At 57.7% G+C, this 57671-nt stretch carries 49 protein-coding genes and 1 pseudogene (2 of these 50 cut by a window edge); 20 read left to right on the forward strand and 30 right to left on the reverse strand.

Annotated features, from left to right (window positions below; genetic code table 11):
• From B0G73_RS14430 to B0G73_RS14495, 14 genes are all read right to left on the reverse strand, one after another.
• On the reverse strand, positions 1-203 hold the 5' portion of the coding sequence (locus B0G73_RS14430) for an NIPSNAP family protein (RefSeq protein WP_106281776.1). 112 nt of this gene lie to the left of the window's left edge; the window shows 203 of its 315 coding nt (coding positions 1-203); its start codon is at positions 201-203; its stop codon lies beyond the left edge, outside the window.
• Positions 200-1114: a 4-hydroxy-tetrahydrodipicolinate synthase gene (gene dapA, locus B0G73_RS14435; RefSeq protein WP_106281778.1), complete on the reverse strand. Its 915-nt coding sequence runs from the start codon at positions 1112-1114 to the stop codon at positions 200-202. The genes B0G73_RS14430 and dapA overlap by 4 nt, the downstream gene beginning before the upstream one ends.
• Positions 1115-1236: 122 nt before the next feature.
• Positions 1237-1983, reverse strand: a complete 747-nt coding sequence (locus B0G73_RS14440; RefSeq protein WP_219907275.1) for an SDR family oxidoreductase — start codon at positions 1981-1983, stop codon at positions 1237-1239.
• Complete coding sequence (locus B0G73_RS14445) at positions 1980-3737, reverse strand: acetolactate synthase catalytic subunit (RefSeq protein ID WP_106281896.1); 1758 nt, start codon at positions 3735-3737, stop codon at positions 1980-1982. The genes B0G73_RS14440 and B0G73_RS14445 overlap by 4 nt, the downstream gene beginning before the upstream one ends.
• A 312-nt stretch (positions 3738-4049) precedes the next feature.
• Entirely contained in the window at positions 4050-5384 is a 1335-nt protein-coding gene (locus B0G73_RS14450; protein ID WP_106281780.1) for an MFS transporter, read from the reverse strand.
• Positions 5385-5619: 235 nt separating this feature from the next.
• On the reverse strand, positions 5620-6489 hold the full coding sequence (locus tag B0G73_RS14455; RefSeq protein WP_106281782.1) for an alpha/beta fold hydrolase: 870 nt from the start codon (positions 6487-6489) through the stop codon (positions 5620-5622).
• A 64-nt stretch (positions 6490-6553) separates the two neighbouring features.
• Positions 6554-8308 carry an FAD-dependent monooxygenase gene (locus B0G73_RS14460; protein ID WP_106281784.1) on the reverse strand — a complete coding sequence of 585 codons (1755 nt, stop codon included), beginning with the start codon at positions 8306-8308 and terminating at the stop codon, positions 6554-6556.
• 314 nt (positions 8309-8622) lie between these two features.
• Positions 8623-9657, reverse strand: coding sequence for a 4-hydroxy-2-oxovalerate aldolase (gene dmpG / locus B0G73_RS14465; protein WP_106281786.1), 1035 nt, complete (start codon positions 9655-9657; stop codon positions 8623-8625).
• A complete protein-coding gene (locus B0G73_RS14470) occupies positions 9654-10607 on the reverse strand; it encodes an acetaldehyde dehydrogenase (acetylating) (protein ID WP_106281788.1) in 954 nt (317 codons plus the stop codon). Before B0G73_RS14470 ends, dmpG begins: the two co-directional genes overlap by 4 nt.
• Positions 10608-10617: 10 nt before the next feature.
• On the reverse strand, positions 10618-11451 hold the full coding sequence (gene mhpD / locus B0G73_RS14475) for a 2-keto-4-pentenoate hydratase (protein ID WP_106281789.1): 834 nt from the start codon (positions 11449-11451) through the stop codon (positions 10618-10620).
• Between the two features lie 35 nt (positions 11452-11486).
• Positions 11487-12014: a flavin reductase family protein gene (locus B0G73_RS14480; RefSeq protein ID WP_106281791.1), complete on the reverse strand. Its 528-nt coding sequence runs from the start codon at positions 12012-12014 to the stop codon at positions 11487-11489.
• Positions 12015-12041: 27 nt separating this feature from the next.
• The gene (locus B0G73_RS14485) at positions 12042-12920 is read right to left on the reverse strand and encodes an alpha/beta fold hydrolase (protein ID WP_106281792.1); all 879 of its coding nucleotides are present in this window, start codon (positions 12918-12920) and stop codon (positions 12042-12044) included.
• Positions 12917-14428: a 4-hydroxyphenylacetate 3-hydroxylase family protein gene (locus tag B0G73_RS14490; RefSeq protein WP_106281794.1), complete on the reverse strand. Its 1512-nt coding sequence runs from the start codon at positions 14426-14428 to the stop codon at positions 12917-12919. Before B0G73_RS14490 ends, B0G73_RS14485 begins: the two co-directional genes overlap by 4 nt.
• A 29-nt stretch (positions 14429-14457) precedes the next feature.
• On the reverse strand, positions 14458-15408 hold the full coding sequence (locus B0G73_RS14495; RefSeq protein ID WP_106281796.1) for a 3-carboxyethylcatechol 2,3-dioxygenase: 951 nt from the start codon (positions 15406-15408) through the stop codon (positions 14458-14460).
• A 471-nt stretch (positions 15409-15879) separates the two neighbouring features.
• Between B0G73_RS14495 and B0G73_RS14500 the strand changes: the two genes are divergently transcribed.
• Positions 15880-16839 carry a LysR family transcriptional regulator gene (locus tag B0G73_RS14500; RefSeq protein ID WP_106281798.1) on the forward strand — a complete coding sequence of 320 codons (960 nt, stop codon included), beginning with the start codon at positions 15880-15882 and terminating at the stop codon, positions 16837-16839.
• A 115-nt stretch (positions 16840-16954) separates the two neighbouring features.
• Here the strand turns inward: B0G73_RS14500 and B0G73_RS14505 are convergent, their stop codons facing one another.
• The 6 genes and pseudogenes from B0G73_RS14505 to B0G73_RS14535 form a co-directional block, all read right to left on the reverse strand.
• On the reverse strand, positions 16955-18025 hold the full coding sequence (locus tag B0G73_RS14505; RefSeq protein WP_106281800.1) for a porin: 1071 nt from the start codon (positions 18023-18025) through the stop codon (positions 16955-16957).
• Between the two features lie 177 nt (positions 18026-18202).
• Complete coding sequence (locus B0G73_RS14510) at positions 18203-18745, reverse strand: cupin domain-containing protein (RefSeq protein ID WP_258193315.1); 543 nt, start codon at positions 18743-18745, stop codon at positions 18203-18205.
• A 13-nt stretch (positions 18746-18758) separates the two neighbouring features.
• On the reverse strand, positions 18759-19874 hold the full coding sequence (locus B0G73_RS14515; RefSeq protein ID WP_106281804.1) for an alcohol dehydrogenase catalytic domain-containing protein: 1116 nt from the start codon (positions 19872-19874) through the stop codon (positions 18759-18761).
• Between the two features lie 1333 nt (positions 19875-21207).
• Positions 21208-21426: a hypothetical protein gene (locus B0G73_RS14525; RefSeq protein ID WP_106281806.1), complete on the reverse strand. Its 219-nt coding sequence runs from the start codon at positions 21424-21426 to the stop codon at positions 21208-21210.
• Positions 21427-21606: 180 nt separating this feature from the next.
• Complete coding sequence (locus tag B0G73_RS14530) at positions 21607-23076, reverse strand: NAD-dependent succinate-semialdehyde dehydrogenase (RefSeq protein WP_106281808.1); 1470 nt, start codon at positions 23074-23076, stop codon at positions 21607-21609.
• A 315-nt stretch (positions 23077-23391) separates the two neighbouring features.
• Positions 23392-24156: pseudogene (locus B0G73_RS14535) on the reverse strand (glutathione S-transferase family protein); the annotation flags it as partial.
• 21 nt (positions 24157-24177) lie between these two features.
• On the opposite strand from B0G73_RS14535, the gene B0G73_RS14540 reads away from it, so the two are divergent.
• Positions 24178-24753, forward strand: a complete 576-nt coding sequence (locus tag B0G73_RS14540; RefSeq protein ID WP_106281898.1) for a TetR/AcrR family transcriptional regulator — start codon at positions 24178-24180, stop codon at positions 24751-24753.
• Positions 24754-25023: 270 nt separating this feature from the next.
• On the opposite strand, the gene B0G73_RS40480 is transcribed toward B0G73_RS14540, so the two are convergent.
• The 4 genes from B0G73_RS40480 to B0G73_RS14555 form a co-directional block, all read right to left on the reverse strand.
• Positions 25024-25167: a hypothetical protein gene (locus tag B0G73_RS40480; protein WP_181196550.1), complete on the reverse strand. Its 144-nt coding sequence runs from the start codon at positions 25165-25167 to the stop codon at positions 25024-25026.
• 385 nt (positions 25168-25552) lie between these two features.
• Positions 25553-26212, reverse strand: a complete 660-nt coding sequence (locus B0G73_RS14545; RefSeq protein WP_258193316.1) for a dienelactone hydrolase family protein — start codon at positions 26210-26212, stop codon at positions 25553-25555.
• A gap of 146 nt (positions 26213-26358) precedes the next feature.
• Positions 26359-26856 (reverse strand): DUF3331 domain-containing protein, encoded by a 498-nt coding sequence (locus B0G73_RS41875; protein WP_106281812.1) that lies wholly within the window; start codon positions 26854-26856, stop codon positions 26359-26361.
• Positions 26857-27128: 272 nt separating this feature from the next.
• On the reverse strand, positions 27129-28070 hold the full coding sequence (locus B0G73_RS14555; protein ID WP_106281814.1) for an alpha/beta fold hydrolase: 942 nt from the start codon (positions 28068-28070) through the stop codon (positions 27129-27131).
• A gap of 647 nt (positions 28071-28717) precedes the next feature.
• On the opposite strand from B0G73_RS14555, the gene B0G73_RS14560 reads away from it, so the two are divergent.
• From B0G73_RS14560 to B0G73_RS14585, 6 genes are all read left to right on the forward strand, one after another.
• Positions 28718-29632, forward strand: coding sequence for a LysR family transcriptional regulator (locus B0G73_RS14560; protein ID WP_106281900.1), 915 nt, complete (start codon positions 28718-28720; stop codon positions 29630-29632).
• A gap of 211 nt (positions 29633-29843) precedes the next feature.
• Positions 29844-30194 carry a MarR family transcriptional regulator gene (locus B0G73_RS14565; RefSeq protein ID WP_308706141.1) on the forward strand — a complete coding sequence of 117 codons (351 nt, stop codon included), beginning with the start codon at positions 29844-29846 and terminating at the stop codon, positions 30192-30194.
• A 57-nt stretch (positions 30195-30251) separates the two neighbouring features.
• Entirely contained in the window at positions 30252-31355 is a 1104-nt protein-coding gene (locus tag B0G73_RS14570) for an HlyD family secretion protein (protein WP_258193317.1), read from the forward strand.
• An 18-nt stretch (positions 31356-31373) separates the two neighbouring features.
• Entirely contained in the window at positions 31374-32945 is a 1572-nt protein-coding gene (locus tag B0G73_RS14575) for a DHA2 family efflux MFS transporter permease subunit (RefSeq protein ID WP_106281818.1), read from the forward strand.
• 12 nt (positions 32946-32957) lie between these two features.
• Positions 32958-34394, forward strand: coding sequence for an efflux transporter outer membrane subunit (locus tag B0G73_RS14580; protein ID WP_106281820.1), 1437 nt, complete (start codon positions 32958-32960; stop codon positions 34392-34394).
• 65 nt (positions 34395-34459) lie between these two features.
• Positions 34460-35134, forward strand: a complete 675-nt coding sequence (locus tag B0G73_RS14585; RefSeq protein ID WP_106281822.1) for a glutathione S-transferase family protein — start codon at positions 34460-34462, stop codon at positions 35132-35134.
• A gap of 29 nt (positions 35135-35163) precedes the next feature.
• Here B0G73_RS14585 and B0G73_RS14590 read toward each other — a convergent pair whose 3' ends face one another.
• Both B0G73_RS14590 and B0G73_RS14595 read right to left on the reverse strand, forming a co-directional pair.
• Positions 35164-36048, reverse strand: a complete 885-nt coding sequence (locus B0G73_RS14590) for an NmrA family NAD(P)-binding protein (protein WP_106281824.1) — start codon at positions 36046-36048, stop codon at positions 35164-35166.
• Between the two features lie 171 nt (positions 36049-36219).
• Complete coding sequence (locus tag B0G73_RS14595; protein WP_106281825.1) at positions 36220-36960, reverse strand: GNAT family N-acetyltransferase; 741 nt, start codon at positions 36958-36960, stop codon at positions 36220-36222.
• A 164-nt stretch (positions 36961-37124) separates the two neighbouring features.
• Here B0G73_RS14595 and B0G73_RS14600 point away from each other — a divergent pair, with 164 nt between their 5' ends.
• Positions 37125-37583, forward strand: a complete 459-nt coding sequence (locus B0G73_RS14600) for a MarR family winged helix-turn-helix transcriptional regulator (RefSeq protein ID WP_106281827.1) — start codon at positions 37125-37127, stop codon at positions 37581-37583.
• Positions 37584-37696: 113 nt separating this feature from the next.
• On the opposite strand, the gene B0G73_RS14605 is transcribed toward B0G73_RS14600, so the two are convergent.
• Positions 37697-38743 carry an alpha/beta fold hydrolase gene (locus B0G73_RS14605; protein WP_106281829.1) on the reverse strand — a complete coding sequence of 349 codons (1047 nt, stop codon included), beginning with the start codon at positions 38741-38743 and terminating at the stop codon, positions 37697-37699.
• A 732-nt stretch (positions 38744-39475) separates the two neighbouring features.
• On the opposite strand from B0G73_RS14605, the gene B0G73_RS14610 reads away from it, so the two are divergent.
• The 6 genes from B0G73_RS14610 (at position 39476) to B0G73_RS14635 (ending at position 45941) form a co-directional block, all read left to right on the forward strand.
• Positions 39476-40225: a winged helix-turn-helix domain-containing protein gene (locus B0G73_RS14610; RefSeq protein WP_106281831.1), complete on the forward strand. Its 750-nt coding sequence runs from the start codon at positions 39476-39478 to the stop codon at positions 40223-40225.
• A gap of 223 nt (positions 40226-40448) precedes the next feature.
• The gene (locus B0G73_RS14615; protein WP_106281832.1) at positions 40449-42476 is read left to right on the forward strand and encodes an FUSC family protein; all 2028 of its coding nucleotides are present in this window, start codon (positions 40449-40451) and stop codon (positions 42474-42476) included.
• Complete coding sequence (locus B0G73_RS14620; protein ID WP_106281904.1) at positions 42473-42691, forward strand: DUF1656 domain-containing protein; 219 nt, start codon at positions 42473-42475, stop codon at positions 42689-42691. Before B0G73_RS14615 ends, B0G73_RS14620 begins: the two co-directional genes overlap by 4 nt.
• Entirely contained in the window at positions 42688-43593 is a 906-nt protein-coding gene (locus tag B0G73_RS14625) for an efflux RND transporter periplasmic adaptor subunit (protein WP_106281834.1), read from the forward strand. Before B0G73_RS14620 ends, B0G73_RS14625 begins: the two co-directional genes overlap by 4 nt.
• Positions 43590-45065 carry an efflux transporter outer membrane subunit gene (locus B0G73_RS14630; protein WP_258193318.1) on the forward strand — a complete coding sequence of 492 codons (1476 nt, stop codon included), beginning with the start codon at positions 43590-43592 and terminating at the stop codon, positions 45063-45065. Before B0G73_RS14625 ends, B0G73_RS14630 begins: the two co-directional genes overlap by 4 nt.
• Before the next feature lie 438 nt (positions 45066-45503).
• Complete coding sequence (locus tag B0G73_RS14635; RefSeq protein WP_106281836.1) at positions 45504-45941, forward strand: MarR family winged helix-turn-helix transcriptional regulator; 438 nt, start codon at positions 45504-45506, stop codon at positions 45939-45941.
• 11 nt (positions 45942-45952) lie between these two features.
• Here the strand turns inward: B0G73_RS14635 and B0G73_RS14640 are convergent, their stop codons facing one another.
• Complete coding sequence (locus B0G73_RS14640) at positions 45953-48694, reverse strand: winged helix-turn-helix domain-containing protein (protein WP_146144178.1); 2742 nt, start codon at positions 48692-48694, stop codon at positions 45953-45955.
• A gap of 544 nt (positions 48695-49238) precedes the next feature.
• On the opposite strand from B0G73_RS14640, the gene B0G73_RS14645 reads away from it, so the two are divergent.
• Both B0G73_RS14645 and B0G73_RS14650 read left to right on the forward strand, forming a co-directional pair.
• The gene (locus tag B0G73_RS14645) at positions 49239-49490 is read left to right on the forward strand and encodes an H-NS histone family protein (RefSeq protein WP_374957009.1); all 252 of its coding nucleotides are present in this window, start codon (positions 49239-49241) and stop codon (positions 49488-49490) included.
• A 366-nt stretch (positions 49491-49856) separates the two neighbouring features.
• Positions 49857-52259 (forward strand): recombinase family protein, encoded by a 2403-nt coding sequence (locus tag B0G73_RS14650; RefSeq protein ID WP_258193319.1) that lies wholly within the window; start codon positions 49857-49859, stop codon positions 52257-52259.
• A 193-nt stretch (positions 52260-52452) separates the two neighbouring features.
• On the opposite strand, the gene B0G73_RS40020 is transcribed toward B0G73_RS14650, so the two are convergent.
• On the reverse strand, positions 52453-52926 hold the full coding sequence (locus B0G73_RS40020) for a hypothetical protein (RefSeq protein WP_146144179.1): 474 nt from the start codon (positions 52924-52926) through the stop codon (positions 52453-52455).
• A gap of 793 nt (positions 52927-53719) precedes the next feature.
• The gene (locus tag B0G73_RS14655; RefSeq protein ID WP_106281839.1) at positions 53720-54079 is read right to left on the reverse strand and encodes a hypothetical protein; all 360 of its coding nucleotides are present in this window, start codon (positions 54077-54079) and stop codon (positions 53720-53722) included.
• A 683-nt stretch (positions 54080-54762) separates the two neighbouring features.
• On the opposite strand from B0G73_RS14655, the gene imuA reads away from it, so the two are divergent.
• The 3 genes in view from imuA to B0G73_RS14675 are tightly spaced (at most 6 nt apart) and all read left to right on the forward strand, a layout consistent with a single transcriptional unit that may run on beyond the window.
• Entirely contained in the window at positions 54763-55470 is a 708-nt protein-coding gene (imuA, locus tag B0G73_RS14665) for a translesion DNA synthesis-associated protein ImuA (protein WP_106281841.1), read from the forward strand.
• Positions 55400-56869 carry a DNA polymerase Y family protein gene (locus B0G73_RS14670; protein WP_181196553.1) on the forward strand — a complete coding sequence of 490 codons (1470 nt, stop codon included), beginning with the start codon at positions 55400-55402 and terminating at the stop codon, positions 56867-56869. The genes imuA and B0G73_RS14670 overlap by 71 nt, the downstream gene beginning before the upstream one ends.
• 6 nt (positions 56870-56875) lie before the next feature.
• Positions 56876-57671, forward strand: partial view of an error-prone DNA polymerase gene (locus tag B0G73_RS14675; protein WP_106281843.1) — the beginning only. It continues 2354 nt past the right edge of the window; 796 of the gene's 3150 nt are visible here — the first part of the coding sequence; the start codon lies at positions 56876-56878; its stop codon lies beyond the right edge, outside the window.

The following is a 57671-nucleotide window of genomic DNA, read 5'->3' on the forward strand; positions in this document are numbered from 1 at the left end:
GCGCGCCGCGCGGCGCGGTCTTCGAAAGTCTCGTACGCCCACAACTGAACCACCTGATTAAGTTCGCCAGTGTCAGCCGTGTAATAGCCAAGCAGCTTCCCCAAGTGTTTCTGTTGAATCGGAAATCTCTCTTTCTCGAAATACGGCAACCATTCACGGAGCTTGCCCGGCTGGAAGGTATACGTTCTCATTTCGACAATCATTGCAAACTCCCGCTTTTTGAGTTCGTTTCGCTGAACACCCCGGCTTGCTCCATCGCATCAAGCAAGATTGCATGTGAGCCGTCGGACAGTTCAGTAATAGGTAACCGGCAGGCTGGCGAGGACCGCCCGAGCCTCGCCAATGCCCATTTAGTTGGTGCCGGACTGTTTTCAACAAACAGGGCACTGTGTAAAGGGAGCAACTTCAAATGGAGCGTTGCGGCGTCTTTGGCATTTCCGCTTCGAGCAAGAGCGCTGACTCGCGCAGCAGCAGCCGGAACCACGTTCGCGCTCACGCTGATAGTGCCGTCGCCACCTAGCAACATCAGCGGCACGGAGGTGGCGTCATCGCCGGAGACGACTTTGAATCCCTCCGGACGCAAGCGCAGCAACATACCGCCGCGTTCCAGGTTGGCCGTTGCATCTTTCAGCCCGATGATTCCCGGGACTTGCGCAAGGCGCATAGTCGTTCCGACGTCGAGGTCAGTGCCTGTCCTGCTCGGCACGTTGTAAAGCATCATCGGCAGGTCAACGGATTCTGCGACCGTGGCGAAATGCCTATAAAGCCCTTCCTGCGACGGCCGCACGTAGTACGGCGTAACCTGCAACGTTGCATCCGCGCCTACGTCTTTCGCCATTGAGGTCAGTTCGATTGCTTCGCGCGTGGAATTCGACCCAGCTCCGACCATAACTGGACACCTGAGCGCCACACGACTAACTGCGAACTCAGACACGGCCCGATGTTCTTCGAAGGATAGCGTGGACGCTTCGCCCGTCGTTCCCGCCACGCATATTGCGTCGGTCCCGCTTTCGATGTGCCAGTCGATGAGAGACCCAAACGACTCGTAGTCAATTGAGCCATCCTCGTGCATTGGAGTCACGATAGCGACGATGCTGCCGACGAAACCTTTCATCTTGTCGTTGACCTTTCGTTTGACGATGCTCTTGCACCCGGCGTCGAAGCATTTGCCACGACGCCGGTCACCAGCCGAAGAACGAACGCGGATGGATGCGACAGCGCCTGCCGCTCGTCCAGTCACGCGGCTCCGTACGCCCCGTTCCAGACCGGCGAGATAACGAGTTCGTTGATACAGACGTGTGCAGGCATGCTGACCACGTATCGCACTGCAGACGCTATATCGGCCGGCTGGAGCATCCGGCGAAGCTCGATGTCAGTCGGGGGTACTTTGCGACGCAGCATTGCAGGGGTTGCGACCTCCGCCGGACAAAGGGCGCAAGCACGAACACCGTTGCGGAACTCCGATGCGTTCAAACTCGTCGTCATCGCTACTACCGCCGCTTTTGCGGCCGAGTACGCAGGCCCTGGTTTCGCAGAAATGAACCGACCAGCCCAAGAACTGATGTTAACAACGAGGCCATCGGAATGCTCTCGCATTCCTGGCAGCACCGCGTCGATGGTGTAGAAGACACCATTTAAGTTGATGTTGGTGACACGGTCAAAATCCTCGACCGAGACTTCGCCCCATGCGCGAGCGCCGATGTTCATACCCGCATTGGCGACAAGAACACTGATTCTTCCGTACTCGGACGAAATGCGCTTCGCTGCAGCTGCTACATCGGCTGCGACGGTTACGTCGACCGCGACTGCAGCAGCATTCGGTCCAATTTTGTGAAGCTCTGCGAGTGCCTCGGAGAGCCCTTGCTCTCCGCGCGCCGAAATGACCACAAAGTGCCCGTCGCTGAGCAGGGCCTTCGCTGCCGCGAGCCCAATTCCGCTCGACGCGCCCGTAACCCAGCAAACCTTGCGTTCTTCAATTGTCATGACAGACCTACCTCAGGGAAATCGCGTGCTGCCGGATTGCTGTCACCAGAAAACAGAGACAGCGGCGGAAACGCGTTCGAATCCGTAATGATGTCGAGTACGGCGGGACCGTTGAAGGCGATAGCACGCTCCAGTGCTGCCGCGATGTCCTTCGGGTCTTCGACACGTTCGCCGAAGCAACCAGTCGCCCGTGCAATTGCTGCGTGGTCCACGCTGCCGAAGCTGCAGGCATCCGTGTGCATGCCGTAGTGGACGTTTTCCGCATGGAATTCGTATCCAAGAATGCTGTTGTTCAGCACAATCAGGATGACCGGCAGCCCCATCCGCCGCGCGCTCTCAAGCTCCGACCAGCAGTGGCCAAACCCACCATCGCCTTCTAGCGCGAACACACGTGCGCCTGGCACTGCTGCCTTGGCGCCAATGGCCATTGGAAAGCCCCAGCCCAAGCCCGCAAGTCCGCGCGGCGTAAGGAACCGGGCACCGTTCTTCCGTGCGGTCAGGAACGTGTTGGCCCAGTTTGTCGAATAGCTAGCATCGGCAACAACGATGTCGTCCGGACGAATCAGCTTGTCGAGTTCGAACATGATGGCTTCAGGTCGGATGGCACCGGGCCGTCCTGCGCTGATTTGGGCGCGTTCCTTCGCGACTTCGGCGCGAGCATGCTGAATTTCACTGGAAAGTGTCAGATGGCGCTTACCGGCGAACGGTAACTCGAGTTTCTTGAGTTCATCCGTCAACGCTTCGAGGGTCAGTTTGACGTCGCCCATCAATCGGGTAGTTTCGTACGTCCGCCCGATTTCCTGCGGGTCAATATCGATGTGGACCAGTTTTGCGGACGTAGGGATGGCTTTCCAGGAGTCAGTGCCGTTCTGGTTAGTGCGTGTGCCGGCGAGAATGACCAGGTCTGCGTCCGCAAGCATCGTCCCCAAGTGGCGCGGCATAGTTCCGGCGCCCGTGCAATTGCCAAACACGCCCAGCGACAACGGCGAGGTTTCGTCCATGACCCCTTTGCCCATGTTCGTCGTCGCAACGGGAATCGCTGCCAGTTCGCTCAGTTGGGCCAGTGCCTCGCTCGCACCCGACAGATGAACTCCACCACCTGCAAGCACGTACGGTCGCCTCGAGGCTGCAATCATTTTTGCGACTTCACCAACCGCGTCCGAAGACGGCTGGTAGCGGTCGAGAGGAAACCGACCAAGGCTGGCGGTCCGATTGCTGGAAGCAGCTGGCTTCCTCAACAGGTCCATCGGCAAAATCAGGACAGCAGGGCCAGGCCGGCCGCTCGTTGCAGCAGTGAAAGCAGCATCGACGTAGTCGTCGATTCGGGTCGCATCGGTCACCCTTCGAACCCATTTCGCGACGGGCCCGAACAGGGCGACATGGTCGAGTTCCTGGAACGCGTTGCGGTCAACCATGCTGGTTGGAACGTCCTGGACAATGGCGACAAGCGGGACCGATGCTTTCAACGCCTCAGCTAGCGGCGCAACGAGCAACGTAGCAGCAGGGCCGTTCTGTGCCGCGACGACGCCAACTTTTCCGGAAATGCGTGCATAGCCATCGGCCATCGCGCCACCCGCATTTTCAGTGCGATAGCTCACTTGACGGATACCGAACTTGTGCGCGACCACAAAGAAGGCAGCTGGAATGCTCTGTCCGAATACATGTGTCACTTCATGCCTGCCCAGTGCGGCAGCAAGGACATCCGCTACCGTTTCGACGCTCGGTGCAGCCTCGACTTCTGCTGCGTCATTCACCTTGTTCTCAATCGCTTCTGTCTGGCTCACTGAATCCTCCGTTTGATACCTATCCGTCGCGCTATTGATGCGACCGTTTGCTCCGCCACCACGCGCTGTCGTACTAGCATGTCAGTGGATAAGCGAAAAAAATAAAGACCTAATGGTCGCCCACCCGGATGGCTCTACCGTATGTAGCAGTCGCATCCCGATACACCTTTACTCATCGCACCCGATACACGATGAATTCGCTGCAGGCCAGTCAACTTGGTCGATGCGGGACTCATTCCAAATCAACTCGCGCCCGCACCGCTTTCACATTAAATCCCGTCGTTACGTCAACCGGGTCTGCGCAATGGCTTCTGTGCGCTTCTGGAAAGCCATCGCCGCGAGCAGCGCTCCGACGGCTGCGAGCAGAGCAATGGCCATGACGCCGCCTGCCAGACTGCCGGTGACTGTCTTGATGTATCCGAGAAGCGGGGGACTCGCAAAGCCCGCGATGTTCCCCAGCATGCTGATGAATGCGATGCCAGCCGGTGCGGCTCTCTTGCTCAGATAGCTCGGCGGAATCGAGAAAATTAACGGCCCACTCGCGCCCGTTCCAAAACTCGCTACCGCAAACGCCGTAAGCATTAACGTCCGGGACTCTGTCGCAAGGGTGCTTGCGATGAGACCAAACGCAATCAGACAGAAACAGAACACAAGATGCCAGCGGCGTTCCCGCAAAGCATCGGAGCTCCAGCTGACAAGAATCGCACCAACGAAACCCATCGCCAGCGGAATCGCTGTAAGGAAACCAACGCTAACCAGCGAGGTAATTCCGCTTTCCTTCACAATGGTCGGAAGCCAGAAGAAGAGCAGATAGTTGCTGCAGGCAGCGGTGAAGAAAAGGAACGCCACCAGGTAGTTGATGGGGTTCGACAGAATCTCTTTCGCGACGCCCTTCGACAGATGCTCATGGACCGGCGCCTCTTCGCTTGCAAGGTCGGCCGCGACAGCCGCCTTCTCTTCTGCCGTCAGCCACTCGGCGTCCTGCGGGCGATTTCTGAGGAAGTAGAGGCAGACAAATCCAAGCGCGCAGGCGGGAATACCTTCGATGAGAAAGACCCAGCGCCAGCCTGCAAGACCCAACGCCCCATCGAATGAGGTAAGAATCCACCCACTCAGAGGTGCGGCAACGGAGCCTGCTACGGCATTTGCCACGAAAATGACAGCGGTGGCTCGCGCCCGCATCCGGAACGGAAACCAGTAGGTGAAGTAGAGAACGATGCCGGGGAGGAAGCCCGCCTCAAACGCACCCAGCAGAAGTCGCAGCGTAATGAGATGACCGACATTGGTAATGAACGCCGTGACCGCGGTTGCCAAGCCCCACAGAACCATGATTCGTACGAATGTACGGCGCGCACCCCACTTCGCCAGCACCAGATTGCTCGGCACTTCGCAAAAGGCATAGGTGATAAAGAACGCTCCAGCAGCAATACCGTACCAGGTCGCGTTGATACCCAGCGCGTCGCTCATCTGGAGCTTTGTGAAACCGATGTTGATTCGGTCGATGAATGCGAACCCGTAACACACAAACAGCAACGGGATGATTCGAAGCCAAATCTTTCGATATGCACTCCTCTTAATCGAACTCGCTTCAGAGATATTGCCTGCGTATTGCTGCATACCTGCCTCCGTACTTCAATTGTCTCCAGAACCGCTTTTTTTGGCGAGGGGGCGAATATTCAGCGGAGCCATAAATGAGAGCCATGGTCCCGGCTAACTCGCTGGCCGCCATCCCTTTCATACCGATACTACGTGGGCGCCGTTTGCGTGGATAATGCCGTCGGGCTATATGCGTTATCCGCATGCGCGTTATCCGCGTAGACCCTAACCCGCCGTTACGAGCGCCCCATCCCGTCTAGTGCGTCAAGAAATCGAGAACCATGCGATTGAACTTGTCCGCATGCTCCCATTGGGCCCAGTGACCGCACCGGTTGAAGATGTGAAACTCAGCGTTAGGCATGCCCCACAGAAGCCTTAGCCCTACGTCCATCGGAACAAAACGGTCATCACGGCCCCAGATGATGAGCGTGTCCGATTTGACCTCCGACAACCGGTGACCGACGTCCGGAAACTGTTTCGGATTCGCAGCCAGACTTTTAACGAAATTTTCAAGATGGTCTTTGCGGGCAAGCATGTTATCCAGCCGGCCCTGGAACAGGTCTTCGGTCAGGCTACTTGCGTCGTAGACAAACACGTTCATCATCTTCTTGAGATTCTCAATCGTCGGTTCACGATAGAGACCCTGAAGTAGCTTGATGCCTTCAGTCGGCATTGGAACGAATTGGCTCGGCCCTCCCGTTCCTCCGCCCATCAGGACGAGTTTTCCTACGCGCGCCGGATTCGCAAGCGCGAACGCGACTGCTGCGTGGGCTCCCATCGAATTACCGATGATGTGAACCGGCCCCTGCACGTCGATTGCGTCGAGCAGCCCTTTGAGGGCTCGAGCGTTCAATTCCGAGCGCGACCCGGTGCAGACGACTGGGTCACTTTTGCTCCAACCCGGGCAGTCCATCAGGATGACCCGATAGCCGCGTTCGACCAGCGGTTCGAGATTGCGGTTGAAATTAGCCCACCCGCTTGCGCCGGGGCCTGAGCCGTGGAGCATGACGACGGTCTCACGACCTTGGCCCATGTCGTTGTAGTGAATCTGGAGGTCGAGGTCGCCCTCTTTGACGCGAACAAGCTTACTTGTTCCCGCTTCGGTCAATTGGCTTTGCGTGCCCATAGTCGGTTCCTTTCTCCTAGGTACTTCAACATCGGTCTCGAGACATCAGGACCGAAGCGTCCGGTCAGTGGTTTGCCAGCACATGAGACAAGGCAGACGTCAGGAGCTCCCGCGCCATACCTACATCAAAGACGTTCTCGGTCTGCCGCCATGCGATGTATCCGTCCGGGCGAACGAGAAGCGCGCCAGCCTCAGCGATTTCGCGCTGACGTTGCCAGTCGCAATACGGGTCTTCCGAGCCTTTGGCACCAGTCACGACAGTTCGCAGAAATGGCAAACCCAGAGCTTCCGCTGCTTTTGCCCATGCGCCCCCAGACAATCCGGTTACGAGGGAGAACTTGCCCTTACCTGTGACGTCAAGCGTCGAAATCCGAATTCCATGCTTGTCGATTAGCCACGCATGCGGAATCTTTGCCCCGGGTCGCGTTGTTGCCTGCAGGTAAAGCTCCTTGTCCTGTTTCCACTCCTCGGGACCAAGTTGCGGGTCGGGAACGACTGCAGTCGAGGCGTAGCGCTGATTCATCTCGACGCCTTGCGCGTTGAATTCGCGATTCTTGAGGTCCAGACCTTCCTGAACCGCCTGACGCGCCCGAGCACCTTCGGGGCCGGGGTCCTTGAATCGAGCGATGCCAGCGGCCACCGGATTTTCCGCGCCTTCAACACTGAAGACTGCTTTGAGAGGTGCAAAGTCCAGTCGCGACTGGTTTGCTCGCAACACAATCTGCTTGCCAACGGGCGCACGCTCGTCGGAGTAGGTATCGAGGAGGCGCTCGCCTGCATAGCCCTTCAGAACATAGGCCAGCTTCCATGCGAGATTGAACGCATCCTGAACGCAGGTGTTCAGACCAAGGCCGCTCGATGGGGGATGCCGGTGGGTCGCGTCGCCACCGGCGAACACGCGCCCCTTCGAATACGTCGTCGCGTAGGCCTGGTTCACATACCATGTGGACTTCCGGACAACCTCAACCTCGAGGTTCGGGTCACCAACGAGAACCCGAATCTTGCCGAGAACGGTTTCGTCACTCAGGTCCGGCTCGCCTTTTGAGATGTCGAAACCCCAACCGGCAATCCATTGGGTCCAAGGCTTCACCGCACGGAGCAATCCCAAACCGATTTCGCCGAAGCTAGCATCCGGGCTCACAATCCAATGCAGGATGCTCGGGCGATGCTTCGCATATCGAGTGAGGTCCGCATTGAAAATGACGTAGGCGGTTCCCGCTCGTGCCATCTCGCCTTCGATTTTCAGTCCGATTTCATCGACAATCTTCGAACGGGCTCCGTCGGCACCGACCAGGTATTTGGCACGCATCGAATATTCGCGGCCATTGAGGCGGTCCTGCAACTTTACGGTTACGCCGCTCTCATCCTGCTCGTGCGAGAGGTACTCCGTGTTCGCCGAGTAGGTGACGCCGCGATGCGCAGCATTCTTGAAAAGAACCGGCTCCACGTTCGGCTGCGTTATATCAACCATTCCGCAGGGGCTACCCTTGAGATAGTCTCCTCTGCGCGCGTCGCCCGTGCCCCACGAGCGCAGACGAACCAGTTCTTCGCCGGCCAGACTGGTGGCAATGAGGCTGTCGCCCATTTCGTCCCACGGCGTGGCATAGCGAAGCACGTCTTCCTCGATTCCGAGGTCCCGATACACTTCCATCGTGCGCTGGTTGGTGATGTGCGCGCGTGGTGTATCAGCAACCCAATTGAACCGCGAGACCATGTGTGCGCGTGCCCCGTACGTCGCCAATGCCAACGCGGTCGTGACACCCATCGGGCCAGAGCCGACAACGATGACGTCAGTGTCAAATTCAGTGGTGTTTTCCATGATGGATTTCCAGACTTCTAATATTCAATCAAACAGCATCCAGGGTCTCGGGCTGCGGCTGCACGTCTATACATGCACCCATCTGCAGCTTCGCGACTCCAGGTTTGATACGGTCGATTAAGACGAAGCCGTAATCCACGAATAGCAACGGATTGGAGCGCCAGATTTCTCAGCAAGCTCACTTTGCCGAGCACGCTCATCCCGGAATTTGACGCGATATAGCGATACATGTCTGCCTCCAATCTGGATGGGCTGAACCCTTAATTTCTTTGTCGCCGGACCGTCACGACCCGGCGTGTACCTTCGCTTTATCGTCAAACTGTCTGTTGCTGTCGCTGCACCAGGTCGAGCGCAACGTCGACAATCATGTCTTCCTGGCCGCCGACCATCTTTCGCTTGCCAAGCTCGATGAGAATGGTCCGCGTATCGAGACCGTATTGCTTAGCGGCAGTTTCGGCATGACGCAGGAAGCTCGAGTAGACGCCGGCGTAACCAAGGCTCAGAGTTTCGCGGTCCACGCGGACCGGGCGGTCCTGCAATGGGCGCACCAGTTCTTCAGCAGCATCCATCAGCGCAAACAAGTCTGTGCCGTGCTCCCAGCCATATACGTCGGCCGCCGCGATGAACACTTCGAGGGGAGCGTTTCCGGCACCGGCCCCCATACCTGCCAGACTTGCGTCGACGCGGATAGCGCCGTTCTGGACCGCGGCAATCGAATTGGCCACGCCAAGCGACAGATTGTGGTGAGCGTGAATGCCGCGTTCGGTGTCAGGCTTGAGCACTTCGTCGTAAGCCCGAAAGCGTGCGGTCACATCATCCATCGTCATCGCGCCACCGGAGTCGGTCACGTAGACGCAGTGAGCGCCGTACGATTCCATGAGCTTCGCCTGCTGGGCGAGCTTGGCTGGTTCGAGCATGTGCGACATCATCAGAAAGCCCGAAACATCCATGCCCAGTTCGCGGGCGTACTCGATGTGCTGCTTCGAAACGTCTGCTTCCGTGCAATGCGTCGCGACTCGAACGGAGCGCACGCCGGATTCATATGCTCGCTTGAGGTCGTGCGTCGTGCCGATGCCAGGAATGAGCAGCGTGGTCAGCTTGGCATGAGTGATGACCTCAGCGGTTGCCTCAATCCATGCCCAATCCGTGCAAGCGCCAAAGCCATAGTTGAAGCTCGAGCCAGCGAGACCGTCGCCGTGAGCAACTTCAATCGCATCTACTTTCGCTGCGTCAAGCGCACGAGCGATTGCACGGACATGGTCGAGGCTGTATTGATGGCGAATCGCGTGCATGCCATCCCGCAGCGTCACATCCTGGATATACAGCTTGGATTTGATTTCATTGCTCATACGGCCTCCGCTGCGGTGCTTTCGAGTTTCTGGCGACGGACAATGCTCTCAGCCGTGGCCAATGCCGCCGACGTCATGATGTCCAGGTTGCCCGCATATGCGGGCAGGTAGTGGGCAGCGCCTTCGACTTCAAGGAACACGGTGACCTTCATCCCAGTGAAGGAGCGGTCCATTTCCGCGATGAAAAGCGGGTTTTCGTCGGTGTAGTGCTGGAACTGGACCTTTTGCTTCATCCGGTAGCCAGGAACGTATGACTTGACCTTCGCGACGGTCGCTTCAATTGACGCAGTGACCGCGGCTTCATCCGTGCTTTCGCAAAGGCAATAAACGGTGTCGCGCATGATGAGCGGCGGCTCAGCGGGATTCAGCACGATGATTGCCTTGCCGCGCTTTGCACCACCGACCTTCTCGATTGCTTGCGAAGTTGTCTCGGTAAACTCGTCAATGTTGGCGCGAGTGCCCGGACCAGCGGAGCGCGACGAAATCGATGCAACGATTTCTGCGTACGGAACATTCGCGACCTGGCTGACTGCCGCAACGATTGGAATCGTGGCCTGGCCACCGCACGTGACCATATTGACGTTCGGAGCATCAAGGTTCTGCTCACCATTCACGCACGGCACCGTGAAGGGACCAATCGCTGCCGGTGTGAGGTCGATAACGCGCTTGCCGAACGACTGCAGTACGGCATCATGCTTCTTGTGTGCGCCAGCCGACGTCGCGTCGAAGACGATTTTGATTTCGTCGAAATTCGGCAGACGCGTCAGGCCGTCGATGCCTTCAGCGGTGATGGGCACACCCATGCGCTCGGCACGCTTCAGGCCGTCGGACTCCGGGTCAATGCCGACAAACGCGCCCATTTCGAGAACGTCGGACAGGCGAAGCACCTTAATCATCAGGTCAGTGCCGATATTGCCGGAACCGATGATGGCTACCTTGGTTTTGGACATTGGAGACCTCTTAAACGAATTTCGCCGTGACTTCGCCGAGTCCGGACAATTGAGCGACAAACGTGTCACCAGCGGTAACTGGAACCATCGGGCCCAGTGCGCCGGTCAACACGACGTCACCGGCTCTGAGGGGGCGGCCACGGCTGGCAATTTCACCCGCAAGCCACACTGCCGCGTTCAGCGGATGGCCAAGGCAAGCTGCGCCACTGCCTGTCGAAACGACGTTCGGACCGGTCGTCACGCCATCATGGTCGCGGCGCATGGTCATTTGGAGGCCACGCAAGTCCAGGTCTTGAATACGGCGGGCGGGGCCGCCGAGTACGAACAGTCCAGACGACGCGTTGTCGGCTACGGTGTCAAAAAAGCGGATGTCCCAGTTGGCAATCCGACTGCCGACGATTTCGAGCGCAGGTACAACATAGGCGGTCGCGCGAATCAAATCGGCAAGCGTCGGTGATTCGATGTCGAGGTCCTCGGCCAGAATGAGTGCGACTTCTGCTTCAATCTTGGGCTGATGAAGGCGGCTAACTGCGATGGGTTCGCCTTCGCCTGCGGCCATATCGGCAAACAGCATTCCGAAGTCCGGCTGGTCTACGCCCAACTGCGCCTGTACGACCTTTGACGTCAGTCCGATTTTTCGACCGACCAGACGGCGCCCCTGAGCCTCGAAGAACTTCGTGTTCGCATCCTGAATGGCGTACGCCGTGTCGACATCGTCCGACGTTACGCGCGAGCGCAGCGGAGCAATGGTTTGCCCGGTTTCGTAGCAGTTGCGCAGTTCGGCGGCCAGCGCCTCGATACTCGCTGCATTGCCAGTTGGGCGGTCGATGGTTGCATCAGACATGAAAACCTCTTTTGATTACTCGTGTCGCTGAAGGGTTAGCAGATGGGGTCGACTTCAAGCGGGTGATAGCAGCCGCGCCAATGGACCAGCGGGGACTTGTCTGCCACGCGCGTGCGCATCACGCGTCCCACGAAGATGGTGTGGTCACCGGCTTCGATTTGCCGCTCAAGACTGCATTCAATCCACCCGAGGCAACCGGCGACGAGAGGGAGTCCTTCGAGTCCCACCGATGATTCGACTTGAGAAAATCGGTCAATCGGTTTGCAGAAGATGCGCGAGACGGCTTCCTGGTCGGATGCGAGGATGTTGACCGCAAAGTACTTTGCCTGACTGAAGATGGGATACGAGTACGACTTAGTCGTCAGACTCCACTGGATGAGTGGCGGGTCGAGGGACAACGATGAGAACGAGCTGACCGTCGCGCCATACGGTTTGCTCTGCGCGTCCACCGCCGAAATCACAGTGATGCCGGTCGCGAAATGACCCAACGCGTGGCGAAATGCATTACCAGTCGCGTTGGAGTCTGACGTCGATGCGTCAGCGGCTCGATTGGTGTCTGACATGATTCAGTCCTCGTTCTCGGGCGTTGCTCACTTGTCCAGCAGGAAGTCGATGTGGAGACGATTGAACAGCTCCGCATCTTCGAACTGCGGCCAGTGACCGCACTCGTTCATCACGACGTACTTGCAGTTCGGAATCATTTCCGAGATTTCCTTGCCCTCGGCCGGCGTGGCCGTCGGGTCATGCGAAGTCCACACCACGAGCGACGGTGCCTTGATTGACCGGTACTGCTCTTCGGTAATCATGTTCGGGCGACGGATTTCCATCTCCTGGAGGCACATGATTCGTTTCATCGTGTCGGCGAAACCTGGTTGCGCGTAGATAGTGCGACGCGTCTCGATGAGGTCATCACTGACCATGCTCTTGTCGCACATCAGGAATTCGAGACGGGTCTTGATGCGTTCCCAGCTCGGGTCTTCCGCTGCCTGATTCGACAGGCTCTTCAGGCGCGTCATGACCTCGGGGTGGGCAGTCCACCCGCCTGCGGTGTTCAACACGAGGTGGTCAACGACCTCGGGGTTATGCACTGCGAGGTAGGTCGCGACCCAGCCGCCCAGCGATTCGCCGGTGATGTGTGCACGCTCACGACCCAGCGCCTTCAGCACGGCGAGAACATGGTCCGCGTAGTCCTTCACCTGGTAGTCGATTGCCGACTTGTCAGTCCAACCGTGGCCGAGCATGTCGATAGCCACGACCCAGAAGTGTTCGCCGTGCGGGCCGAAGTTGCGCGAGTAGGCTTCTGCGTGGCCGCCGACGCCGTGAAGACAGAGCAGCAGCGGCTTGTCGGGGCTACCGGACATCATGTATCGCGTCCTGACTCCTCCGGCGTCAATGAAACCTTGGCTGAAAGAAACGCCGCGCAGGTCAGCCCAAACGCTTGAGAAATTGGAGGGGCGGGTATCGCTCACGAGTTCACTTCCGTAGCAAGTTCGTTGTTTGCGGTTGCCAAATCCGGCGCGCCGTCGGGGTCTCCCGCAAGCCCCAGTGCTTTGTCGACAAGCCGCTGCATGTCGGGATTGCGGTTACTGAGATAGTTCAAGGCCAGGTTGCGAACCGGGTCGCCTGCGTAATAGCGTTCGTACTGGACGAGACGCTGGCCGAAGGCTTCCCCTGCGAGGTCCCATGCGAGCTTGAAGAGCTTCACGCGCTCGACCGAAGGCATGCCACCAGCACCCTGGTAGTAAAGTGCGAGGTCTTCGGAGAGTTCAGGGGCGCGGAAGTCCGCGCCGCTTGGCATCAGCATGAAGCCGCCTGCGCCAATCGTTTGAAGGACCTCGACGACTCGCGGATAAGCCGTCGGGAGCATCGTGCGGATTGCCTGCAACGGTGCGAGGCAAGGCCGGACGGTACCCACTTCGGTGGGTTCGGATTCGTACTCGGAGCGCACGAGCGCGCTCTTCACTTGCTCGATGTATCCGAGCAATTCGCCCAACATCTGCTGAACGTGCAGAAACTGGTCGGCCTTGATGGACTTCGCAACGGCGATAGCGAGACCAACCGAAAACTGCATCTTGACGAGTGCACGCGTGTTGGTCTGATGCGCTGTGTGATTGCGCAAGCCGGTGTGCGTGTACAGTTGATTCGAAAGTTCAACCTGGCGATAGCAGAAGACGCGGTCCCACGGTACGAACACGTTATCGAAGATGAGCAGGGAATCGTTTTCTTCGAAGCGCGTCGACAGCGGATGGTCGTAGCTCTCATGCGCCTCAACGTAGTATGGGTCTCGGGAAATCTGACGCATTCCCTTGACGTCCGTTGGCACCGCAAAAATGAGCGCGTGGTCTTCGTCCCCTGTCTTGAACTGGGGCAGGTTGTACATAATCATTTCGTCCGACACCGGGCCCAGCGTAGCAATCATCCGCGCACCGCTGACGTAAATGCCCTCGTCAGTTTCTTTTACGACCCGCAAATGCATGTTGCCGAGTTGGGATGACTGCTTCGAGCGGTCGTTCTGCGGCGTGATAAGCGCATGGCTAAGGAACAGGTCGTTGTCGCGGATGTACTCGTAATACTTCACGATGTTGTCCGCGTACTGCTGGCCACCCTTTGCAAAATCGTGCCGCGCTTCCCAGAACGCCAGCAGCGTGACGTTCATGAAGTCCGGCGAGCGCCCCATCAGACCGAAATTCGTCTCAGCCCAGATGCGATAGGCTTCCCGGCGCTTGCGAAGGTCGGCGGCCGATTTCGCCGGCATGAAAGCGAGACCTGCGCGCTCACCTGTTTCCGGTACGACATAGGTGACTTTGTCCTGCAGTTCCGGGTCATGCTGCGTGTCGTAAAGCGCGGCGAGTTGTTCGACAGCGCCCTTGAAGGCTGGGTGAGTGGTGACATCGTCCACACGTTCACCACGCACCCACACGTCGCGCGGACGATTCTTGAGGCCGTCGATAAACTGCTGACCGGTTCTGATTCCCATGGCTTATCTCCTGAAGTCCCACTAACGCTTTACGCTCGCGGTGTTTTCGATTCGGCAAACATCATTGCCATCCCGGCTATCCAACCCTGGATGGCCTCGTAGTAAAGAAGGTCCGCCTTGTACTCGCCTGCGACGGACAAGGCCGCGAATGCTGCCACCCAGGCAAGGACCTCGGGACCGCCGCGGCCCGCTTTTTCTCGGACTTCTGCAGTGGTCAAGGCATCGAAATCTCTCAGGTTCCCGCCTTGCAACTGGGCTATGAAGTCCTTGTCCCAGTTCGCATCGACCTGCAGGATGCTGGGGTGACCTTCCAGAGCACGAACTCCTGCGGCTCTAACGCGCTCTTCCCTTGCATGCCGCATTTCCCGAGTGGGGTTGCGTCCATCAATAAGACGAGCCTTAACATCGTCCGGTGCCGAAACGATGCTCGGTGTCGGCGGGTCATGTGACAGGCCGCCCGAGGCAGAAAAGAGAACGCGCTTGCCGGTAGCTGCCGCGAATCGACCGACAGCTTCGCCAAGAAGCCGAGCGCGCTTGAATGTTGGAAGAGGCGGCGCTGCGCAGTTGATGAAAATTGGAATGCAGGGATATTTCGCAAAGGAACCAAACATCTCTTCCCAGATTTGTACGAACCCGTGGTCCACTTCCATTTGGTATGACACTGCTACGTCGAGACCGTCATTCAGCAGCGCCTCGCTAAGCTGCAGGGCCTCCGCTGACGCCACCGGCAGACGGCCGACCGCGGTGTCCCAGTCACCAATCGAGGTCGCATTCACGCCAACGCAGAAGCTCGGCATGACGTCATAGAAAAAACCATTGAAATGGTCCGGCGCAAATTGGATAACGAGGTCCGGATTGAAGTTTTCAGCGCGTTCGGCGAGCTGGCTGAAGCCAGCCTTTACTGCGTCACGGACTTCATCGGTCGTAATTCCGTCCCTCATCAGAGGGGTATGCGATGCGCTCAATACGGCCAGCGGCACGGTTTGTCTCCTATCTATGGCGCTCGTACCTGTCACTGACCCGAGCAGACCTTTTGGTCTGTCTCCATGCGCTGTGGCATATGGTCAATGCTGTGCGTCGAGGCGCATTTCAACGTCTGGCTTGCTCGCCTGTTGAGGCGTTTGCAGCAAGATGCGATGGATTGATAGTAGCGACGTGCTCGTTATTCGAATAATGCGGTTTTTCTATAGTCGACATCCGATTTCTGTTTATCAGTAACAACCCTGATAAATGAGTCCAAACTAAAAATTTCCGAAGCGATATTTCTGCTGAAAACTCTTATACAACGGGGATTTGGAGCGCCACCCCATCGTATGCGTGAACTCAAAGTAGTCGGTTTGTCCGGCTCATGGCAAACCCTGACATGGGTCGCCTCCGCTTTTGCGCCATAATCACTTTATGGATAACAAGCGCCCAGGTTAGTCGCCTGCGGTGTAGCAGGAGACACCCTGATGGACTCGCGACTAATTGAATATTTCCTTCGAGTCGCCGAACTCGGCAGCATCAACAAGGCGGCCACTGACCTGCGCTTGTCGCAGCCAGCGCTGTCGCGACATATCGCGCTTCTGGAACACCAGATTCGCGCGAAGCTGTTCACACGCACGCAAGGTGGTGTGTTGCTGACGGAGGCGGGTACGCTGTTGCTCGAGCGGGCAAGGCCCATCCTTCGACAACTGACAACATTGGTCGAGCAGGTTGGTGACCGCGCCGCAGGGCAGCTGTCCGTCGGCCTGCCTCCTTCGTGGCAATACCTCTTCACATCCGAGTACATTGCGAAGCTTGTCGCGCAATATCCGGGCGTGTCTTTGCGTGTGCACGAAGGTGCAAGTCACGAGTTGAGAGAGGTCATGCATTCTGGCATGCTGGACTTGGCTATCGTGCCTTTTGAGGGTTCGCCGCCGGCGGGCTATGTTCACACGCCCCTTATTCGGGAGCCCCTAATCCTCGTGGCGGCGAAGGATGCACAACTACGCTCTGACCGACCCGTGCCACTGTCACGTCTGGATAATCTGCAACTTGCCCTTCCAGGCAAGCCCAACGTCATTCGCACTCAGATTGAGAATACGCTTTCACGACGAGGTTTTGCTTTCAAAACCAAATTCGAAATTGACGCGATGATGCTAACGATTGACCTAGCGCGCCAAGGCATCGCTGAAACAGTTACACCCTGCTGTGCGATAAGCGGAAATGCACGTTGGGAGGACGCGGTTTCATGGAGTCCGATTCGCGGTATGTACATGACCTGGGCGCTGTGCGAGAACTCCGCCCGCTCTCACTCGCAGGCGGTCCGGGAAGGGCAGCAGCTCATTTTCAAACTGGTGGACGAAATCCTTGGCCGCGGCGTTTGGCTGGGCGCCGAGCGCGCGAGCAAATCTGCGCCGGCCACCACATTGGAAGTTGTAGACGAATAGTGCATCTCCGCGATATGCACTGACGTACCATGGCTCGCCCGACAAACAGAAGGTCCAATGGTGCGTGGCCGCTACGAAGGCGGGCCGCGCACCCGATAAGAAGATGCGTTAGCTCCTAGAACAAAGTCTTCACACCAATACGCAGCACCGTTTGATTCGTGCTTGAAGATGTCGCGAACGTACCGTTGACTGAAGCGAAGGCATCCGCACCTCCACTAGCGCGCTGATAAATTGCATTGACATAGACGTCTGTGCGCTTCGACAACAGATAGTCCAAAGTGACTCCGCCCTGGTTAGAGTGGTTATTCGTCAATTGCTCGTTGCCCTTTGCGTAGATGTAATTTGCGTAGAGAAAGAGGTCTGGCGCGAAGGTGTAGAGCCCGCCCACTTCGTAGGTGTCCACGTGCGCGTTGGTAAAGGTATTCCGCGTGTTCACATAGAGAAAATCGACAGCAAATTTGCCAAAATCGTATCGCCCACCGGCCCCAAAGTTACGTATCCCGGAATGCCCATTGTCAATCCCGTCTTCCTTTGAATAAGTGTAGGCGGCATTCAGCCGGAGGGGACCTGCGACATAGTTGGCCCCAAAACTGGACAGGTTGTTGCTTCCGGTCTGACCGGCGAGGTTACTGAATCCGTACATGGCGCCGAAATCGAAGCCGTCATAATGCTTCGAGGTGAACTTCACCGCATTCGGCGTCGCTTCCCCCCCGGCAATTCTCGTGTAATCGAAAGTCCCCAAAGGGGTACCCAATTTCGCAAATGGACCGCCCGGAAGCTGGTAAAAACTCACGTATGGAATCTCGTGTCCCCATCGCTCAACGGACAGGTTATCGAACATGTAGTCAAACTGCCGTCCCAATGTCACGGTGCCCAAGGACGATGCGATACCGACGTATGATTCCCGACCGGAAAACGCGCCACCTTGGGCGGTACCATTATTGAGGTTCGGCATCGAATCCATAACGAATATGGCCTGTAAGCCACCGCCCAGGTCTTCAATTCCACGAAGCCCGAGAAGGTTCGGTGCCTGAAGGCCCGACGCCATCTGGACAAGCGAGTGACCGCCCGAATTGCTAACGTAGCTGATACCGTTATCAAGAATTCCGAATAGCGTTACAGAGCTTTGCGCCTGCGACACTAGCGGGAACATTGATAGCGCCACGATGAGAATATTTTTTTTCATAGGATAACTATTTAATTATGAAAGCATTGACACGATTCATCCGTGCAACCAGGGCGGCAGGATGGTGTATGCGTGCGAATATTCGTATTCGCGGCCTATCAGGCCGAAGGGATGCGAGGGTCCAAATACCTCATACCGCAAGGAAGCGGCATGAGGAAATCTTGTGCTAACCAGGTCCTAACTAGGTTCCCGGGAGCCTAGCATCACGAAGAGGACCGTCGCGGGGTGAGAGCCAGGATTGCGCCAGGCATGCCTTGTACCCCGTTGCACGACAACGTCATGTGCTTGAAGGTCTTTCGTTTGACCGTCATCGAGTTCAAGACGTATTTTCCCGGACAGCACTACACCATAGTCCAACGTCGGTGTGCGATGCATACCTGGATTTTCAGCCTCAAAGCGCTCGGCGAGACCGGGCAGCTTTTCCATTTGCTCCTGATGCGCGGCCATGCCATCGAACTGGTCGCTCATCATCACGCTGTCAGGCGGAAACGTCACAACGACCACCAGGCTGCCGCTCGGACCCGGAATCCACGAACGGGGGTCCTCACCGCGGTCAGGGAAATCTGCGTCCGCATGCGACTCGCGCCCGTCTGTCGCCCACAGCATGTTCACTTCGAAGCCCGGGATGGACTTGAACGATGCGCACCAAGGCGATGGTCCATCGCTCAGAAAGGTAGAAGCCCCGTCTTTGTCGTTGACGGTGACGATGCGTCGAATCATGGCTACCATCCGATTAAACGAGAGTCGGGTCAATGACGACGTTCGTGAAGCCACCATGACGGTGATTCACTGCCTCGAGCGCATCGTTAATCTGTTCAAGCGAAAATACCTCATGCTCGAAGACCGAGAGGTCGAGAGCACCAGAATCGGCCATCGCTGCCATGTTTTCGCCCTCGGCCGGCGTGAACCACAATGAGCCGATTAGCGATTTTTGCTGGCACATCAGGGGAAACGGCTCGAGCGGAATCGGGTCGGAAACACCGCCGACAGAAACGGCTTTGCCGCCACGCCGCAGTGCCGAAAATGAGTCAAGGACGGCAGTAACCGGCGCCTGCGGGCCGAGCGCCTGAAGCACCACATCGACACCGTAGCCTTCCGTTTCTTCCATCACGATGTCATGCACGCTTCGTTCACCAAGCACAACCGGCCGGATGCGGACCGGGTCCAATTCCTTCAGCTGCGCCAGCAAATCTTTGTTTCTGCCCGTCGCGAAGATTTTTCGGGCGCCCATGCCCAATGCGCAAAGCGTGCCGCCCAGACCTAAGGTGCCAGTCGCTCCGTCGATAATCAGGGTCTGCGAAGCCTCGAGACCTGCTTTCCGAAGACCTGCATATGCAGTGCCGATGTAGCCGAACCGTGCACCCTGCTGGAAGGAGATTGATTCGGGTAGCTTCACAAGGTTCGAAGCGGGTGCGGTCATGAACTCGCCGAAGCCACCGTATGGATAGTCTTCGAAAATTTGCTGCGAGCCCGGCCCGAAGCCGAAATAGCCCTGAAAGGTATATGCCGGGCAGTTAGTGTTGTCGCGTCGTCGGCACGCCGGACAGCTTCCACACGAGAGCCCCGGATTCACATAGACGCGGTCACCGGGTTTCACGCCGTGAACGTGACTGCCCACGCGCTCAACCACGCCGGCGGCATCAAGTCCGTAAATGGCCGGCAGTTTGGGCAGAGGAAGGAAAGGAAACCACTCAGGATAGTGGGCCACTACGTTGTGGAGGTTTGGGACCACACCACATGCCCTGACTCGGACGAGCACGTCGGTCGGGCGCGGCTCAGGGACCGGAATTTCGTCAACTTTGAATTGCTCGCCAACTTTATGTAAACGTGCAGCACGCATCGTTGTCATGTTGTCTCCTTTTAAAATTCGTGTTTACGTTGTCGTAAATCGCTTTATCGAGGTCCGTTCTATGAGACGGCACCTTCGAACACTGCACTAGAGACTTCGTCTGCCTTCGTACGCGTCTGTTCAGCCGGGCAAGACTCCGTCCTACGTCTTTGTCAGGACGTAATTGAGCCGTTCTAGTCCAATGGAAATATTCGCCGCTATGTGGCATCAGCCGGAGTCGCCGCAACGGTCTGTTGGAGGCTAAGTTACCGCAGCGCTATAGGCCGCAGTTATGCAATCGACCTATAGCGGTTATCCAGTGGGCGCGAAGTTGAAAGGGGGCTGTGGTTGCGGGGCCTTGGGGACAAGAGCCGGGCCCGAAGAACCGCGTGGAAGCGGCGGCAGGAGCAGGCTGAAATGGTATTGGTCTAATCATTCGGACATCTTGCACGACCGGCGGCGGCCGAGCTGCAAGCGTCGTCTCGCGGCGTAAGCGCACTACCCCTTAAACCCTTGTTTCATCTTCCTACGTTTGAGCATTCTCTCTGGCGTACATCTCTTGTTTTTGCGAATGCCCCTTGGTGAAGTTGAGCCCCGCCTTATCCTGAGCGAGGCCTTCAGACACGTTCCAGGCATCGTGAGATGCCCCTCGGAGCCAGCGTCGCCCGTCAGCCGTTCGCCTCAGGGCGCTAACTTCGCCACCCTGTCCGGTGTCTCAAGGCTATCCCACAGTACCGATTGTCCCGCGACCGCTGCCGTTGATGTCCGACCAGTCGCGCGGCTGCACCGCGGAACGGGCAGCACTATGTATACCGCGCAACAGGGGTGATGATTTCGCATGGGAAGGACGAGCTCGGAAATGTGGCTGCGAGCAAAGGAGATTTGCCTGCAAAAAAATTTTGAGTCTGCAGCTGACACCCAACGATACGCCTACTCTTGACGAGCGGCATGCGCCAGACGGGCCGCATGCACCGAGTTGGTAAAATCACCATGTATCTTCCGTTCTCGCCCGAGTCGGTCATCTACACGGACTCAAATACGCCTGAGCGAATAGCCGAAGTCTCAGGATACTTTCAGTACCGGTTTCACCCAGCGTTCAGTGCCAACTTCAACGGTGACGCTGGAATACAGCCGCTGGAAAACCAATGTGGTGCGGGGCCTGGAGGCTAAGGTGGCGGACTGGTCTAAGGTCCAGATGCTTGAACGGGTCAAGGAACCCGAGAAGGTGTACCCCATCAACCCATTCGCTTAGCAAACCTGGTGACAGATGCGACATGTCAATGCGGCGTCAGGCCCGCTCTATGTTTCGCTTGACGATAGCCCACGCAATCGACGGCGCAGCGCCTTTCCCGCATTAACCGTGGCTATCGACCCACGCGCGACACCACGCAAGACCTGCTGATTCTGCCTCGTCGTCAGTATCGAATGCGTCGAGCACCCCAGACGCCGCCACGACCTTCGAGTCGCGCATAATTGTGCCGCTGCTGGCGAAGCGCTCCGGTCGCAAGATGTCGTCCTGCTGAAGGATGGCATGGCCCCACAGGGTGTATCCACGGTATTTGTTAGTCTGCATCTGTCGACGGCCTCCTTTGCCACCCGCTACTGCGATTTCACGCGGGTAACGCGGCCATCGCCCACATCGGGCGGCACTCAAGCCCGGCGCTGCAGGAAGCTTCATTACATCAGCGAGCGCATGCCCGCCCTGGACATGCGCTCTCCATCTTCAGGACCTTGGCACCATCGTCTGGGCCGCTTACAGACCGGCGAGGCTGAGATATTTCAAGTTGAGGTACTCTTCGATGCCGTGCGCCGAGCCCTCTCGACCGAGACCACTGTCCTTCACACCACCAAATGGTGCTTCGGCTGTCGTAATGACCCCGGCATTGATTCCAATCATGCCACTTTGAATCGCCCGCGACACGCGGAAAGTACGTGCCAGGTCTCGAGTATAAAAGTAGGCGGCGAGACCAAGTTCCGTCGAGTTCGCCGCCTCGACTGCTTCATGCTCTTCCTTGAAGCGGAACAGTGCAGCGACTGGGCCAAAGGTTTCCTCACGTGCAATTAACATGTCCGGGGTCGCGTCAGCGATGACAGTCGGTTCATAGAATGTGGCGCCGAGCTCATGGCGCTTTCCGCCGAGCAACACGCGGCCACCTTTCGCTTTGGCATCCTCGACTTGCGATTCAACTTTCTCAACCGCAGCCAGGTTAATGAGAGGTCCCTGGTCGGCACCCTCCATTAAACCATTGGCGACCTTCAGCTTCTTGACGCGGTCCGTCAGCCGACGCGCAAACTCATCGTAAATGCCATCCTGCACGTAGAAGCGGTTCGTGCATACGCATGTCTGTCCGCTGTTTCGGAATTTGCCTGCCACAGCTGTCTCGACAGCGAGGTCGAGGTCGGCATCGTCGAAAACGATAGTTGGTGCATTGCCGCCTAGCTCCATCGACAGTTTCTTCATGCTGTCAGCAGATTGCCTATAGAGCAGCTTTCCGACGCGGGTTGAGCCCGTGAACGTTATTTTGCGAACCAACGGATTCCGGGTGAGTTCGGCGCCCACGGCTGCGCCGTCGCCCGTAATGACGTTTACCACGCCTGCTGGGATTCCAGCTTTTTCGGCCAAGACCGCGTAAAGCAGGCCACAGTACGGAGTGAATTCCGATGGCTTGATGACGATAGTGCACCCAGCGGCAAGTGCCGGCGCGACTTTGCGGGAGAGCATCGAGAACGGGAAGTTCCACGGTGAAATCGCCCCCACCACTCCGACAGGCTCGCGCGTCACCAGAATCTGCCTGTCTTTCCACGGCGAAGGGATGATTTCGCCATTGATGCGACGCGCTTCTTCGGCGAACCACTGGATGTAGTCCGCACCGAGCTTCATCTCTCCACGCGCTTCGACGAGGGGCTTCCCTTGCTCAAGCGTCAGCATCGTCGCGAGGATGTCCAGATTGTCTCGGACCAGTTGCGCCATGCGTTGAAGCTTCTCGGCCCGCTCGGCTGCCGTCGTCATTGACCAGGTGAGAAAGGCTTTTTGTGCTGCGTCGACAGCACGGCGCGTCTCAGCACCGGAAGCCCAAGGAATGGTACCGACGCGTGTTCCGGTTGCCGGGTCCTCTACATCATAAGTGCTGCCGTCGTCGGCACCCACCCAGTTCCCTGCAATGTAGTTCGCTTCCTTTAGCCAGCCAGCGACCTTGATGTCATCCAATGTGAACGTGTTCATGGCGTATATCCGTTTTCGGATTCAGGAGCAAGGCTGAGGGGAGCCCATGCCCTGGTTAGAAGGAGGTATCTCTTGCTGTAAAAAATCGTGCATACATGCGCGTGACGCGTGCTGGTTGGAGCATCTCTGATTTAGCAGGACACACTGCTTCTATTGTTTTTGTAGCTATTCCGGAGAGCTCCTTCCCAGCTGTTTGCCTTACTTACCTTGTGGATTGTCCAGTTCCGGGATACCACTCTGACGGTCAGCGTACGCCGCCTTGAAGCTCGGGCGTTGTTGCCAGCGTTTCCAGTACGCATCGAGGAACTCAAAACGCTCGTCAAGCGGAGTGGCGTTCACCGGGAACTTGGAGAACGCGATTGCAGTTGCCAGCGTGATGTCTGCGAAGGTGGGTTCGTCACCGCCGAGCAACCATTCGCGTCCGTCCGAGAGGTGCTTGTTGACCAGTGCCGCATGGGCTAGTGCTTCCTTGCGGCTGTGTTCCCCCCATGCCTCGTTTTTTGTCAGTTCGAGCTTGAAACCGAGACCGGTGTGCAGCACGTGGAAAGCCGTGACAATTCGGTACAGGATGTGAACCCAGATGCGGTTGTCCCACATGTTGTCGAGACCCTGCTCCAGCGGGGTCTCGCCCATAATCTTGCGGCCCGGGAAGGTCTGGTCGAGATAACGAACCACGGCCGCCGTCTCCGAAATAAAGCTGCCGTCGGCTAGCTGTAGCGTCGGCGTTTCGCCCCACGGATTCATCTTCAGGTGCCGCCAGCCACGTTGTTCGCCAACTGGGGTCATGTTGTAGATGGCCTCGTCGAAATGCTCGGCGATGCCTTTCTCGTACATGAAGAGCCGCAAGCGCTGCGGATTGGGGAATGCGGAGGGCGACGTGAAGACTTGAAATTTGGACGACATGGTGCGACTCCTGAGGTTAAGAAGGCTTATCTCTACCACGCAGACTACCTGCCACTTGGTAGACCGACGCGTTCTAAAAAAAGCAACTTGCGTTGCCGGGTGGTCACTTCCAAGTTTTCCTACCTGCCACTTGGTAGGATGAACTTTATGAGATAGAATTGAGCCTGTCAAGACCATTTGCAAAAAGAGGTAGCACCGGTGAAAACGGAAGGCGGTTCAAATTCGAGGGAGAACATCCTTGCTGCGGCGACTAAGGTCGCGGGGGCGCACGGGTACGGCGGGCTAAACTTCCGAGACATCGCGGCGGAAGTCGGCATCAAGGCCGCCAGCATCTATCATCACTTCCCCACAAAGGCCGAGCTGGGCGCCGAAGTGGCTAAACGTTATGCGGAGCAGTTTGCCGTGATGCTCGACGCGCGACTGTCTGCCACCGGCGACCCGATTCTCAGCTTGCGCGGATACCCTGATACATTCAGGACGGCGCTGCAGAACGACAATCGCATGTGTCTATGCAGCTTCATGGCCGCTGAATATGATGACTTGCCGGACATGGTGAAGAAGCAAGTTCAGAGGTTCGCCGATGTGAACATCAGTTGGCTGGCGAAAGTGCTTGTTGCCGCCGCGGTGGTGAAAACCGAAGAAAGCGCAGGCCGCGCGCGTGCCATTTACGCCGCCATTTCTGGCGCGCAGCTCATGGCGAGGGGTCGCGCTGACATTGCGGCCTACGATTCGCTGGTTGAGGACTATCGTAAAGCTGGCCTTCTTCCACGCTAGCGGCTTGTTCGACCTGCGCACCACGAGCGACAAGTCCAATCATTCCGGGATGCATTAAAACCGCATCTGAACGTGAAACGGTGCCGTCCGAGGCCGGCGCGGACATCGGTCGCGCAAATGCGCCAAAATAGTGGTTCCGGTGCGACGGACATGCTAGGGAGCGGACCATCACGTCGTTTTGCTTGCCGCGGACCGTCCCGGTCGCAGGTTGGTTCCGTGCCGCAAGATGAACGTACGATGTCTCATTCAATTCGGGCGCCGAAAATATATTTACTGCTTGAGCCGCCCGGTGTCGACGCCGGCTGTCTTCAATGCAGCATCAATCATCTTCAGCGCTTGGCCGACATCGACCGCCCACTTCTCACCATCGCACCGTACGGTCATGCCGTTGTGCATTGAAATCAGATAGCGCACCTTTAACGCATCGTTTCATGCAAAGACCCAGCGGCGTTCTGCAACGCATTTCCCTCTAGCAAACTTCCTGTGTTTTTGTGAATGCCCCTTGGTGAAGTTGAGCCCCGCCTTATCCTGAGCGTGGCCTTCAGACACGTTCCAAGCATCATGAGATGCCGCTCGGAGCCAGCGTCGTCCGTCAGCCGTTCGCCTCGGGGCGCTAACTTCGCCACCTCGTCCGGTGTCTCAAGACTACGCGCCCGTCATGGTTATGGAACATGGGCATCGCGTAGTGAAGCCCATGCGCTATCAGTGCCCGGCTATCAAAAAACTCCGAACCGGCTGCTCGGCGTGTCAGACAAACCGTGGCCGGGTTGCCAGCCATCTACAGTGCAATGACGTTTGTCTACACCTGGAGCGCGCGCCGAAACAGTTCGTATGTCCGCGAATTCGCGAGTTCCGCAGCAGCGCTGTCGTAATGGTGGCCCGTGTGCCGAGCAAACGCGTGGTTACGACCGGGATATGAGTGAACGGTGGCGTTGCTATTATCAGCCATCGCTTTTTTGATGGCCGCTCGGGCCTCAGGAGATATGAACTCGTCCTCTGTCCCAAGGTGCATAATCGTCGGCGCGTGTATTGCGCTCGCCTCGTCGAGATATTTGTCGGTCTCGCCGCCGTAGTACGCTGCCGCTGCGTTGACATTAGTGCGGGCTGCGGTAAGGAAAGTCATCAGGCCTCCAAGACAAAAGCCCATGACACCTACTTTGCCGTTGCTCTCCGGCAACGAGCGAGCCATTGCAATCGTTGCTTCAGCATCCTGACCTCCAAGGTCACGGTCGAATGCGCTGTAGAGTTCGAAGCCCTTCTTCCACTCGTTCTCTGGCCAGCTGTTCAATTCGACCCTCGGCTCCTGTCGCCAGAACAGGTCCGGGCACAATGCGATGAATCCGTGTTCGGCTAACTCATGACATGTCTCACGCATGTCCTCGTTGATGCCGAAAATCTCTTGCAGTACAACGGCACCGGGGCTGCCCGCGGTACTCAATGTAAGCGGCGAAGGTTGCACCCTCTGCTTGTACGTGACGATATTCGCCCATCGTTATGTCCTGTCGCGTAACTGTTGACGACCTGCGGCGGTATGGTAAACCGGCTCGCGGAATGGCTCATAACTGCCGGTGACTTCCGACGCTGCACAAATATGTCGCATCTTCCTCAGGTTGCTGAAACCTCGTTTCGTACAGCCGGAAAGACCTTGCGAGCTCTTTGCTCGGGAGCACAGCTTTGTTGTCGTCGGTCGTTAAGCAAGCCATCATTCTGCCTATCGAGGATTGCGTCTACTCGGCTTGCGAGCAGAACCTCGTCCACATAACATTGGCTCCGGACTGAACGGGCTAATCTGTAAATCTCTTGGCCCCGGATGACTGGCTCGCCGCTCAGTGCGCATATTTCGCTCTTGCGCGCCAGCGCCCGGCGCCATGTCTGGAGACCTGAATTCCCCGAGCAGGGATGGGCCCACGCCACCGAGATTGTGCTTGATGTTAAACGGTCGAGGATGCGGATTTTCACGTCCCGGGGCCAGTGCACGTCGGGACCTCGGCGCTTCGTGTTTCGTTCTTTCACAAGGGATGTATGCGCATAATGTCGACCGCCGCGGGATAGCGATGCGACAATCTGGCTCCAAGCAGAGTTTCTATCCATTTGACCCACCATCGCCTCCGTGTTCAAAAACCGGTCGCAGACAGACTGGTTACAGCACACCGGCTCGCGGTATCAATAGCAAACGCAGCAATTGCTCCGCCTTGCGTGAGTGTGGATGAAGTATGGAGCGCCGATTGTTAGGTGTTCAGTTAAAAGGTGTTAAAACTTAGTCCAGCGCGGGACAACAAAACAATCAACATGACAGCGAGAGCCGACGCTTGCCGCGCGCGCGCCGTAGAAGGACCGCGCGTCGACTCCTCTCTAAAACTGGCGTCGTGCGGATGTCAGCCGGGCGATACGGTCTGAAGAAAGCTTACTAGATATGAGCTGACTTCATCGGGGGCCTCATGTTGCACCCAGTGACCCACCTGCTCGAGTTCGACATAACCAATCAGGCCGGGAAGGCCAGCGCGCAACTTCTGCATCGGCGGGTACAGCGCGCTCAGGCCATCTGCTTTTCCCGCGATGAAAAATGACGGTTGCGTTACCTGCGCGCCTTTGAGAGCAGCGGACAGGCCGAAATAGGTTTCCGCTGCTCGGTAGTAATTTAGCCCGCCGTGGAACCCTGTACGGGCGAACTCAGCGATGTTGTGCTCGACGTAATCAGGCGCGGCCCAACCGGGAAGCGGCCCAGGCGCCGCTCGATTAAGGGCGCGCGCTGGGTCCATCGGGTTCCAGCGCAGATGTTGGGGCGCGGAGCCGGACGCCCAGTAAAGCACCCCGGGTATCGTAACAGCAGCATTCGACCACGCTTCCTCGGCCTCGGGCTTAGTCTGCGCGAACATGTAGAAGCTGTTTTCGTGGCCGGAGTTGCGCATCCGTTCGAACACACTCATATCTCCGCGCGCGACATATGGGACGCTGAGGCAAAACACCGCTTTGAACTTGTCGCTTCGCAGCAGCGCGGCATTCCACGCGTGCGTTGCGCCCCAGTCGTGCCCGACAAGTACAGCGCATGGAATATCGAGCGTCTCGAGCAGGCCGATGAGGTCTCCGCTAGTGTGGAGCGGCGTATATAGCGCTGAATCTGCCGGCGCCGAACTTCGTCCGTAGCCGCGCATGTCAGGCGCAATCGCACGGTAACCGGCCTCAGCGACGGCATCCATCTGTCGGCGCCACGTGTATGCGGTGTCGGGGAAGCCGTGACAGAACACCACGGCCTGACCTTGCCCCTGTTCGGTGACGTGCAGAGAGATTCCGTTCGTGACGACGTCATATTCCTTCATGCTCGTGTGTCCTCGGACTTGGAAAGGTTGACGCTGACAATTGGTTTGCGTGGAACGAACAACCGCCTCCAATGAGTTGACGACGAGAAACGGCTTCTTCTGTCAGTGGATGCGTGGCTATGGCAATCACGATATCAAGCCTGCGGCGCTTCGGCCGAGACCCGGGGGTCGCTTTCACTTAGATTTCTTCCGCTGCACGAGCCGAAGCCTGTCGCGGTTGCTCGGAGCGGAGCTACTAATCCCGCATGGTCAATCCGAACATCTTGAACGATACCTCCGCTGCGGCGGGGCCACCATGCACGCGCTAATCGAGCTCGCGGTGGTCTCCACTTCGTCAGCAATTGAACCTTTCTGAAATGCCACTCGCCCGACTCGGCAACGCGAATGCTGAAACGCAGGCCATAAGGTTGTGTCCAGTTGATGCCGTGCCTGGCTGAGGTCGGGTTGAACTGATGCACACTACCACGATGCTGACGGCAACACGAATCGTTCACGGCCTTGTCCGCTCTGGTGGCAGCAAATGTGTTTTCTGGATAGCATCGTTCGCTGAAAGCGTGTGAATCTTCGTCGCACGCATACCATGTTTAAACAGAAGGATGATTCAGGCTGCAATGGTCTGGGAATCCTCACAATTGGAATTCACTGCGATGGACTACATTGAAAGCCTGCGGCACTTCCGAGCTGTCATGGAAGCCGGCAGCTTCACCAAGGCTGCGGATATGCTCAGTGTCACGACGCCGGTCGTGTCTCGCGCCATCGCCGGGCTTGAAGGAAGGATAGGTACTCGCCTGTTCCATAGAACGACCCGGCAGATGTCCGCGACCGAGGCCGCTGAAAGGCTCTACGAGCGCGTGACTCGGGTACTGGATGAAGTCGATGCAATAGAGGCTGACGCAGCGAACCACACCGTTGAGGCGACCGGGATATTGAGAGTTGTCGCGCACACGACGGCTACGGTCAATCGCCTCGTACCACTAATAGCAAGTTTCAAGCGCGCACATCCTAAAGTGATTCTGGATGTGACTCTTTCGGAGCGGCCAGTTGATTTGGTCGCTGATGGCTACGACTTGGGAATAGTGGTCCCTCACATGTTGTCCAGTGAATTGACCGTGACGCGACTCCTCGAACGGATTCCCCAAATCCTTGTCGCTTCCCCTCGTTATCTGGAACGTCACGCTTTACCCCGGCAACCGGCAGACCTCGACGCCCATACTTTTGTCACAATGTCACCGAGTATCCGCCGACAGGAACTGACCTTTCAAATCGGAGCGGAACAAGTCACAGTTCCGCTAAAAGGAGAAGTATCCTCAAACAGCCCGATGTTCAACCGGACGATGATTCTTGAGGGCTTCGGCCTCGGCGTGATTCCGCAGGCAGTCGTACAGCTCGAACTGGACACAGGGCAGTTGCTGCCGGTCCTGCAGGAGTTTCCCCTCGTCAACGGCGCAATCGAAATCCGCCTCGCCTACAACACCCGGGCTCTGATGCCGGCGAAAGTGCGCGTGTTCATCGAACATGCCGCTGCTTTCTACGAGTCTTTCGCGGCCTCCACGAACGTCTGACCGTCTTCGCCCTTCGGAGCAGTGCTCAGCGGGCCACTGCATCGTGCGCCGATTCTTGTCAAAACTGTGAGAATCAGATGCTGCTGGTCGCGTTGATGTGGCCACGCTTGGGCCGTACATTGTGCACATGCACACATCAATCCTCCAGAACGACGACTGTTTTGCTGTCAGACAGGCCGCAAGGCAGGTCTCCCAGCTGTATGAACGTCACATGTCGGCAGCCGGCGTCACTCCAACGCAGTTCAGCGTTTTGACGGCGCTTGGATTGAAACGGGGGCAGACCATGCACTGCCTGTCCACGACGATGGTGATGGAGCGTACGACAGTAATTCGCGCCTTGAAGCCTTTGCTCAAGAACGGCTACGTGAGCAGCGTTGCCGAAGACGGCGGCAGGCGACTACTGCTAGCCCTGACTGACAAAGGGAAGGCGAAGCAGGAAGAAGCAGCGCAGTTCTGGCAGGCAGCGAAACTGGAGTTTGAGCATAGGTTCGGTGCGAAGGCGGCAATTCACTTGCGCGAAGAGTTGTTCCGCATAGGCACAGAGTTGTCGTCGCAAGAGTAGGCCAACGTCTCCTGGTTGAAAATCGTAAAAATCCATATCACTTAAATAGGTATACTAATGAAAACTTCGGTAACTCCAGCCTCGAATGCCGTCGCACCCCCTGTGGCGACGGCGACACCCCGGTCCTTGCCGTGGATGAAACTCGCTGTGCTGATGCTGGTTGTCGTTCTTGCCGCAGCCGCTGGCTATTGGTATTGGGTGCTGCGTTTCCAACAAACGACAGATGATGCGTACGTGGGTGGCAACGTGACAGTGATGGCCCCTAAAGTGAGCGGTTTCATTGACCAGATTCTTGTTGAAGACAACCAACACGTGAAAGCCGGCCAGGTGCTCGTCCGCCTTGACTCACGTGATTATGATGCGAAGCTTGCGCAAGCGACCGCAGAAGTCGAGAGCGCTCAATCTGCCGTTGAAGAACTGAAGGCCAAGCAAGTACTTCAGCAAGCGATAATCAACCAGCACGTCGCGGAGACAGCGGCTTCAAAGGCCGAGCTCACGCGTTCGAACTCGGACCAGCTTCGCTACCGCGAATTGGTGAAAGACGACGCTGTTTCGAACCAGATTGTGGAACGTGCGAACGCCGATTTCTCCAAAGCGCAGGCTGCAGTTCAAAAGAGTGATGCTGCGGTAATTGCTGCAACGCGTGAACTGGATGTCCTGGCGGCACAAGTCAACGATGCAAGGGCTCGCGTCGATACAGCGCTCGCCGCTCAACGAGTCGCGCAGCTCAATGTCGAATACACCGTTATTCGCGCGCCTGTGGATGGCTATATCGGCAATCGAACGGCCCGAGTCGGCGCGCTCGCTAACATAGGCGTGCCCATTGTGTCCGTGGTACCCGAGCAGGGTCTCTGGGTCGACGCCAACTTCAAGGAAGACCAACTCAGAAAGATGCATGTCGGCGACACGGCGGATGTGCAACTGGATGCATCGAGCACAGTGATTCATGGCCGAGTGGAAAGCCTCGCCCCGGCGACTGGCGCGACGTTCAGTGTGCTTCCTCCGGAAAACGCAACCGGCAACTTCACGAAGATTGTCCAACGTGTGCCCGTCCGCATACATCTTGATACCCCCAAGGGTATGGAAGCGGTGCTGCGCCCCGGTCTCTCGTCGGTCGTGACGGTTCACACGGTTGCCGGCGACAAACAGAGCGGTAGCTGAGCAGCCCTGGAGCCAATCATGACTACTCATATCGGTGACCCTGCATCACAGCCGTTAAAGCAGCGTGTCTTCGCGTTTGCTCTGATGTGTTTGGGTTTCTTCATGGCGACGCTGGATATTCAGATTGTCGCCTCATCCTTGCGGGACATTGGTGGAGGTCTCTCGGCAAGTCAGGACGAACTGTCGTGGGTGCAAACCGCTTACCTCATCGCCGAAATCCTTGTGATTCCGATGTCTGGTTGGTTGTCGAAGGTATTTTCGACGCGGTGGCTTTTCGTTGCCTCCGCCGTTGGATTCACTGTCACGAGCATGCTCTGCGGCATCGCCTGGGACATCAACTCGATGATTATTTTCCGAGGCTTGCAGGGCGCTTTAGGCGCAGCGATGATTCCGACCGTCTTTACGACCGCTTTCGTGCTGTTCCCTGGTAAGCAACGCATCGTGGCGTCGACCACCATCGGAGCATTAGCGTCACTCGCCCCTGCAGTCGGCCCTGTCATCGGAGGCTGGATTACTGACCAATGGTCGTGGCACTGGCTTTTTTATCTGAACCTCATACCGGGCGTTTTCGTAGCAGCAATGGTTCCGAAGTACGTGAACATCGATGCGCCCAATCTGAAACTTTTGAGGTCTGGTGATTACCTTGGGATTGTCCTGATGTCCGGGTCTCTTGGGTGCCTCGAGTACGTATTAGAAGAGGGTCCGCGCAAGAACTGGTTCGGCGACAACCTCATCATCACGTGTACCTGGATATCGGCTATCTGCGGGTTTCTCTTTCTTGTTCACGCGTTCACCGCCAAAGAAACGATTGTCGACATCCGGGCGCTTTTCGTTCGCAACTTTGGTATCGGCAGCCTGCTGTCATTCATCACCGGAATTGGCATCTTTGTATCGGTTTTCCTGACACCGCTGTTCCTGGCGCAAGTTCGAGGCTTCAACTCTTTGCAAATCGGTATTGCTTTGCTCTCGGTTGGTGGTTTCCAGCTGGTGGGTCTGGTGGTCTACGCATTTGCTACCCGATACATCAGCCTTCGAATTCTGATGACCTTCGGGCTTGTGCTGTTCGGAATCGGTTGTTACCTGTATGTGCCGTTGACCCACGATTGGGGATGGCAGCAACTGCTGCTTCCGCAGGCACTGCGCGGTATTGGGCAACAGTTCTGTATCGCGCCCATTGTGACTATGGCTTTGGGGTCGCTGCCTCCGTCCCGTTTGAAGTCTGCCAGTGGTCTGTTCAATCTCATGCGCAACCTGGGCGGCGCAATCGGGATTGCCGTCAGCGCCACGATGCTTAATGACCGGTTGAACTTTCACTATCTTCGCCTGAACGAGAGTGTCACCGCAGGTCAACCCGAAGTTGTGGGTGCCCTGTCAGAGCAAGTCCAGCACTGGGCCATGACTGCGGGCAACGCGGTCGATGCCACGCAATCCGGCCTCGCCTCATTGCAGCACCTGATTTTTCGTGAAGCCCTCACCTTGACGTTTTCGGACACATTCTATGTGTTGTCCCTGTGTTTCGTCGTTGCAGTTGTGAGCGTCTTCTTCTCAAATCCGTTTTCGAATTCGGCCCCTCCGCCGGATGCACACTAATCGAGGTTGGTCATGAAAAAGCTTTTGATTGCAGCTGCTGCGAGTCTGGTGATGGCTGGGTGTGCGGTGCAGCCGGCAACGCATCCGGAATTGAAGGAATCAGTCTCAACGGTGGCCCCTGCGACGTGGTCAGTCGACGTACCCTCTAGTGGCGCCGATGCGAAGCTCTGGTGGCAGCAGTTCAACGACGCAACGCTGAACAACTTGATAGACACGGTCCTGAGCGACAACCTGGACCTCAAGGCCGCGGCAGAACGGGTCAAGCAGGCTCAGTCGCTTACAACGCAAAAGCGCTCTGCGTTGCTTCCCGAACTTGATGCAACCGCACACGTGGCTGCCGCGCGGCAGAACACTCCCCCGCCGTTGGGATATGTGCGCGAAGGGGGCGTCGGGCTTGCTTTGAACTGGTCGCCAGACGTGTTCGGCGGGGAACGCCTTGACCTCCTGGCGGCTGAGTCCACGCTGGTGGGGCAACAGCACGCCGAGGACCAGGTCAGGCTCGCACTCGCCGCTGACACCGCTGCGGCCTATGTCGACCTGCGCTGGGCGCAATCGGAAATGAAAATCCTGCAGGACAACCTGTCGATTCGCACTCGTGCGCTTCAGCTTACCCAGGAGCGTCTGCACTATGGCTTATCGACCCAGCTTGACGTCAGCCGTGCCCAGAATCAACTGGACGCGTTGCAGTCCCGCGTTGCGCCAACTCAGGCTACCATCCAGCATCAGCTCGACCTTATAGCCGTGTACTCGGGTAGAACGCCCGAGTCAGTCGATGGCCTGATACTGTCCACACCGGCTGCAATTCCGACGCCGAGCGGCGCCGCACCCACGACGCTTCCATCGGAAGCGCTCCTGCGTCGACCGGACGTTCTTACCGCGTACGCAAAAGTCGAGCAACGGGCAGCCCAGGTGGGAGTTGCCAAAGCGGAGCGCTATCCAAAATTCAACCTCAACCTCGCTGACGGCTTGCTGGCAGCGTCTTACCTCGGCGCGCCTACGCTGACCGATAATCTCTTCAGCGCCGCACTCAGCGCCACGAGTCCGATATTCAATGCCGGCCGAATTACTGCGGACATCAACCAGAGCGAAAGCAAGATGCGAGAGTCACAATTGAATCTGCAGGAAACGATTTTGCAGGCGCTCCGAGAAGTCGAAGACTCACGCTCCGACCTGATTGGACGGAGCGAGCAGACTGCCAACCTGAAGTCGGCGCTGGGCGCGTCGGACAAGTCACTGCGGCTTGCAAATGAGCTGTACAAAGGTGGCGCAACAGACTTCCTCGACGTGTTGTCCGCGCAGGAAGTGTTTCTGCGCGATTCGGATGCTCTCAACCTTGCGAGTCGGGACAAAGCCTTGGCAGCGGTTGCACTGTACAGGTCTCTGGGCGGGGGATGGAGCCAGAACGACACAGTTGCCGTTGACAAGATTCCCGGCCTTGCGTCTCAGTGACATGCATGCCGCACGTTACACCTAATTTATATCGGAGAGAAATAGTGGAAGCCAGATGTTATCTCATGGGTGCGCCGACGGGCAATTGTCAACGGGTAGCCATCGCAATCGAAGAAGCCGGCGTTCCGTATCATCCAGTTAGAATTGGCTTGCGAACTGGTGAGCATCACTCGGACGCCTTTCGACGTATCAACCCACGGGCCCAGGTTCCGGTGTTGGTGGACTTGCATGGCACACATCCGTTCGTACTGACGCAGTCGAACGCCATCATGCTTTACCTCGCAGACATGACGCCCGGCAGCTTGCTTCCGCCCATCGGCACCCCTGAGCGTGCTGTCGCATACGAACGCTTCATGTTTATGCTGACAGACGTGATAGCCGTCTACCATGCCGCCAACTTTATGGCCGCGGTGGAGCATGGCGCTTCAGCGGATGCGCACCGTCTAAAAAGTATGGCTGCGTTTGCGCATACTGAGAAATTTCTAGCTGGTTCAACCAATATCTGCGGGAACCAGTTTACGCTTGCGGACGTTTGCGCAGTAACGATAGCTGCCCGCGAGGAGCGGAATCTGGACTGGTCGAAACTTCCAAACACTCGTCGTTGGTTTGACGAGACAATGAGAAGGCCCTCTGTAATACGTGGGATGGCAACGTTCAACGAATCCGACAAAAGCATTGGGTCCGAGCCGCAGGCGTCACTTGCTGAAGTCAGCAGCGCATTTCGGTTCAAGCCCCAATGATGTGGCTGCTCTCGCCGGTAAAAAGCGTCCTAGTCGGTGAATAGCGCCGCGTGTCTTCGAACGAAAGTTTCAACAGTCATCGGCGGTTCGCCGGTTATCGCGGCGACGACGTCGTTGGTGCCGGCAAAAACGCCGTTCTGGTAGTCAAGCGCTACGGACAAAAGATGCTGGGCGAACGTATCGCTGAACTTGCTATCACTATCAAGACGCTTTTTGAAAAGCTCAAGGTCGATTGGCTCATATTTCACGTCGCGCCCCAACGCACGTGACATCTCAGCAGCGATTTCGTGATGGTTCATCTCGACCGGGCCGTACAACGGGTAGACCTTGCCCGCATGGGGTCCCGGCTCGCGGAGAATCGCCGCGATAACCCGTCCCTGGTCTTCGGCCGCAATGGGCGCATGACGGCCTTCACCAAACGGGAGTCGGATAACGCCGTCTTTCTTTATGTTGGCAACCTGCCCTGGATACGTCAGCCATTGTGCAAAAAACGTTGGCCGGAGATGCGTCACCGGGGTCTTGAAGCCGTCAAGGACGCGCTCTGAAATCCAGTGGTCGCGGGCGGCATGACTTTTTGCAATCCGTCGTGCGGAGATTTGCGACATGTTCACGATGGCGGTCAGGCCGGCCTCTTCGGCAGCCTGCGCGAAATAGGCGCTGGCCTGAACGCCGCCCGCTTCGATGGGGAATACAAAGTACGCAGAAAAAATTCCCTGCAGAGCCCTAGCCACATCGTCGAGCTCGGCCAGGTCGCCCACGATGACGTCGACACCTTTCGACTTGAGCCGTTCGCTCTTTTCGCTTTCTTTGCGCACCAAAGTTCGCACTTTCTCGCCAGCGCCTAAGAGTGCGTCAATCGTGGCACCGCCCGTATCGCCAGTCGCGCCGGCGACGAATAATATCCGGTCAGCCATTTCAGGTACCTCACACGTCGAGACGGATTAGCATCACCGCCCATTCAAGAAAGGACGAAGCATCTCATCCAATGGCTCGCCCGCGAGAGGGAACGGAGCGAGAGAAAGTTCGGGACACGCCAACTCATCAATACCTTGACGCTCGCTGTTGACGTTTCACCCGACGTTGAATCAGTCGTTGGGCTGGGCGCGGGTCATGGCGGTTACATAAAGGTTACGAGCCCGCCGGAAGCCTAGCTGCTGATAAACGCGAATCGCTGGTTCGTTTGTCGAGAACACGTGAAGAAACGGAATCTGTCCACGCTCCTGAATGCCTGCTGACAATGCTTCCATGAGAGTTTTTGCCAGACCACGGCCACGCCAGTTGGGATGGGTGCAGACTGCACTTACCTCGACGTACCGTCCAGCAATCATCCGTTCTCCGGCCATCGCGATGAGTTGGTCCCTGTCTCTGATGCCAAGGAACGTTCCCATTTCATGCGTTCGTTCTTTGAAGGGACCGGGGTCGGTGAGTCTTACCAACTCCATCATTGCGACAACATCCTGCGTCCCAAGCGTTTCGATTCTTGAGTCATCGGGTCTCGCGAATTGCTTTCCTGCGACCATCTGGATGACAGTCGCTTCACGAACAACCCTGTACTGGGAAGGCACAAGTGGCTTGTCTTTCGTGAAGAGCGTCAACCGTTCGTCTGATTTGAGCATCCCGGCAATCTGTGCGACGCCATGCTCTGAATAATCCTCGGCCGCTCCAAACGGTGCAAGCTCTGGCAGATACCTCAGTGCGGCAGCATTGCGCTCAGCTATCTCGGCATGTTTTCCAGAAAGGGCTGCCCAGACGACATTGTCGAGGTATGCGTCCGACTCTATCTCGTTCAGGATGTTCTCAGGTGTTTCCGGGGCTATGGGATTCATTACGGGTTCCAGTGCGACTCACGCTCGTTCAAATTAGTGGCATATGCAAACAGATTGAAGGTATCGTACGTGCATGCGCACACATGTCAACCCAATTTACAATGACCGCCCGGGCGTACTACTGGATGGTCGCGCGGTTGTCCACGAACACGGAGTAGTTGGCCTTGGCGACATCGAATACCAAAAAGCCTCTTGCCTGCAACAGCGGCGCTCTTCGCAAAGCTACGCGCCGGCTAGCGCAGCTCTACGACGCGACGCTCGCGCCCTGCGGGCTGAGTTCGGGTCAACGGTCTCTCCTCGTGCACATCGAACGAGCCGGAAGTCCTTCAATGACTGAACTCGCGCATTCCCTGGTGCTGGACCGGTCGGCCCTTGCTCGCAATATCAAGCCACTCGAGAGAGACGGCTTTCTGATGCAGCGGCCCGATAGCGATGACGGTCGAAGCCGTCGGGTGGCACTCACCACTGCAGGTCGAGCAAAGCTTGCAGAAGCAAATCGCTTATGGCGGAAAGCTCAGAGTCGCTTCGAACACGTGTATGGCGAAGAACGGGCTGCGGCGCTGCGCGCTGCGCTCTCCGAAATCTATTCCGACGAATTCCTCGAAGCGTTCGGTCAGCCCTGAGTTCACTGCTATGGTGCTAGTTGCTGACTATGTAAGGGCGGGGCCACCGGTTCCGTCGATGTTCTGGCCGCGTGCAGCATCAATCCGGTAGGCGCAAGTCGTCACGGCGATGTTTATGCTGCAAGGCGCTTGTCTGAGAGCCATGTCGAGATTGCACCATTGACTTGCTCCGGCTTCTCTAGTGGCAGCCAATGGGCTCCTTCGAGCGATACAACTCGGAGGTCACTGCACGCCGCACGCATTGGGTCGCCGAGTCGATTGCGTGAGATATCGCAAATGCTGTCCCACAGTCCGTTGATGAAGAGAACGGGCGTCTTCAGGCGTCCGGCGTCCGGGCTAGTGCCTGCGAACGCAATGTTGGCTGCGTCGTTCAGATACCAGGCATTGGGACCGAAGAACCCATTGGCGTTGAATTCCCTCACGAATGTGTCGAAGTCCTGCTTTGACATCATCGTTGGTACGCGAGGGACGTTAGGGGCACGGTGTGCGGCACCAAACAAGCCTCCTCTGGCTCTAACGGACGCAGTCGGCGATGGCTTGCCGACAACCTCTGGGGAGCCCGGCCGAAACATGACCGAAAAGAACGAAGAGACGTCCGCCTCGTAGTCTGTAGTTGCCTGATTGAACTGCTCAAGATAAAACTGGTAATAGTCCCATTGTCCGAATGGGAACTGGTCTTCGGGATACAACCTCCTGTCCACGAGCGGAAGCAGGCTAGGCAGAGCGAAGGCGTTCGGAAAGTACGGCACAGAAATGTTCACTATGGCGCGGCAGTGGTCCGGATGATGGGTCGCCATCCCGGACACTACCGGACTTCCGAGGTCGTGACCAATCCATACAGCAGGCCGCGAGCCTAGCGCGCCGTGCATCTCCAACATATCCGCCACAATTTCACGCATAGCGTAGGCGTCGACAGATGTCGGCAATGATGATTTTCCATACCCTCTCATATCCGGGGCGACGCAGCGCCATCCGGCGCCGGCGAAATGTTCGAGCTGCTTTCGCCACATGATGCTGAGTTCCGGCCATCCGTGCACGAAAATCATCAGCGGACCGTCCTTGGGGCCCGCCTCAATCCAGACCGTACGATGGCGTGGTGTCTCAATCTGATTCGTTCGAAAGGGCGAATCGGTGCCTGGCTGCCGGTCAATAGCGTGCATGGCCTCTTTTTTGCCAAATGGGGAGCAGCCTGAGAGGAGGCCTGCGCCAGCAATTGTCAGTGCACGAAGAGCGGTCCGACGTTTAATGCCTAGGTTTGTCATTGGCCTTCTTGATAATTGACGATAGTCATGAGCTGGCGTTCGCTGCGTGTGCGAGCTAACCGCGCGTGGGCCTCAGCCCCATGCAGCGCAACCAATCATCGACAGCCAGTTCGACAAAGCGCTAGTTCCCACGCGGGTCTCGACGGCAACAGGCTGCGTGCGAAGCATATGTTGCGCACGGACGGAGACATATCGTGCATGCGCAAAAGCGCAACGCAATGTGTCCTGCACCAAGCTGTCAATTCGCTGAATTGCTGTCTCGGACTGTGCTGACATCGCGACCCACGACGCTCTCGAATCCTGCTGCGACGTCCACATCAGTTGGGTACCGCGTCTAGCGCTCGGCCGTCTGCCGAGTACACCCACAGCAGAAGCAGCTTTGCTAGTCACGTTTCCTTCAGATAGCCGGGCAGTCCTTGAAGGTTCTCTCAAGGCGCTGCCGAGGCGGTAGTTAAATCTCGCTAATTCTCGGCAGATTGAGCAGCGGAGCCGCCGACGTTTGACAAACGTTCCAAGCCATCATTAACAACGATTAACAGTGATTAACGGCCTGCCTCTTCTTGCCGAAACACAGCGGGCGGTACATTTGGCGTTGATGATTGACAACGTCTAGCATCTTGGAGAGCGACGATGGACCGTCTTCAGTACGAATTTGGGGTCTTCACACTGTTTCCCGAGAGCGAGCAATTGTTCGCCGGGCGTGTTGAGGTCCGGTTGGGGCACCGGGCAATGCGAATCTTGTCGCTGCTAGTGCAACGGGACGGCACCATCGTCAAGCACAGCGAGCTCGTTGGCTACGCCTGGCCCGAGACGGTGGTGGAAGAGAACAACCTGCGGGTGCAGATGACAGCTATTCGCCAGGCGTTGCGCCAATTCGAACCGGAGGCGACCTACATCAGGAACGTTGCTGGTCGCGGCTACCGCTTCTTCCGGGAGCAAAACGATGAACCTGACTCGCTGGTGAACGTACCGACCAGAGAAAACAGACGTGAATTGAAAGGAAGTTCCGTGAAGGCCCGGCAGTTGCTCTCTGCCGCGGCAATGAACAAGTGCCACACCCGAGGCAACATCAGTGCTGTCCGTGAAGACAAAATTGGACGCGCTTGTCGGCAATTTATCCTTGCGGGGACCTTGCCTGTCGACAGGCGCGGGCTGCACCAGATGCGGCTTCGACTCGCCACATACGCTGGCGTTCGTCAAACTGCAATGCTATCGCTACTGTTGCACCGCTTGTCGGAAACGGTCGCCGCCCGCCCACGGCGGTTGCAGACAACAATTGTGCACGACGTAACGCAGTGGAGCCCTTATGAAAGTAGCTCTCGCCAACGCAAATTCGTACAGACGATAGCGGTCGACTTTGCGATAGGTTCCGGCGAGTGACTATCATGGACCACGCCAAATCGCCGCGACTCTCCTTGACGGTGGCGGAAATCAACGTCCCCAAGTCGGCAGACATCATGGGCGCTGCAACGCTTGTCGGGTCGAGGGTGATATCAATACGCGCAGCAGACCGCTCCATCGGCTTTGCAGGCCCGGCTGCGAAACCAAAAGTCGTTGCTTGGCGAAGCGCTCCCGATGGGCATTATCGAACGGACAAGCGGCGATGACCCTTGACACTGGTCCAGCGGCTTTTGCGCTCCGGTCATACGTTGCGGCGATGCTTGCATACTGGGTTGCCCTCAAGATTGGACTCCCTCGGCCATTTTGGGCTGTAACGACCGTGTACCTCGTCTCCCAGCCCTTGGCCGCCGCCGTCCTATCGAAGGCTGCCTATCGTTTAGGAGGGACTGTACTGGGCGCGGCAGCGGCGGTCGTGCTGGTCCCAAACTTCGTCAACGAGCCCGCCGTGCTCAGTTTTGCAATGGCGGCCTGGCTGGGCTTGTGTATGTTCGTGTCGGTTCACGACCGCACGCCTCGCGCCTATACCTTTCTGCTGGCCGGGTATACGGCAAGCATCATTGGGTTCCCCAGCGTCAATTTTCCGGCGGGTATCTTCGGCACTGCAGTCGTTCGTGTACAGGAGATTGTTGTCGGCATCCTCGCGGCAACAGTTTTGCATGGGTTCGTATTTCCCACGACTCTAGCGCAGCAGCTATCCAGTCGTCTGCAGCAAATCAGAACTTCAACAAAAACGTGGACCGTGCAAGCTTTGGCTGGCGAGCGCAGTGACGCTTTTCGTCGCGAGCGGCAACGACTCATCGTCGACATAAATGACCTCGGGCAGCTTGGTCATCATTTGCCATTCGACATGGCGCTTGTCATTCCACCGCGACGGGCAATTCGAGCCTTGCAGCACCAGCTATCCCTCATGGTGGCAGTGACCCGGGCGGTAGAAGACCGGTTGGACGCCCTCCGTGGACTGCCTCAGGGCGTTCCCATGGGGATGGCGCAAACCATTCAGCGGGTTCGCGACTGGCTAGGCCGCGATGACGATTTGTTGTTCGGAAGGCAAGCCGATGACCTCATTGTCATGGTTCGCAAACACGAACCCGACGTCGCTCAGCCATGGACGTGGCGGGAGATGCTGCTACAAAACGTTACGGGAAGACTGATTGACCTAATCTGCGCGCACCGCGATACGTTTTATCTGGTCAATGTGATTGAGGGCAAACCCCCGGGCGACAGGGCGGGCGTGGAAGAAATGCTCCGCAACGCGGGACCACGCTCGGCACATACCGATACCGGCCTTGCCGCGCGAGCAGCGCTCGGCGCGGCAGCGACAGTCCTCCTTGCGTGCTGTTTCTGGATAACGACTGAATGGCCAGATGGCGCTGTCGGAGCGCTCATCGCCGGCGTCACCTGCGCGTTGTTCGGTTCACTCGACAACCCCGCTCCCGCAGCCAGGAAGTTTCTTGCTGGTTCGATTCTTGGCTGCTGCCTCGCAACGTTTTACGGTTTCGTGGTCTTGCCTCGCGTCACAGACTTTGTAGTGCTTGCAGCGGTGCTGGCCCCGTCGCTCATCCTTCTGGGAAGCGCACTGGCACGACCTCGTACTGCTCTCTTCGCGCTCGGCACACTCATTGGGCTACTCAATACAGTGGGCCTTAACGCCAGCTACGACGGTGACTTCATGAGCTTCATCAATAGCGCCATCGCGCAAAACGTCGGAACGGCGTTCGCAATCTTCGCCCTATCGGTTTTCAGGACCTTGGGTTCCGACGAGGGTATTCGGCGCCTGAGACGAGCTGGCTTCCGTGATGTGATTCGGCGCATCGAAGGAGAATACCCAGATGTCGCGACTTGGACCAGCAGGATGCTGGACCGCGTCGGGATGCTCGTTACGAGAACGATGATGCAGTCAACGCAACAAGGCGGCGATGCTGTGCAAGCATTGCAAGACCTTCGAATCGGCGTGGCTGCTGGAGACCTGAGGTCACTGGCAATGCTGGCAACTGAACGTCAGCAGGCGTCAATTGATGATGTGCTTCGTTCAGTTACAAGCTTCTACCGCGAACGAATTCGCGATGTCCGCGTATCCCCAAGTCCTCGCCTGCTAGCGGAGGTGGACTCTCTTGCCCATGAGTTTCACGCAGACCCAGATGAGGTGAGAAGGCGGACTGCAGCAGGACTCGTTATGAGCCTTCGATGCAACCTGTTCCCCTCCGCCACCCTTGTGGGGCTATCCTGGTGATAGGCGAAATCTCGCTTGGCGGCGTTTACATTCCGGCCTTGGTCTTCCTCGGCCTTCTCGCGTTGGTGCTGTTCGCATTCGTCTCATCGCTCATGTCCATTCTCGGCGGCTATCGGCTGTTCTCAAACAGGCCGTTGGTAGATATTGCGTTGCTAGTTATCCTCATGGGCGCGGTCGTGGTTTGCAGCTCAATTATCCAGTCGGTGACGCTATGAAAACGACCTTATCGGCGCTTGCCAAATGGCTATTCACGTTGGGACTGGTTGCGTGTGCAGTCGTCGTCGCTATTGCGCTGTGGAACCGCTATGAGACACAGCCCTGGACACGGGACGGGCATGTGAGAGCGGATGTCGTCCGAGTTACCCCCGACGTGGGAGGGCTCGTCACCTCTGTGCGCGTCCACGACAACGAGGAGGTCAAGGTTGGACAGTTGCTGTTCGTGGTGGACCGCCCGCGATACGAGGACGCACTGGCCGAATCGACTGCGGCGATAACGAGCGCCAAGGCCGTGCTAAGCCAGGCGCAGCGCCAATCGAAGCGTGATTTGGCGCTGGGCGACCTTGTAGCTACGGAAGCGCACGAGCAAAACGCGGCGAAGGTCGAGACAGCACTTGCGGCGCTTAACGAAGCGAATGCCAAGAAAAGCACCGCTCAGCTCAATGTAACTCGCACTGAGGTACGCGCAACCGTGAATGGATTGGTGACGAATCTCGACCTGCATCCAGGTGATTACATTGGGCCAGGGACTCAGGCGCTAGCCCTCGTCGATAGCGATTCCATTCGGGTAGAAGGCTATTTTGAGGAAACCAAGCTTCGGCACATCCATGTAGGCAGCAAAGCGCGAATCACGCTTATGGGCGACGACCGGATACTAACAGGCCATGTCGAAAGCATATCCGGCGGCATTGCGGACGACCAACGCTCTCAGACGTCAAACCTCCTGCCTTCTGTCGCACCGACGTTTTCGTGGGTTCGGCTTGCGCAGCGCTTTCCGGTTCGTATTCGGGTCGATTCGTTTCCCGCCGATATCGCGTTCATTCCGGGGCGCACAGCGACCGTTGCCATCGAGTATATCGGCGGTAAGCATGGCCAGACGGTAGGCGGAGGGCCCAAGTGAAGTCGTGGGTGATGACGGCATTCGGCCTTGCATCTTTGACCGCGTGCACCGTGGGCCCGAACTACAACGTACCGGCAAAGGCCACGGCGGTCGACCCGCTTGCGCGAGCGCCGTTCGTTGGGGCAGCCAGCAACACTGTCGTATCGGCACCCTTGCCCGACCACTGGTGGAAGCTTTATGACGATGCCCGCCTGGACGATTTGATTCGGGAGGGTTTGGCCGCAAATCGGGACCTTGGCGCTGCGCAAGAAAATCTCGCACGCGCAACCTATGCGGTATATGAGGCGGAATCGGCGAACTTACCCTCCACAGCGCTTTCGGGAGCGGTAGCGGTTTCAACTCCACCGCTTCCGCGCGCCGCCGGCATGCCTCTGCGCGGGGTTTATTCTCTCGGCGGTGCCATTTCATATGCGCTAGACCTAGCCGGCGGTATTCGTCGCGAGGTTGAGGCAGCGAAAGCGGGACGCGACACGCTGCAGGCTGCCCGTGACCAGGTGCGAATGGTGGTGGCCGCAGGAATCACTCGCGACTACATAGCTGCATGTTCCGCTAATCAAACATTGGCTTCCGCTCAACACGTGCTCGACGTCGAGACACAAACTCTGCGTGCGACGGAACGTCTGAGGCAGGGCGGTAGGGCAACGGCGTTCGACGTGACACGCGCGCGCGCAGCCGTCGCTACAAGCGGCGCCGCACTACCGCCAATCGTCGCTCAGCGCAATGCAGCGGTCTTCGCGCTCACCGCGCTACTTGGAAGAGTCCCTGCTCAATATCCTCGCGAGGTACAGGCGTGCTTGGCACCGCCGCGACTGCTGGCCGAGATTCCCGTCGGAGACGGCGCCGCTCTTATTCGCAGACGGCCGGACATCCGGGAGGCAGAGCGAAAGCTGGCTGCCGCGACCGCCCTAATCGGTGTTGAGACTGCAGCGCTGTATCCGCAAGTGAGTCTTGGAGGCAGCATAGGCATGAGCGGGCCGACATCCAAGTTCAGCAATAAGTCGCAGATATCGATGTCGTTCGGTCCCATTGTGACGTGGACGTTCCCGAACGTAGTGGCGACTCGCGCGCGCATCGCCGAGGCCGGTGCTACTGCGCGCGCCGCAGAGCAAACCTTTGACGGCGCCGTCATCGAGGCACTCCGGGATACAGAGACCGCACTCGATGCATATTCAGGCGAACTGCAGCATAACGGCAGCCTGGTAGCGGCTCGTGACACTGCCTCAGAGGCTAACGAACAGGCGTGGCGCCTCTTCAGATTCGGGCGGACGGACTTCCTCAGCGTACTAAGCGCACAAGAGAATCTGGCTTCCGCGGAGTCTTCCCTTGCTGCGTCGAATGCCTCGCTGATAGACAGGCAGATAGGTGTCTTCATCGCGTTGGGCGGCGGCTGGGAGGATTCCGCCTCCCCGCAGATGTCACCCCCCGGCGCAGATAATATCGAACAGCCGAGCGATGTTCGTCCGTCTCCTTGATGCAGGGCCCGTACCGAACGCTTCTACGCGAAGCGGCCGATTGCTGAGGTCACCACCAGGCTTGCCGCCCCGGTAAGGGGAGCAGACCCTGCTACCGGCGCGCCGGTAGCATCATCGGCGCTCGCAATTTTTCTTCGGCGAGGCTCACCGGTGAGTCAGCCCTTATTCCGTTCGCGCGTCCCGGTTGGCGCCTTAGCAGCTTTTAGCGCTGTTTAACTCGACTGGCCTCTTGGTTTACTGACAGCATGGCTGCTGCGGTGACGGCTTCGCGAAAGGATGAAACCAGAACAATGAAAGGCCCTCGTCCGTACAACATTGCTCACAGACCGCTCCGCAGACAACCACGCGGACGAACCACCGCAGCGTTTGGTATCTGCTGACACCAAAAGCCGGACAAGAGGCACGGATGACGGTTCAGTCGGGTCAATCGAGGACGCTATGACCAACCCTTTGGGTGACGGCTTCCTGCGCGAGCAGCAACTCGCCTTTGCGCTCTACAAGGCGGGCGAGCGCATAAGGAGTGAACTTGATACCGCCTTGTCGAACTGCTTCGCTGTGAACTTTCTGCAGTTCAGCTTGATGCTCGTTGTTGCGACCTGCGTTGAGCAAACGCCTGCAAAAATCGCCCGCCGCCTGAGAGTTGACCCGGCCGTTGTCACTCGGGCTCTCGACAAACTGGAAGCCCTGGACCTGGTGGACCGTAAAAGGACGAGCACGGACCGTCGAATCGTCCTCATCTCGCTGACGGAGTCCGGTGCGAAGGTGTTCGACGACCTTTGTCAGGCTGCCGGGACAGTCTTGACCTCGCGACTTAGTAACTTCACGGAAGGGCAGGCTGGACAACTTGATAACCTGCTAGCGCTGTTTACCGCGTAGCGGTTGCGGTCCTACGGGTGTTTCTGGTTATCTCTTTGCGTCGAAGGACCATACGCCAGCATGGCATTTGCAGCGCGAATGTCGCTAGTCGCGGCGCCTTGCGAGAAGCGGGAGAGAACCGCGCAAAGCAGGTCTTCGCCTTTTGCCCAATGCCCGTTTCGCCGGTACAACCGCGCAAGGCTTGTTGCCGCGCGCAGTTCCCACGACAAATATCCCTGTTGTTTTGCAATCGCAATCGCTTGATGAAATAGGTCTTCCGCAACGACGATGTCGTGCGTCCGACGCTCAAGATACTGCTCACCCAGTGCGCGCCATATCTCGGCAGTCGCCCAACCAGCCTTTCCCGCGCGAGCGCGCTCAATGGCCAGCGGCGTAAGCAGACGACGGTTGACCGTGGCGACTGTCTCATGAGCTGAAGGTGCGAGACCGTCGAACTGTCGCCACCATGCGGCCCCTTCGGGGACCGGCCGGTCCGGTAGACCGTAGGCGTAAATGCTGGCCTGGTCGCGCCAGTTGACAAGCATAAATTCGGTAGAGAGCGCGTCAAGCATACCCAGATACCGCTCGAGGTCGCTAATGTCACCGCGCCAGCACGCTACCGGGCACGCGCCTGATGCGAGGGAGCAGCACAGCGAAAGGTCGTGTTCAAGGGACATTGCTTCATTGACGCTCTCCGCGGCGACCTTGGCGGCGTCATCCACCTCTCCCAGGAGCCACAGTATCCGCGCTTCCAACGATGTGAGCGCCGCTCGTGCGTCATAGCGCGTCGGGTCAGACAATCTCCGGGGCAGCGTACGCGGGCCGTACAATGACAAAGAAAGTTCTACGTGTTGGAGGGCGCTACTTGCCTTTCCACGCTGTGTGTCAACGAGCGCCTGCATGCGGTGATACATGGGCACATCAGCCGCCCGCGCGCGGGAAAGCATGTACAGACGTTGGCAGAATAAGTCGGCTTCATTGTATTCTCCGGCCATCGTCAGCATCACGATGGTCCCGTATAGGACCTGCACCTGGCGCGCCTCGTGCCCGTGTCTTTCCGCAAGAGTTAGGGCGGCTTGGAACGCCCGCGAAGATATTCCTCGCTTCAACGATTGAGTCAGGAACTCGGCTTGTGCCAGTGCAAGCTGCAGGCGGAACTCCGATTCTGCGCGGATATCTCCGGCCAGCCCCAGGAAGGTCAGTGCCTGTTGGACTCGCTGGCGATATTCGTCGCACAGCGAGAGTTGGTAAAACAATGGTGCGCTTGCCCATGTCAACGTCAGTCCAAGGCGAACATCGCCTCCGGCTGAGAATGACCATTCCAACGCAGCGCGAACGTCGTCTACTATGCCAGGCTCACTGGCCGTCGGGTCCAGAGATGCCAGGTGAGAGCGCCGGACGGCCGGTTCTGTGAAGAGACATTGATAATAGTCGGCGTGTCGATGTGCAGCTCCATCGTATTCGCAAGACAGCCTCAGCTTGCGCAAGCCATACGCTCGGGTGCTGTCTGGTAGCCGGAAGGCTGGCGACTGACATCTGTGGACAGCGTTCAGAAGCGACTTATCGACCAGGCTTGCAACAGAGCTCACCAGTCGGGAGCCGGCAGGTTCCTCCTGTCCGAGAAGCCAGGCCAACTGCACGAGGGTGAAGTTGCCCCTGAATACCGATGCGTGGCGGAGAATCTGGCGGTCCTCCTCTGACAGAGTGTCGTAGCTCCAGTCGAGGGTTGCGCGCAAAGTCTTGTGGCGTGGAATTGCCGTTCTATGCCCCCTTGTCAAAACGTCGAGGCGCTCATCCAGCGCGCTTAGCAGTCCGGCAGCGCCCAGGATGTGAACCTGCGAAGCAGCGAGTTCGATTGCCAAAGGCAGGCCGTCGAGCGAGCGGCAAATATGGCAGATGGCGTCTACGTTCCCCTCATCAAGAACGAAGTCGTTGGACTGCATCGATGCCGCTCGCTCACAGAACAGTCTTACTGCCGAATACCTCAGCGCGAGCTCCGGTGTTTTGCTGTCGGGCCGCGCTGGCACATCCAGCGGGTTGAGCCGGTAAACCCACTCATTCGGCACCCTCATCGGCTCACGACTTGTTACCAGAACGAAGACATTCTCTACCAAGTGATTTATCGCCTGCGCCAATTCTGCAACTGCATCAATGACGCGCTCACAGCAATCCAAGAGCAACAAGTGAGGGGACTGCCGTAGAAATTGGACAATGGAGTCGATAGCCTGCTCGGAGTCATGCAGCAGCCCCAGCGCGGTGGCAACAGTGCTTGCAACGTGCTCACCTCGGCTCACCGAGGAAAGTTCCACGGTCACGGCGGTGACGTGGGCTGGCGAACCAAATAACTCACGCATGACGGCGAAGGCGACCGCCGTCTTACCTATGCCACCAGGCCCTACGACGGAAACCAGTCTCTTATCGGACAGCAGGCGGGTAACAGCGCCTACGTCATCGTCACGGCCAATTAGGCAACTCTCGGCTTCATACCTGGCACGGTGGTTAGGAGCTTCGCTGACCGTGTCCGATGTCTTTTCGACGATTACCGGTCCGACGAACGAATAACCTCGGCCGGTGATATTGCGTATCCCATGGGATTCCGGCAGTCCCTTCGCAAGTATCTTTCGTAAGGCCGTGATGTGAACGCGCAAATTAACGTCTTCTACGACGGTCTTCGGCCATATTTGCTCCCGAAAATCCTTGTGCGAAACGACTTGCCCTGGTCTGCCGACGAGCAGACAAAGTACGTCGAACGCCCGACTGCCGATTTCTATCACCTCATCACCGCAGACCAGCTTGCGCTCATTCGGCGACAGCTTGAAACGGCCAAAGCTAATCGAAGGTGGTGCCGGCGATGTCGTCGTCTGCCTTGCTCGGAACAGAAGGGGTATATCAAAGGACCAGATAGCGGGCGAAGCAGCTTTCGGTTGCCCAACGGACAGCCACGCAGAACTACATTGGTAGACGCCGTCAATGATTGTGATACGCCATTGCCTGGCTGTCTATGCCGCTACGGGCCAGTTCTGTCTTGCCAAATCGCAGTCACTTCGATAGGCCAGATGCAGGCGACGAATCGCTCGGGGCGATTTCATGGCGCGCAGACATACTTGCTCCCGGTTCCAGTTTCTTGCCCGGTCTATCTGGCGGCTGCGCGAGCCAATTGACCCAATGGCAGACGTGGAGGCATTTCGCTTCGCTGGCCGCCGTGCGCGTCGCGGAACCACCATCGGTTTCTCGGGCATTCGTGCTCGACGGCGCACCAAACTAGCCGGTGCCGTCACCCGCATGGCATAGTGCCGCATCTCAACAGCGGAGGTGCAAATGCCGACATTGGAATCCTTGCAAGCAAAAATCCGGAAACTTCAGATACAAGCAGAAGCGCTCACCGCAAAGAAATCGAGCGCCGTCATCGAGAAGATTCGGGAATTGATGGCAGAACACGGTCTGACGACCGCCGACATCGATGCGCACGCTGGCGGCAAGAAACGTGGACCGAAGCCGGGCGCCAAGGCCGCAGCAAAAGCTGGAAGTCCAGTAGCGAACTATCGCGACCCGAAGACCGGCGCGACCTAGTCAGGACACGGCCGTGCCCCGGCATGGAATGCCTTTAGCGAAGAACCGCCGCTTAAACGACTATCAGCGGTTCGCGACTACGGTAGTGGTTGCGACCGCTATCCGGTCCGGATGATGCCTTTATACAGTGGGCGCCCAGAGGGACTGCGGCCGCAGTCGGTCTACGGCAAAACAAGTCGGAGCAATTCAGGTGTTGCCCGGAAAGGAAGGGCCGACCAGTAGCGAAATCCGGGCATGGCCGTTGTCCGGGACCATGTGGTGGCTGAGCCACTGCCAGGCAGGCTGTCCGAGAGCCGGTGGACAGCCGAGCTTGACTTCGTGCTCGGGTGAACTATGCATAAGAGTGGGAGTTCGCTGGAGGCAGCCATGCCTATGTACAAGCCCACAAAACGACAACCGTCCACGCTCTTGAAAGCGGCACAATACATCCGGATGTCGACGGACCAGCAACAATGTTCGCCGGTTTTCCAGAGGCAGGCTATCGCGCAATATGCGGCAGCGCACTCCATTCGTATTGTTCGCGACTATGAAGACGCAGGTATCAGCGGGCTCACGCTGCGTGCTCGCCCCGCGCTAACCCAGCTGCTTATTGATACTGCCGACCCGGCGCGATGCTTCACACTGATTCTAGTCTACGACGTGAGTCGCTGGGGCCGATTTCAGGACATTGATGAGTCGGCGTTTTACGAGTATGTATGTCGGCGCCAAGGGGTAAAAATAATTTATGTTGCCGAACCCTTCGAGGTCGACGCCAGTCCGCTGTCGCCAGTGATGAAGGCGCTCAAACGCGTTATGGCAGGCGAGTACAGCCGTGAGCTTTCACGCAAGGTATTTCTCGGGCATTGCATCCTTGCAGAACGAGGCAATCATGTCGGTGGACGACCGCCCTATGGTTACCAGCGGCTACTTCACGACGACAGGCACGGTACGACGCGGGTACTCGAGAGGTACGAGTACAAAAGCATCCGAACGGACCGCGTCACATTGACACCAGGGCCGGCAAGCCATGTCGGCATTGTTCGAAAGATTTTTCAGTGGTATGCCTGGGAGCAGGCAACCTGCGCGGCGATTGCACAGCGGCTTAACGACACAGGCCTTCTTAACGGCGACAGCAGGGTTTGGCTACCGCGGTACGTCGCCCAGATACTGCACAACCCCGCTTATGTCGGGACAGGCCTTTATAGCCGGACATCGTCGAAGCTAGCTGGCGAGTGGCATCGCGTCCCGGAAGCAGAGTGGATTTCGGTACCTAATGCTTTCCCAGCAATCGTTAACCTCAAAACGTTCAATGCCGTGCAACAACGGTTCGCTGACACCCGCAAGCGACCCAGCCGAAAGGCATTGCTTGACGGGCTACGCAAGGTGGTTGCCCGTCACGGGCGCGTCAATCAAGGGTTGCTTAGACGGTACCGACGCACACCTTCGGTCAGAGCGGTGATGACCGAATTCGGTAGCCTTAACGCGGCATACCGCGAAATCGGCTATGCGCCCAACCTCAATCCCGTGCGCGAAGAGAATCGCGACCGGGAGCACCGCATGGAAGCATTGGTAGCAATGCTGACAGCCAACGCGCTCACGGAGCGGGGGCACACCGTCACTTACGAGAAACAGTCGCTCACTCTTTGCGTGGACCATGTGCTCACGTTCCAACTGGTCGTCCGCGCGCCGTGGATGGTGCACGGGACAACGCCTTACTGGAGTGCGCGCTGGCCCAATCTTTTCGCAATCGATTTTCTGGTGTTCTGCCGCATGGCCCGCGACAGCAAAGAACTTCTGGATTTTTTCGTGATTCCGTCTGGATATTTGACACCTGGCAAGTTCGAAACACTCGTCGGACCGTCCGCGCGCGACTACACAATGTATCGCCACCTCGACCTGCGCGTATTACTCGAGCTGGCCGACCAAGTCAATCTGACTGGTGCTGTGATGTTGGCTGTCCAGTCCGAGAAAGCTTCCTCGACGCGCCAGCAAAATGTTTTAGACCGTGTGCAACCTGAGCCTCGACACCTGAGCAAGCCTTCCCGTCCTCCTCGAGTCAGACGCATCCAGCTCTCGATGCAACAGCAAGTGTTCAAGGCTAAATTTCTTTCGGCCGCCATGGAGCAAGTTGCCGAAGTCAACCGCGAGCTCGAACGTGCCCTGAGTGAGTTACTCAGACACACCGGATTCGTTGCTGTACTGGCCGATTCGGGAATATCTGTTTTACCGCGGCTGCTCGTCTCGCGAGTCATGTGGGCACACTCGTCGCGGGCACTCCATTCAAACTCCGCTTCGACCGATGGGCAAATCGGGGAGCGTTCATCAGGCAACGCGGTTTGCTTATATCCCGAGTCGCTCCCCAGGCTCACAGTCAACGTCCTGCAACGCATGAGCTCGGCACGAGCTGATTCGGCAATGGGGCTGATGAACAAAACAACCTGCGTTGCAGGCGATTTTGCACTGGCATTGCTGGCTGCGACACCGGACGACCACCTCCGTGTGGTTCCGGCGGGCGCTTGCGCGAATGGGCGGCTACGTAGACGACTCGCACGGCAGGAGCGTGAGCTACGAGACGAATTAGGCGCTATTGAACGATTCACAGCGACGTACCAGCTGGAATTGGTGGAATTGACACTGCACCGGTCGCTCGGACGGCAATTGGCAGCGCAGTCGCGAATTCAGACATGGTTGTACAACCGTGACTACCGGTATCTTGAACTACTTCAGTCGGTCGCCGGCCGAGCGGGCCCTCTAAACACCCCACGGCGCGTCATGCGGGTCGCACAATAAGAGGCGCACGGCAATCCAGACCTCGCGCAAAGTTGATGAGGTCTAGTCGTCGCCCTCCAAGTCTGAAATCGAATCCCTGCGGCGAGAGCGAATGGCTGGTGGGGCTTAGACGTTAACTTTTGGGCGAAATCCGCAACGACCAGAAGCAGGACGCCTGCATGCAAACGGTGACCCAGCAATTTCGCCTCGCTCATTAGCTCGATTTGCGCCACTCAGTGCGAGAATGTTTCCCGTGCTGGTAGATGCTCCAGCCGGATGGCCCTTGAATAAATCCGAAGCCGGAGAGTGACGTTCCCCAGTAATCACTGTTCTTTCCTAATCTGCTGACCCAAAACTCACGCTCGAATAGAGCAATCAAATTCTGCCTGCCGCCCTCGAAAAGATGCTCAGATTTTTGCAATACTGCATGCTCTATTGCTTGCTCGAACCGACGACTTTCGAACTGTAGCGGATAGGGGCACAAGACAAGGAGTGCCGGGCTGTGACGGCTAACGAGAACGTCTAGAAGATGCTTGGCGACAATTACCCCTAGCCGACTTCCCTTCAAGTCATGCCTGAGTTCAAGTCCTTCGAGATAAATAATTGGACCTCGTTCGAGCACACGACTGATGTCTTCCGCAGCCGTTTCGACTAGCCCTGAAGCAAGTTGTTCGAGCGAATGCGACACAACATCGCATGCGTAGCAAAAGTCGTCATCGGTGACGTCAACGCGGCCCGCCTCGATGACATCGAAACGTATCCAGCACGCGGGGCGGAGGTCATTTGCGAGGTACGCGGAAGCTCGTATCTCTCTGATTCGTGGGCTGTGGCCTTGCCATCGGTTTCGCGATGTCGTATAGCGTATCGTCGCACCGGTGGCTGGTTCCACGATGCACTGTGCTGTAGGGTCAAGGTCGCCGTGGCTTCGAAAGAAACCATCGAACTGTGGTTCTGTTGCGGACCCTTCGAAGATGTCTCTTATATCAGGAACCTCTGGGCGACGCTGAGTTGCGAGCAATACCCGACTCAAATTTCAAGCAAGTTTTGCTATCTCATCTTACGAAGTCTCTCGAAACGGCTGCACCGGGCTGACGATTGAGTCTGAAAAATGTGCGCTCTCGAAACGGCACGCAGGGCCCAAAGGGCACTGTCAGGGAATGTCTTTTAACTTCTTCACTCATTTGAAGGGTTCTTCAAGACGCGAAGCCACTTACTGGATGGAAGTCTTTTTTGGCTCACGGGTTCAAGCCACCCGTGAGTATCAGCCGACGCACGAACCCGAGCACTGTAAGGCTTGAGCTTCATCTGGCGTTTCGCACGTGGCAAGAAACATCAGAACCTTCAATAAGTATCCGGGCGGACGTAACCTTCCCGCTGGCATCGAAGTGCTCCTGCTGAAGGTCAGGCTGTCCGCAGGTTTGATTGCCCTTTTACGCTTCGGGTTCCATGATTTTCCCCAGCATCAACGGAAGGTTCGAATCTCATGCAAAGCCAATACCCACACTTTTTTGCCAGATATGAGCCACTATCGGCGACGCGAAGTTCACTGTGAACTGTTCAGTGAACAAGTGGCTCACATTTGCCTTCTGAATATCTGTCTGGCCAACAACCGACGCTGCAGCTATAGCGTGAGCTTCTGCGGCAATTTTCACCCGCTCGAGCCATGTCGCAACGCAAGCATTTCTAGCGAGCCAAAGGCGAGACGACTCCACCATGTTTTCGCTACTCAGCCAGCGTCCCTGCAATTTGTATGCAGCGACGTCACTGACAGCGAGATAGCAGCGCAGAACCGCCGCGTGCGCGTCGGTCAAAACGGGGAGCCTAATCGTATCTTCAAACATGCCAATCTCCGGTGCAGCTTGCACAGATAGGACAGTATGTAGCAATTTTGCTCGATGGCATTGAGCAAGTCTGCGGTGTTGCGCGAAAAGCCTGTTTGTCCGGCTATCTCGCGACCGTCGCGCGACGGGCAGATGCCTTGATTTCCATTGCCTGCTCGTGAGCCAGCTTCCGCGGCCAAAGCCGCCATCGTCTCCCAGGTGGGTCAGGTTTGCTCCCGCGCCAAGGTCATTTTTACGTCGGTGCAACAAATACTTCTCTGATTGGAGCGGCCACCCGACGATTGCCATTACGCATGGTGCCTGAGCCGCTTGGTATCTACCCCGGCTGCCTTCAGCGCAGCGTCAATTGCCATCAGTTCCTGGGCGAAATCGAGCGGCCACTCCTCCCCGTCACAGCGCACGGCCATGCTGTTGTGCATTGAAATCAGACGACGCTCTTTGGATAGGGCGTCCACAAGCTTTGATTACCGTTCGGCTTCCCGAACCCATTCGTCTGCTCTCATGTTGAAGTCTTCCCTTGGATAGAGCGCGCGGCCAGATACGGCCTCCGAGCGAACCCACCTGCGGCATCGGCAGATTGCTTCTGAGCCCCGTCCAACGCTCAGCCTGCAAAAAAGTGTCAGTTCGTTCTTCCGGATTTGCGTGTACGATACTGTATAAATATACAGGTTTTTGGGCTGCCAATGTCTACCGCCACCGTTCTTGCTGAGGAGATACACCCGTCGCTTTGGCGGGCGTCGCAGCTCGCGCGTAGCCGCGGAAGGGTGGTCGAGACGGGGTATCCGGCGCTGTCGGCGGAGCTGCCGGGTGGTGGATGGCCCGTTGGCGCGCTGGTCGACCTGCTGGTCCAACAGGCCGGTGTGGGCGAACTGCGACTGCTGCGCCCGGCGCTCAGCGCTGCGGGAAATCGGCCAGTGGCGTTCGTGCAGCCGCCTCATACCCCTGACGGCCTGGGGCTCAGCTACATCGGACTGTCTTTGGACCAGGTGCTTCGGGTGAAAACGCCAAAAACAGCGGATGCGTTGTGGTCGGCGGAGCAGATTCTTCGTGCGGGCAGTTGCGGCGCGCTGATTTTCTGGACGCAGTATGCGCAGGCTTCATCACTTCGCCGCCTGCATCTCGCTGCCCAGTCATCTGAAACGCTTTTCATCATGGTGCGGCCGCTGGCTTGTGCACAGGACGCGTCGCCTGCGCTCCTGCGGCTCGCGCTCAGACCATCAGCCGACGGTTTGACCGTCGACGTCGTGAAACGACGAGGGCCCTCCCGCGCAGAGCCCCTGTCGATTCCCCTTCAACCAACCCCTGTTCTGCTTTCCCGCCATGCGCGTCTTTCTCGCCGTCCATTTGCCGAAGTTGCCGCTCGAGGTCTTCAGACCGAAGTGGTCACCTGAGCCTGCTCACGGCAGCGCCGTGCTCGAGAAACACAGGGTCGTCATTGCAGACGCCACTGCGCGTCTGGCTGGCGTGCGTCTTGGAATGAAACGCGGTGGGGTACTGACGCTGTCCCCTGAGACGGCGATGCATGAACGCGACATTGGCCGGGAAAGCGCTGCGCAGCGCGAGGTTGGCATCGCACTGATGCGCTTTTCGCCCGAAGTCGCACTGCTCGACGAAGCGACGGTCGTCGTCGAAGTCGGCGCGAGTTTGCGCCTATTCGGTGGCCTGCTTGCGCTCTGTCGCGAGGCAAAGGCCGTCCTCTGTGCGCTTGGCTTCACCGCACGCATCAGCGCAGCGCCGACTGGCCAGGGCGCCTGGCTGCTCGCGAAGCATGGAAACCGGCGGGTGTTGAAACTTGCATCGCTTGAACATCACCTCTCCGCACTCCCGATGGTCGCGGTCCCCGAGGTCCGTCGCTTTTTCGACTGGTTTAATGGCCTTGGCTGCGAAACCATCGCTGACATACGGCGCTTGCCTCGCGCAGGGCTGCAACGCCGGTGTGGCGAGCACTTACTGGATTCTCTGGACCGTGCTTTTGGCACGGCGCCTGAACTGTTCGACTGGCTGGAGCTGCCGCCAACCTTCTCCGCGCGCCTTGAGATGCCGGACCGGCTAGAGCACGCAGACGGAGCAGTGTTCGCTGCGCATCGACTGATTGTGCAGTTATGCGGGTGGCTCTGCGCCAAGCAACTCGCAGTCACCGGCGTTCGCCTTTCACTTGAGCATGAGCGCGGACGCGACGCGATTGAGCCAACCATCGTCAACATTGCATTGGGCGAGCCGACATGGCGTGAAGAACATCTGGTCAGACTGGTGAAGGAACGGTTGCATCGCATCGAACTCGTCGCGCCGATGATTGCTTTGCGGCTCGATGCTACGGACGTCGCGTCTGCAGCGGCGGCATCTGACACGCTGTTTCCTGAACCCGGTGGCTCTAAAGAGGACCATCAGAAGCTGCTCGAGCTGCTTGTCGCGCGGCTGGGCGAGGAAAACGTTCTGCGGCCGGCGCCCACGGCAGACCACCGTCCCGAAATCGCAAACCGCTGGATTCCAGTCACGCAGAAGAAAAAGCCTGACACCCTTCCGGATGGACTACCGAGACCGACCTGGATGCTGCATACGCCCGTCCGCCTGCTGATGCGCAAGCACCGCCCGTTTTATGGGTCGCCGTTGCGCATGGTGTCGCCTGGCGAGCGCATTGAAGCCGGCTGGTTTGATGGTGAACTCGTCACGCGTGATTATTTTGTCGCACAGGGCGAAGACACAAGCTGCTACTGGATTTACCGTGAACGCGTCAGTAGCCGTGACGCTGAAGAAGACCAGCGCTGGTTTCTCCATGGCCTCTTCGGATGATGTGCTGTGGATACGACCTTCAATATCCTTCCGGCTTACGCCGAGCTTTTCTGCCGGTCGAACTTCTCTTTCCTGAGAGGCGCCTCGCACGCAGAGGAGCTTGCCGAACGCGCGGCGCAGTTGGGTTACTCAGCGCTCGCCGTAACGGACGAGTGCTCACTGGCTGGCGTGGTGCGCGCTCACGTCGCCGCGAAGACAGCGAAGCTTCCTTTTATCGTCGGCGCCTACTTCAAGCTGGTCAACGCCGACGGGTCGCCGGCGTTCGGAATTATCCTGCTGGCGAAGAATCGAGAGGGATACGGCAACCTGTCCGAACTCATCACTCTCGCCCGAACGCGCGCACCGAAGGGCGAATATCGACTCACGCCTCAGGACCTGTCGCGACCAGAGAAGGAATATCGCCATCTGCTGGGAGCGCCAGATTGTCTTGCGATTCTCGTTCCCGACTTCCCCGCAAAAGAGGACGTGCTGGAAGCGCAGGTCGAATGGCTCGACGACACGTTCACGGGTCGTGCGTGGGTTGGTCTGGTGCTACATCAACGCGCAATGGACGACATCCATCGTGGTGCGGTAGAGTTTGTCGCTCGCAACTTCGATGTCCCCGTAGTTGCGCTCGGCGACATTGTCATGCATGTGCGCTCCAGGAAACCTCTGCAGGACACAATGACCGCTATCCGTGTCGGCAAGCCTGTTCACGAATGTGGCTATGACCTCGCGCCCAACGCAGAACAGCATCTGCGCTCGCGATTGCGACTGGCCAATTTGTATCCAGATGACGCGCTCGCTGCGACTGTAGACATTG

Source organism: Paraburkholderia sp. BL25I1N1 (assembly GCF_003002025.1).
Lineage (GTDB): Bacteria > Pseudomonadota > Gammaproteobacteria > Burkholderiales > Burkholderiaceae > Paraburkholderia.

Bases quoted from the DNA above. Each gene is read 5' to 3' on its own strand.
- dmpG (WP_106281786.1), bottom strand. From the start codon at position 9,657: ATGAGCAATGAAATCAAATCCAAGCTGTATATCCAGGATGTGACGCTG.
- B0G73_RS14585 (WP_106281822.1), top strand. From the start codon at position 34,460: ATGGGTGCGCCGACGGGCAATTGTCAACGGGTAGCCATCGCAATCGAA.
- B0G73_RS14480 (WP_106281791.1), bottom strand. From the start codon at position 12,014: ATGTCAGACACCAATCGAGCCGCTGACGCATCGACGTCAGACTCCAAC.
- B0G73_RS14490 (WP_106281794.1), bottom strand. From the start codon at position 14,428: ATGGGAATCAGAACCGGTCAGCAGTTTATCGACGGCCTCAAGAATCGT.
- B0G73_RS14615 (WP_106281832.1), top strand. From the start codon at position 40,449: ATGACCCTTGACACTGGTCCAGCGGCTTTTGCGCTCCGGTCATACGTT.
- B0G73_RS14510 (WP_258193315.1), bottom strand. From the start codon at position 18,745: ATGATTCGACGCATCGTCACCGTCAACGACAAAGACGGGGCTTCTACC.
- B0G73_RS14635 (WP_106281836.1), top strand. From the start codon at position 45,504: ATGACCAACCCTTTGGGTGACGGCTTCCTGCGCGAGCAGCAACTCGCC.
- mhpD (WP_106281789.1), bottom strand. From the start codon at position 11,451: ATGTCTGATGCAACCATCGACCGCCCAACTGGCAATGCAGCGAGTATC.
- B0G73_RS14515 (WP_106281804.1), bottom strand. From the start codon at position 19,874: ATGACAACGATGCGTGCTGCACGTTTACATAAAGTTGGCGAGCAATTC.
- B0G73_RS14455 (WP_106281782.1), bottom strand. From the start codon at position 6,489: ATGGGCACGCAAAGCCAATTGACCGAAGCGGGAACAAGTAAGCTTGTT.
- B0G73_RS14645 (WP_374957009.1), top strand. From the start codon at position 49,239: ATGCCGACATTGGAATCCTTGCAAGCAAAAATCCGGAAACTTCAGATA.
- B0G73_RS14580 (WP_106281820.1), top strand. From the start codon at position 32,958: ATGAAAAAGCTTTTGATTGCAGCTGCTGCGAGTCTGGTGATGGCTGGG.
- B0G73_RS14650 (WP_258193319.1), top strand. From the start codon at position 49,857: ATGCCTATGTACAAGCCCACAAAACGACAACCGTCCACGCTCTTGAAA.
- B0G73_RS14655 (WP_106281839.1), bottom strand. From the start codon at position 54,079: ATGTTTGAAGATACGATTAGGCTCCCCGTTTTGACCGACGCGCACGCG.
- B0G73_RS14460 (WP_106281784.1), bottom strand. From the start codon at position 8,308: ATGGAAAACACCACTGAATTTGACACTGACGTCATCGTTGTCGGCTCT.
- B0G73_RS14440 (WP_219907275.1), bottom strand. From the start codon at position 1,983: ATGACAATTGAAGAACGCAAGGTTTGCTGGGTTACGGGCGCGTCGAGC.
- B0G73_RS14670 (WP_181196553.1), top strand. From the start codon at position 55,400: ATGCGCGTCTTTCTCGCCGTCCATTTGCCGAAGTTGCCGCTCGAGGTC.
- B0G73_RS14555 (WP_106281814.1), bottom strand. From the start codon at position 28,070: ATGAAGGAATATGACGTCGTCACGAACGGAATCTCTCTGCACGTCACC.
- B0G73_RS14525 (WP_106281806.1), bottom strand. From the start codon at position 21,426: ATGCAGACTAACAAATACCGTGGATACACCCTGTGGGGCCATGCCATC.
- B0G73_RS14595 (WP_106281825.1), bottom strand. From the start codon at position 36,960: ATGAATCCCATAGCCCCGGAAACACCTGAGAACATCCTGAACGAGATA.
- B0G73_RS14500 (WP_106281798.1), top strand. From the start codon at position 15,880: ATGGACTCGCGACTAATTGAATATTTCCTTCGAGTCGCCGAACTCGGC.
- B0G73_RS14625 (WP_106281834.1), top strand. From the start codon at position 42,688: ATGAAAACGACCTTATCGGCGCTTGCCAAATGGCTATTCACGTTGGGA.
- B0G73_RS41875 (WP_106281812.1), bottom strand. From the start codon at position 26,856: ATGGTGGGTCAAATGGATAGAAACTCTGCTTGGAGCCAGATTGTCGCA.
- B0G73_RS14575 (WP_106281818.1), top strand. From the start codon at position 31,374: ATGACTACTCATATCGGTGACCCTGCATCACAGCCGTTAAAGCAGCGT.
- B0G73_RS14570 (WP_258193317.1), top strand. From the start codon at position 30,252: ATGAAAACTTCGGTAACTCCAGCCTCGAATGCCGTCGCACCCCCTGTG.
- dapA (WP_106281778.1), bottom strand. From the start codon at position 1,114: ATGAAAGGTTTCGTCGGCAGCATCGTCGCTATCGTGACTCCAATGCAC.
- B0G73_RS14560 (WP_106281900.1), top strand. From the start codon at position 28,718: ATGGACTACATTGAAAGCCTGCGGCACTTCCGAGCTGTCATGGAAGCC.
- B0G73_RS14590 (WP_106281824.1), bottom strand. From the start codon at position 36,048: ATGGCTGACCGGATATTATTCGTCGCCGGCGCGACTGGCGATACGGGC.
- B0G73_RS14565 (WP_308706141.1), top strand. From the start codon at position 29,844: ATGTCGGCAGCCGGCGTCACTCCAACGCAGTTCAGCGTTTTGACGGCG.
- B0G73_RS14610 (WP_106281831.1), top strand. From the start codon at position 39,476: ATGGACCGTCTTCAGTACGAATTTGGGGTCTTCACACTGTTTCCCGAG.
- B0G73_RS14505 (WP_106281800.1), bottom strand. From the start codon at position 18,025: ATGAAAAAAAATATTCTCATCGTGGCGCTATCAATGTTCCCGCTAGTG.
- imuA (WP_106281841.1), top strand. From the start codon at position 54,763: ATGTCTACCGCCACCGTTCTTGCTGAGGAGATACACCCGTCGCTTTGG.
- B0G73_RS14605 (WP_106281829.1), bottom strand. From the start codon at position 38,743: ATGCACGCTATTGACCGGCAGCCAGGCACCGATTCGCCCTTTCGAACG.
- B0G73_RS14450 (WP_106281780.1), bottom strand. From the start codon at position 5,384: ATGCAGCAATACGCAGGCAATATCTCTGAAGCGAGTTCGATTAAGAGG.
- B0G73_RS14530 (WP_106281808.1), bottom strand. From the start codon at position 23,076: ATGAACACGTTCACATTGGATGACATCAAGGTCGCTGGCTGGCTAAAG.
- B0G73_RS14470 (WP_106281788.1), bottom strand. From the start codon at position 10,607: ATGTCCAAAACCAAGGTAGCCATCATCGGTTCCGGCAATATCGGCACT.